The sequence below is a fragment of the Streptomyces sp. NPDC043685 genome (assembly GCF_056436585.1).
Window position 1 is genome coordinate 391,313 of sequence record NZ_JBWKCH010000007.1, and the last position, 56,270, is coordinate 447,582.

At 72.5% G+C, this 56,270-nt stretch carries 51 protein-coding genes, 1 pseudogene and 1 riboswitch (1 of these 53 cut by a window edge); of the genes and pseudogenes, 34 read left to right on the forward strand and 18 right to left on the reverse strand.

Annotated features, from left to right (window positions below; translation table 11 throughout):
* Window positions 1-153: 153 nt before the first annotated feature.
* The gene (locus AC0665_RS24980; RefSeq protein ID WP_468410129.1) at window positions 154-699 is read right to left on the reverse strand and encodes a hypothetical protein; all 546 of its coding nucleotides are present in this window, start codon (window positions 697-699) and stop codon (window positions 154-156) included.
* A gap of 281 nt (window positions 700-980) precedes the next feature.
* On the opposite strand from AC0665_RS24980, the gene fmt reads away from it, so the two are divergent.
* Together fmt and AC0665_RS24990 are read left to right on the forward strand one after the other, a co-directional pair.
* Complete coding sequence (fmt, locus tag AC0665_RS24985; RefSeq protein ID WP_478606388.1) at window positions 981-1,913, forward strand: methionyl-tRNA formyltransferase; 933 nt, start codon at window positions 981-983, stop codon at window positions 1,911-1,913.
* Between the two features lie 123 nt (window positions 1,914-2,036).
* Window positions 2,037-3,464 (forward strand): RsmB/NOP family class I SAM-dependent RNA methyltransferase, encoded by a 1,428-nt coding sequence (locus AC0665_RS24990; RefSeq protein WP_468410125.1) that lies wholly within the window; start codon window positions 2,037-2,039, stop codon window positions 3,462-3,464.
* On the opposite strand, the gene AC0665_RS24995 is transcribed toward AC0665_RS24990, so the two are convergent.
* Window positions 3,445-5,586 (reverse strand): MMPL family transporter, encoded by a 2,142-nt coding sequence (locus AC0665_RS24995; RefSeq protein WP_478705799.1) that lies wholly within the window; start codon window positions 5,584-5,586, stop codon window positions 3,445-3,447. The two genes, AC0665_RS24990 and AC0665_RS24995, sit on opposite strands and share 20 nt — an antisense overlap.
* 130 nt (window positions 5,587-5,716) lie before the next feature.
* Here AC0665_RS24995 and rpe point away from each other — a divergent pair, with 130 nt between their 5' ends.
* From rpe to AC0665_RS25030, 7 genes are all read left to right on the forward strand, one after another.
* Complete coding sequence (gene rpe, locus AC0665_RS25000) at window positions 5,717-6,403, forward strand: ribulose-phosphate 3-epimerase (protein ID WP_363121132.1); 687 nt, start codon at window positions 5,717-5,719, stop codon at window positions 6,401-6,403.
* A gap of 78 nt (window positions 6,404-6,481) precedes the next feature.
* Window positions 6,482-7,525 carry a sugar-binding transcriptional regulator gene (locus AC0665_RS25005; protein ID WP_363121133.1) on the forward strand — a complete coding sequence of 348 codons (1,044 nt, stop codon included), beginning with the start codon at window positions 6,482-6,484 and terminating at the stop codon, window positions 7,523-7,525.
* A 3-nt stretch (window positions 7,526-7,528) separates the two neighbouring features.
* A complete protein-coding gene (locus AC0665_RS25010; protein ID WP_478705800.1) occupies window positions 7,529-7,900 on the forward strand; it encodes a barstar family protein in 372 nt (123 codons plus the stop codon).
* A gap of 108 nt (window positions 7,901-8,008) precedes the next feature.
* The gene (locus tag AC0665_RS25015; protein ID WP_478705801.1) at window positions 8,009-9,451 is read left to right on the forward strand and encodes a GuaB1 family IMP dehydrogenase-related protein; all 1,443 of its coding nucleotides are present in this window, start codon (window positions 8,009-8,011) and stop codon (window positions 9,449-9,451) included.
* Between the two features lie 318 nt (window positions 9,452-9,769).
* On the forward strand, window positions 9,770-11,239 hold the full coding sequence (locus tag AC0665_RS25020; RefSeq protein WP_468410116.1) for an amino acid permease: 1,470 nt from the start codon (window positions 9,770-9,772) through the stop codon (window positions 11,237-11,239).
* Between the two features lie 10 nt (window positions 11,240-11,249).
* The gene (locus AC0665_RS25025) at window positions 11,250-11,702 is read left to right on the forward strand and encodes an Lrp/AsnC family transcriptional regulator (RefSeq protein ID WP_104778814.1); all 453 of its coding nucleotides are present in this window, start codon (window positions 11,250-11,252) and stop codon (window positions 11,700-11,702) included.
* A gap of 137 nt (window positions 11,703-11,839) precedes the next feature.
* Window positions 11,840-13,036 carry an MFS transporter gene (locus AC0665_RS25030; protein WP_478705802.1) on the forward strand — a complete coding sequence of 399 codons (1,197 nt, stop codon included), beginning with the start codon at window positions 11,840-11,842 and terminating at the stop codon, window positions 13,034-13,036.
* Here the strand turns inward: AC0665_RS25030 and AC0665_RS25035 are convergent.
* Window positions 13,005-13,541: a Repetin gene (locus tag AC0665_RS25035; RefSeq protein ID WP_478705803.1), complete on the reverse strand. Its 537-nt coding sequence runs from the start codon at window positions 13,539-13,541 to the stop codon at window positions 13,005-13,007. The two genes, AC0665_RS25030 and AC0665_RS25035, sit on opposite strands and share 32 nt — an antisense overlap.
* A 318-nt stretch (window positions 13,542-13,859) precedes the next feature.
* Between AC0665_RS25035 and AC0665_RS25040 the strand changes: the two genes are divergently transcribed.
* The gene (locus AC0665_RS25040; protein ID WP_468410110.1) at window positions 13,860-14,648 is read left to right on the forward strand and encodes a carbon-nitrogen hydrolase family protein; all 789 of its coding nucleotides are present in this window, start codon (window positions 13,860-13,862) and stop codon (window positions 14,646-14,648) included.
* Between the two features lie 47 nt (window positions 14,649-14,695).
* The gene (locus AC0665_RS25045) at window positions 14,696-16,393 is read left to right on the forward strand and encodes a flavin monoamine oxidase family protein (RefSeq protein ID WP_478705804.1); all 1,698 of its coding nucleotides are present in this window, start codon (window positions 14,696-14,698) and stop codon (window positions 16,391-16,393) included.
* Window positions 16,394-16,574: 181 nt separating this feature from the next.
* On the opposite strand, the gene AC0665_RS25050 is transcribed toward AC0665_RS25045, so the two are convergent.
* The gene (locus AC0665_RS25050; RefSeq protein WP_478606373.1) at window positions 16,575-17,288 is read right to left on the reverse strand and encodes a DUF5995 family protein; all 714 of its coding nucleotides are present in this window, start codon (window positions 17,286-17,288) and stop codon (window positions 16,575-16,577) included.
* Between the two features lie 175 nt (window positions 17,289-17,463).
* Here AC0665_RS25050 and AC0665_RS25055 point away from each other — a divergent pair, with 175 nt between their 5' ends.
* The gene (locus AC0665_RS25055) at window positions 17,464-18,594 is read left to right on the forward strand and encodes a glycoside hydrolase family 6 protein (protein WP_478606836.1); all 1,131 of its coding nucleotides are present in this window, start codon (window positions 17,464-17,466) and stop codon (window positions 18,592-18,594) included.
* On the opposite strand, the gene AC0665_RS25060 is transcribed toward AC0665_RS25055, so the two are convergent.
* Both AC0665_RS25060 and AC0665_RS25065 read right to left on the reverse strand, forming a co-directional pair.
* A complete protein-coding gene (locus AC0665_RS25060) occupies window positions 18,573-19,952 on the reverse strand; it encodes a uracil-xanthine permease family protein (RefSeq protein WP_478606370.1) in 1,380 nt (459 codons plus the stop codon). The genes AC0665_RS25055 and AC0665_RS25060 overlap by 22 nt on opposite strands.
* A gap of 256 nt (window positions 19,953-20,208) precedes the next feature.
* Window positions 20,209-21,429: an MFS transporter gene (locus AC0665_RS25065; RefSeq protein ID WP_478606368.1), complete on the reverse strand. Its 1,221-nt coding sequence runs from the start codon at window positions 21,427-21,429 to the stop codon at window positions 20,209-20,211.
* A gap of 135 nt (window positions 21,430-21,564) precedes the next feature.
* Here AC0665_RS25065 and AC0665_RS25070 point away from each other — a divergent pair, with 135 nt between their 5' ends.
* The 10 genes from AC0665_RS25070 to AC0665_RS25115 all read left to right on the forward strand — a co-directional run bounded on the left by AC0665_RS25070 (window position 21,565) and on the right by AC0665_RS25115 (window position 30,754).
* Window positions 21,565-22,905 carry an ROK family transcriptional regulator gene (locus AC0665_RS25070; RefSeq protein WP_478705805.1) on the forward strand — a complete coding sequence of 447 codons (1,341 nt, stop codon included), beginning with the start codon at window positions 21,565-21,567 and terminating at the stop codon, window positions 22,903-22,905.
* A gap of 194 nt (window positions 22,906-23,099) precedes the next feature.
* A riboswitch (FMN riboswitch) is annotated at window positions 23,100-23,230 on the forward strand.
* A gap of 145 nt (window positions 23,231-23,375) precedes the next feature.
* Complete coding sequence (locus tag AC0665_RS25075) at window positions 23,376-23,984, forward strand: riboflavin synthase (RefSeq protein ID WP_478705806.1); 609 nt, start codon at window positions 23,376-23,378, stop codon at window positions 23,982-23,984.
* Window positions 23,981-24,622, forward strand: a complete 642-nt coding sequence (locus tag AC0665_RS25080) for a nicotinamide mononucleotide transporter family protein (RefSeq protein ID WP_468410098.1) — start codon at window positions 23,981-23,983, stop codon at window positions 24,620-24,622. The genes AC0665_RS25075 and AC0665_RS25080 overlap by 4 nt, the downstream gene beginning before the upstream one ends.
* Window positions 24,619-25,920: a bifunctional 3,4-dihydroxy-2-butanone-4-phosphate synthase/GTP cyclohydrolase II gene (locus AC0665_RS25085; protein ID WP_478705807.1), complete on the forward strand. Its 1,302-nt coding sequence runs from the start codon at window positions 24,619-24,621 to the stop codon at window positions 25,918-25,920. The genes AC0665_RS25080 and AC0665_RS25085 overlap by 4 nt, the downstream gene beginning before the upstream one ends.
* 20 nt (window positions 25,921-25,940) lie before the next feature.
* A complete protein-coding gene (gene ribH / locus AC0665_RS25090) occupies window positions 25,941-26,426 on the forward strand; it encodes a 6,7-dimethyl-8-ribityllumazine synthase (protein WP_363121149.1) in 486 nt (161 codons plus the stop codon).
* A 34-nt stretch (window positions 26,427-26,460) separates the two neighbouring features.
* On the forward strand, window positions 26,461-26,733 hold the full coding sequence (locus AC0665_RS25095) for a phosphoribosyl-ATP diphosphatase (protein ID WP_019983911.1): 273 nt from the start codon (window positions 26,461-26,463) through the stop codon (window positions 26,731-26,733).
* Window positions 26,734-26,779: 46 nt separating this feature from the next.
* Entirely contained in the window at window positions 26,780-27,628 is an 849-nt protein-coding gene (gene hisG / locus AC0665_RS25100; protein ID WP_468410093.1) for an ATP phosphoribosyltransferase, read from the forward strand.
* A gap of 14 nt (window positions 27,629-27,642) precedes the next feature.
* A complete protein-coding gene (locus AC0665_RS25105) occupies window positions 27,643-28,098 on the forward strand; it encodes a PH domain-containing protein (RefSeq protein ID WP_478705808.1) in 456 nt (151 codons plus the stop codon).
* Window positions 28,099-28,346: 248 nt separating this feature from the next.
* Window positions 28,347-29,681: a hemolysin family protein gene (locus AC0665_RS25110; protein WP_468410090.1), complete on the forward strand. Its 1,335-nt coding sequence runs from the start codon at window positions 28,347-28,349 to the stop codon at window positions 29,679-29,681.
* Window positions 29,678-30,754 carry a hemolysin family protein gene (locus AC0665_RS25115; protein ID WP_363121153.1) on the forward strand — a complete coding sequence of 359 codons (1,077 nt, stop codon included), beginning with the start codon at window positions 29,678-29,680 and terminating at the stop codon, window positions 30,752-30,754. The genes AC0665_RS25110 and AC0665_RS25115 overlap by 4 nt, the downstream gene beginning before the upstream one ends.
* A gap of 148 nt (window positions 30,755-30,902) precedes the next feature.
* On the opposite strand, the gene AC0665_RS25120 is transcribed toward AC0665_RS25115, so the two are convergent.
* Both AC0665_RS25120 and AC0665_RS25125 read right to left on the reverse strand, forming a co-directional pair.
* The gene (locus AC0665_RS25120; protein ID WP_478606834.1) at window positions 30,903-32,762 is read right to left on the reverse strand and encodes an AAA family ATPase; all 1,860 of its coding nucleotides are present in this window, start codon (window positions 32,760-32,762) and stop codon (window positions 30,903-30,905) included.
* A gap of 430 nt (window positions 32,763-33,192) precedes the next feature.
* Window positions 33,193-33,849, reverse strand: coding sequence for a uridine kinase family protein (locus tag AC0665_RS25125; protein ID WP_478705809.1), 657 nt, complete (start codon window positions 33,847-33,849; stop codon window positions 33,193-33,195).
* A 194-nt stretch (window positions 33,850-34,043) separates the two neighbouring features.
* On the opposite strand from AC0665_RS25125, the gene AC0665_RS25130 reads away from it, so the two are divergent.
* The 3 genes from AC0665_RS25130 (at window position 34,044) to AC0665_RS25140 (ending at window position 36,387) form a co-directional block, all read left to right on the forward strand.
* Complete coding sequence (locus AC0665_RS25130; protein WP_478705810.1) at window positions 34,044-35,423, forward strand: peptidase C39 family protein; 1,380 nt, start codon at window positions 34,044-34,046, stop codon at window positions 35,421-35,423.
* 91 nt (window positions 35,424-35,514) lie between these two features.
* The gene (locus AC0665_RS25135; protein ID WP_468409904.1) at window positions 35,515-35,655 is read left to right on the forward strand and encodes an SCO1431 family membrane protein; all 141 of its coding nucleotides are present in this window, start codon (window positions 35,515-35,517) and stop codon (window positions 35,653-35,655) included.
* A 75-nt stretch (window positions 35,656-35,730) separates the two neighbouring features.
* Window positions 35,731-36,387, forward strand: coding sequence for a TetR/AcrR family transcriptional regulator (locus AC0665_RS25140; RefSeq protein WP_478606350.1), 657 nt, complete (start codon window positions 35,731-35,733; stop codon window positions 36,385-36,387).
* 48 nt (window positions 36,388-36,435) lie between these two features.
* Here AC0665_RS25140 and AC0665_RS25145 read toward each other — a convergent pair whose 3' ends face one another.
* Window positions 36,436-37,701 carry a glycoside hydrolase family 18 protein gene (locus tag AC0665_RS25145; protein WP_478705811.1) on the reverse strand — a complete coding sequence of 422 codons (1,266 nt, stop codon included), beginning with the start codon at window positions 37,699-37,701 and terminating at the stop codon, window positions 36,436-36,438.
* A gap of 331 nt (window positions 37,702-38,032) precedes the next feature.
* Between AC0665_RS25145 and AC0665_RS25150 the strand changes: the two genes are divergently transcribed.
* Complete coding sequence (locus tag AC0665_RS25150) at window positions 38,033-39,205, forward strand: acyl-CoA dehydrogenase family protein (protein WP_468409898.1); 1,173 nt, start codon at window positions 38,033-38,035, stop codon at window positions 39,203-39,205.
* Window positions 39,206-39,589: 384 nt separating this feature from the next.
* On the opposite strand, the gene AC0665_RS25155 is transcribed toward AC0665_RS25150, so the two are convergent.
* On the reverse strand, window positions 39,590-40,024 hold the full coding sequence (locus tag AC0665_RS25155; protein ID WP_468409896.1) for a hypothetical protein: 435 nt from the start codon (window positions 40,022-40,024) through the stop codon (window positions 39,590-39,592).
* Between the two features lie 269 nt (window positions 40,025-40,293).
* Between AC0665_RS25155 and AC0665_RS25160 the strand changes: the two genes are divergently transcribed.
* From AC0665_RS25160 to fxsA, 4 genes are all read left to right on the forward strand, one after another.
* Window positions 40,294-40,734, forward strand: a complete 441-nt coding sequence (locus tag AC0665_RS25160) for an Lrp/AsnC family transcriptional regulator (RefSeq protein ID WP_004002750.1) — start codon at window positions 40,294-40,296, stop codon at window positions 40,732-40,734.
* An 85-nt stretch (window positions 40,735-40,819) separates the two neighbouring features.
* Window positions 40,820-42,421, forward strand: a complete 1,602-nt coding sequence (locus AC0665_RS25165; protein WP_478705812.1) for an amidohydrolase — start codon at window positions 40,820-40,822, stop codon at window positions 42,419-42,421.
* Window positions 42,422-42,955: 534 nt separating this feature from the next.
* A complete protein-coding gene (locus AC0665_RS25170) occupies window positions 42,956-43,759 on the forward strand; it encodes a polyprenol monophosphomannose synthase (protein WP_468409893.1) in 804 nt (267 codons plus the stop codon).
* A gap of 89 nt (window positions 43,760-43,848) precedes the next feature.
* A complete protein-coding gene (gene fxsA / locus AC0665_RS25175; protein ID WP_478606345.1) occupies window positions 43,849-44,412 on the forward strand; it encodes an FxsA family membrane protein in 564 nt (187 codons plus the stop codon).
* Between the two features lie 162 nt (window positions 44,413-44,574).
* On the opposite strand, the gene AC0665_RS25180 is transcribed toward fxsA, so the two are convergent.
* The 4 genes from AC0665_RS25180 to yczE form a co-directional block, all read right to left on the reverse strand.
* Window positions 44,575-44,949 carry an RNA polymerase-binding protein RbpA gene (locus AC0665_RS25180; protein WP_003977404.1) on the reverse strand — a complete coding sequence of 125 codons (375 nt, stop codon included), beginning with the start codon at window positions 44,947-44,949 and terminating at the stop codon, window positions 44,575-44,577.
* A 266-nt stretch (window positions 44,950-45,215) separates the two neighbouring features.
* A complete protein-coding gene (locus tag AC0665_RS25185; protein WP_478606342.1) occupies window positions 45,216-46,562 on the reverse strand; it encodes an MFS transporter in 1,347 nt (448 codons plus the stop codon).
* Window positions 46,563-46,609: 47 nt separating this feature from the next.
* Entirely contained in the window at window positions 46,610-47,377 is a 768-nt protein-coding gene (locus AC0665_RS25190) for a glycerophosphodiester phosphodiesterase family protein (protein ID WP_478705813.1), read from the reverse strand.
* Window positions 47,374-48,027: a membrane protein YczE gene (gene yczE, locus AC0665_RS25195; RefSeq protein WP_478606337.1), complete on the reverse strand. Its 654-nt coding sequence runs from the start codon at window positions 48,025-48,027 to the stop codon at window positions 47,374-47,376. The genes AC0665_RS25190 and yczE overlap by 4 nt, the downstream gene beginning before the upstream one ends.
* Window positions 48,028-48,127: 100 nt before the next feature.
* Between yczE and AC0665_RS25200 the strand changes: the two genes are divergently transcribed.
* Complete coding sequence (locus AC0665_RS25200; protein ID WP_468409884.1) at window positions 48,128-49,627, forward strand: SCO1417 family PLP biosynthesis transcription factor; 1,500 nt, start codon at window positions 48,128-48,130, stop codon at window positions 49,625-49,627.
* Window positions 49,628-49,659: 32 nt separating this feature from the next.
* Here the strand turns inward: AC0665_RS25200 and AC0665_RS25205 are convergent, their stop codons facing one another.
* Together AC0665_RS25205 and AC0665_RS25210 are read right to left on the reverse strand one after the other, a co-directional pair.
* On the reverse strand, window positions 49,660-51,738 hold the full coding sequence (locus AC0665_RS25205) for a hypothetical protein (protein ID WP_478705814.1): 2,079 nt from the start codon (window positions 51,736-51,738) through the stop codon (window positions 49,660-49,662).
* Window positions 51,739-51,790: 52 nt separating this feature from the next.
* Window positions 51,791-51,985 carry a hypothetical protein gene (locus AC0665_RS25210; RefSeq protein ID WP_030843336.1) on the reverse strand — a complete coding sequence of 65 codons (195 nt, stop codon included), beginning with the start codon at window positions 51,983-51,985 and terminating at the stop codon, window positions 51,791-51,793.
* Window positions 51,986-52,280: 295 nt separating this feature from the next.
* On the opposite strand from AC0665_RS25210, the gene AC0665_RS25215 reads away from it, so the two are divergent.
* The 3 genes and pseudogenes from AC0665_RS25215 to AC0665_RS25225 all read left to right on the forward strand — a co-directional run.
* Window positions 52,281-52,673, forward strand: a complete 393-nt coding sequence (locus AC0665_RS25215; RefSeq protein WP_468409880.1) for an ankyrin repeat domain-containing protein — start codon at window positions 52,281-52,283, stop codon at window positions 52,671-52,673.
* 300 nt (window positions 52,674-52,973) lie between these two features.
* Window positions 52,974-54,392 (forward strand): HEAT repeat domain-containing protein, encoded by a 1,419-nt coding sequence (locus tag AC0665_RS25220; RefSeq protein ID WP_468409878.1) that lies wholly within the window; start codon window positions 52,974-52,976, stop codon window positions 54,390-54,392.
* A gap of 187 nt (window positions 54,393-54,579) precedes the next feature.
* Window positions 54,580-55,053: pseudogene (locus AC0665_RS25225) on the forward strand (glycosyltransferase); the annotation flags it as partial.
* A 37-nt stretch (window positions 55,054-55,090) separates the two neighbouring features.
* Here the strand turns inward: AC0665_RS25225 and AC0665_RS25230 are convergent.
* A complete protein-coding gene (locus AC0665_RS25230; protein WP_478606330.1) occupies window positions 55,091-55,960 on the reverse strand; it encodes a 5-oxoprolinase subunit C family protein in 870 nt (289 codons plus the stop codon).
* On the reverse strand, window positions 55,957-56,270 hold the 3' portion of the coding sequence (locus AC0665_RS25235) for a 5-oxoprolinase subunit B family protein (protein WP_478606328.1). The gene runs 304 nt beyond the window's last position; 314 of the gene's 618 nt are visible here — the last part of the coding sequence; its start codon lies beyond the right edge, outside the window; the stop codon is at window positions 55,957-55,959. The genes AC0665_RS25230 and AC0665_RS25235 overlap by 4 nt, the downstream gene beginning before the upstream one ends.

Genomic DNA, 56,270 nt, shown 5'->3' on the forward strand with positions numbered 1-56,270 from the left:
CGGGCGGTTGTGGCGCGCCGGTGCCTGGCAGGGGTCGGGGCTGCCGTGCGCGTGCCGGTGACTAGCCGGGCCGTCCGGCGGTCCGCAGGCGGCGCGCTCGGAGACACGGCCGCCCTCCCGGAGTCGTCCGGGAGGGCGGGTGCCGGGGAAGGGTCAGCCGTTGCGCGGGCCGGGGAAGGCCGTCGGCCGCACCTCGTCGCGGAGGGCCGGGCTGCCCGCGGTCGGCTGCGTGGGCATGGAGCGGGCCGCGGGGACCGTCGGAACCGTGGGGAGCCCGGGAGGCACGCCGACCGTGCGGCTGCCCGACGGCTCCGGGGTGCGCTCGGGCTCGACCGCGGCCGTCTGGGCCGTGGCGCGGCGTGCGCCGTAACGGCGGTGCACCGCCTGCTTGGTGACTCCGAGCGCGGAGCCCACCGCGTCCCACGAGAAGCCGAGCGAGCGGTCGAAGTCCACGGCTGCCGTGACCAGGGTCTCGACACTGTCCCGCAGCTCCTGGGCGAGACGGACGGTCGGGGCGGGTGCGCGTCCGTAGACGACGAAGCCCGTGGAGGGGCCGGAGCGGCGCGGGCGGTAGACGTTGCCCAACTGGGCGGTGAGGGTGCGCAGTGCGTCCACCTGCCGGCGGACCCGCTCGATGTCCCGCACCAGCAAGTGCAGGCTGGCCCGAGCCTGGGCGTCGTGGGTTGCGTGGTCGGCCATGAACAAGCCTCTCGAACCGGCGTTGAAAGGAATGGGCCGCGATCGTGGCCCGCTGTGGTCAACTCTGTCTTGACCAACGCGGATTCGCTCCGCTGGTCACGGTGTGGGGGCGCGGGGGCATATGCGTGCGCCCGTTTGCGCGGGACGTGCGCCTCGGTCCGCGGCCCTCGGGCCCGGGTCTCCCGTAAGGGGGAGAGCGCCCTCGGCGGCTTTGCGTTTCCGGCTCATAGACTTGGGCGTCGCCCGTCAGCCGCCCCCGTCCGAGAGGCTCCCACCACCCCATGAAGCTCGTCTTCGCCGGTACACCCGAGGTCGCCGTTCCCGCCCTGGACGCTCTGCTCGCCTCCGGGCGGCACGAGGTCGCCGCCGTCGTCACGCGGCCCGACGCGCCGGCCGGGCGCGGACGCAGGCTCGTCGCGTCGCCCGTCGCCGAGCGGGCGGAGGAGGCGGGGATCGAGGTGCTGAAGCCCGCGAAGCCCAAGGACCCCGAGTTCCTGGAGCGTCTGCGGGAGATCGGGCCGGACTGCTGCCCCGTCGTCGCTTACGGGGCGCTGCTGCCCCGGGTCGCCCTCGACATCCCGGCGCAGGGCTGGGTCAATCTGCACTTCTCCCTGCTGCCGGCCTGGCGCGGCGCGGCCCCGGTGCAGCACGCCATCATGGCCGGGGACGAGATCACCGGCGCGTCGACCTTCCTGATCGAGGAGGGGCTCGACTCCGGGCCGGTGTACGGCACGGTGACCGAGGAGATCCGGCCCACCGACACCAGCGGTGACCTGCTGACCCGGCTCGCCTTCGCCGGGGCCGGGCTGCTCGCGGCGACCATGGACGGCATCGAGGACGGCACGCTGAAGGCCGTACCGCAGCCGGCCGAGGGGATCAGCCTCGCCCCGAAGGTCAACGTCGAGGACGCGCACCTCGACTGGAACGCCCCCGCGCTGCGCGTGGACCGGATGGTGCGGGGCTGCACCCCGGCCCCCGGCGCCTGGACCACGTTCCGCGGTGAGCGCCTCAAGCTCATCCAGGTCGCGCCCGTGCCCGACCGGGCGGACCTCGCCCCCGGGCAGATCGCCGCCGCGAAGAACAACGTGTACGTCGGGACCGGTTCGTACGGCGTCGAGCTGCTGTGGGTGCAGGCACAGGGCAAGAAGCCGATGCGGGCGGCGGACTGGGCGCGCGGGGTGCGCATCGCCGAGGGCGAGCGGCTCGGCGGCTGAGGCCGGCCCGGGCGGGGACCGCGACGCGGACCGGCGCACCGCTGCCGGTCCGCCGGTCCCGCCCCGCTCCCGGCGGCGTAGGCTGGACGGCGCACTTCTTCTCACCCCCGGAGCACCTTTTTCGTGAGCGAACAGCCCCGCCGAGCCCGCACGTCGGGCAAGCCCTACCGCCGGCCCAAGAAGGACCCCGTCCGCATCCTCGCCTTCGAGGCGCTGAGGGCGGTGGACGAGCGGGACGCCTACGCCAACCTCGTCCTGCCGCCCCTGCTGCGCAAGGCGCGGGAGAAGGAGGGCCCGGAGACGTTCGACGCCCGGGACGCGGCGCTCGCCACCGAGCTGGTGTACGGGACGCTGCGGCGGCAGGGGACGTACGACGCCGTCCTGGCGACCTGCGTGGACCGGCCGCTGGGCGAGGTCGACCCGCCGGTGCTGGACGTGCTCAGCCTCGGCGCGCACCAGCTGCTCGGCACCCGGATCCCGACGCACGCGGCCGTGTCCGCGACCGTCGAGCTCGCCCGGGTGGTGCTCGGCGACGGCCGGGCCAAGTTCGTCAACGCCGTGCTGCGGAAGGTCGCGCAGCACGATCTGGACGACTGGCTGGAGAAGGTCGCGCCCCCGTACGACGAGGACCCCGAGGACCATCTCGCCGTCGTCCACTCGCACCCCAGGTGGGTCGTCTCCGCGCTGTGGGACTCCCTGGGCGGCGGGCGGGCCGGCGTCGAGGACCTGCTGCGCGCCGACAACGAGCGGCCCGAGGTGACCCTGGTGGCACGGCCCGGACGGGCCACCCCGGAGGAACTGCTGGAGGAGGACGCCGCCGAGCAGGGGCGCTGGTCGCCCTATGCCGTGCGGCTGACCGAGGGCGGGGAGCCGGGCGCCATCGCGGCCGTGCGCGACGGGCGCGCGGGTGTGCAGGACGAGGGCAGTCAGCTCGTGGCGATCGCCCTCGCCAACGCGCCCCTGGACGGGCCCGACCGGCGCTGGCTGGACGGCTGCGCGGGACCCGGCGGCAAGGCGGCGCTGCTCGGAGCGCTGGCCGCCGAGCGGGGCGCCCTGCTGGTCGCCTCCGAGAAGCAGACGCATCGCGCCGGACTCGTCGCCAAGGCGCTGGACGGGAACCCGGGGCCGTACCAGGTGATCGCCGCGGACGGAACGCGCCCGGCGTGGCGGCCCGGCAGCTTCGACCGGGTGCTGGTCGACGTGCCCTGCACCGGCCTCGGTGCCCTGCGCCGCCGCCCGGAGGCACGCTGGCGGCGCCGCCCGGAGGACCTGGAGGGCTTCGCGCCGCTCCAGCGGGGGCTGCTGCGCACCGCCCTGGAGTCGGTGCGGGTCGGCGGTGTCGTCGGCTACGCGACCTGCTCGCCGCACCTCGCCGAGACCCGGGCCGTGATCGCCGACGTGCTCAAGCAGCACCCGGACACGGAGCTCATCGACGCCCGCCCGCTGCTGCCCGGCGTGCCGGACCTGGGCGAGGGGCCCGACGTGCAGCTCTGGCCGCATCTGCACGGGACCGACGCGATGTACCTGGCGCTCATTCGCCGGACCGGCTGACTCCCGCGCCCACAACCGCCCGGTCCGGCCCGCCGCCGTCCCGGCGCGCCAGCCGGTGCGGCCACCACACCCTCGGCCCGACGTCCAGGAACAACGACGTCACCAGCACCGAGCGGACGATGAAGGTGTCGATGAGGACGCCCAGGGCGACCGTGAAGCCGATCTCGGCGAAGGCGACCATCGGAAGGGTGCCGAGGGCGGCGAAGGTGCCCGCCAGGACCAGGCCGGCCGAGGTGATGACCGCTCCCGTGGCCGCCAGACCCGTGATGACGCCCGCCCTGGTGCCCTGGCGGGCCGCCTCCTCGCGGATGCGGGTGGTCAGGAAGATGTTGTAGTCGATGCCCAGGGCGACCAGGAACACGAAGACGAACAGCGGGAAGTCGGTCGCCTCGCCCGCGTAGTCGAAGACGTACCGGAACGCCAGCGCGCTGATGCCGAGTGCCGCCGCGAACGACAGGATGACCGTGCCGATCAGCAGCAGCGGGGCGATCAGGGCGCGCAGCAGGCCGCACAGGATCAGCAGGACGACCAGCAGCACCAACGGGATGATCAGCAGGTTGTCGTGCGTGGTCGCCTCGTCCATGTCCAGCAGGGCCGCCGTACCGCCGCCCACCTCGGCATCGGCGTCCGGCACCGCGTGCACGGCGTCCCTGACCCGTTGGACCGTCTGTTTGGCGGCCTCGCTGTCCGCGGGGGCGGTCATGGTGGCCTCGAAGAGGACCTTGCCCTCGAAGACCGGCCTGGTGCCGGGCGGCAGGCCGAGGGACTGCGGGACCACGCCCTCGGTCGCGGCGACCGCGCGGCCCACCCGCACGGCCTGCGCCCGGTCGCTGACGATGACCAGGGGGGCGCCGCTGCCCGCCGGGAAGTAGCGCGCCGACACCTCCTGGCCGGTGATCGAGTCGGGCTTCCCGGTGAAGGCGTCCGCGTTGCCGATGCCCTCCGCGCGCAGCTGGATCAGGCCCAGCGAGCAGACCGCCAGCACCAGCGCCGTGACGCCCCAGGTCAGCCGGGGACGGCGGGCGATACGGCGGCCCGTGCGGGCCCAGACGCCCCGCTCGGTCGGGTCGGGACTGCCGTGGTGCGGGATCACCGGCCAGAAGATCCAGCGGCCGAAGATCACCAGCAGGGCCGGGAACAGGCTCATCATCGCCAGCAGGGCGACCGCCACGCCGATCGCGGCGACCGGGCCCAGGCCGCTGGTGGAGTTCATCTCGGCGACCAGCAGCACCAGCATGCTCAGCACGACCGTCGCGCCGGAGGCCAGCACGGCCGGGCCCGCGCGGTGCAGCGCCAGGGCCATCGCCTCGTGCCGGTCCTCGTGCCGGCGCAGTTCCTCCCGGTAGCGGGCCACCAGCAGCAGGGCGTAGTCCGTCCCGGCCCCGAAGACCAGCACCGTGAGGATGCCGGCGCTCTGGCCGTTGACCGTCAGACCGCCGTGCTCGGCCAGCAGGTAGATCAGTGCCTGCGCGGTGAACAGCGCGCAGACCACCGCGACCAGGGGGACCAGCAGCAGGGTCAGACTCCGGTAGGTGATGAGCAGCATGACGACGACGACCGCCATCGCCGACAGCAGCAGGGTCGAGTCGATGCCCTCGAACGCCTCGGCGAAGTCCGCGGACGTGCCGCCGGGGCCGGTGATGTGCACGCTCAGCCCGCCGCCGCCCTCACCCACGTCGTCCCGGATCGACTCCACGGCGGGGGAGATCCGCTCCCAGCCCTCCTCGTCCATCATGATCGGCACGAAGACCTGGGCCGCCCGCGGATCGGCCTGCCGGTCGAACACCGGCCCTCGCGTCTGCTCACCGAGGATGCCGTGGTCACGCAGCTGCTTGAGCTGCCGCACGTCCTCGGCGATCTCCGCCCGGTCCTGCCCCGTCAGGCCGCTCTCGCGCGCGTAGATCACGACCGCCGGGATCTGCTCCGGCCGGAAGTCCTCGGAGATCCGCAGCACCTGCGTCGACTCCGCGGAGCCCGGCAGCCAGGACGCCGCGTCGTTGTCCTGCGCGTCGGTGAGTTTCATGGCGAACGGCGCGGCGATGAACAGCACGACCACCCACAGGCCCAGGACCAGCCACTTGGCCCGCCGCCCGCAGACGAGGTGCGCGACGCCCTGCTTCATGTCATTCCCCTCCGCGAAGACACCGGTACGGGGCGCGGGGAACCACACGACGAACCACGTGAGTCCCGCAGCCGGCAGACCAGCCGGGACCGATGCCCACAACCCCCGAAGGGCATGGCAGTCTTAGGACATGGCCGCGCAGATCAACCCCAGCATCCTGTCCGCAGATTTCGCCCGCCTCGCGGACGAGGCGAAGGCCGTGGAGGGAGCCGACTGGCTCCACGTCGACGTCATGGACAACCATTTCGTCCCGAACCTCACGCTCGGCGTGCCGGTCGTAGAGTCGCTGGCCCGTGCGACGGACACCCCGCTGGACTGCCATCTGATGATCGAGGCCCCCGATCGATGGGCGCCGCAGTACGTGGAAGCGGGGGCCGGTTCCGTCACCTTCCATGTCGAGGCCGCCGCAGCACCGGTCCGGCTCGCCCGGGAGATCCGCGCCAAGGGCGCCCGCGCCTCCATGGCGCTGAAGCCCGCGACCCCCATCGAGCCGTACGAGGACCTGCTCCCCGAGCTCGACATGCTGCTGATCATGACGGTCGAACCGGGCTTCGGGGGACAGGCCTTCCTCGACATCATGCTTCCGAAAATCCGCCGCACCCGCGAGTTGATCAGCAAGCACGGACTGGAGCTCTGGCTCCAGGTCGACGGCGGAGTTTCCGCGTCCACCATCGAGCGCTGCGCCGAGGCCGGAGCCGACGTCTTCGTGGCCGGATCGGCGGTCTACGGGGCAAACGACCCGGCCGAGGCGGTACGTGCACTACGCACGCAGGCGGACGCGGCGACGGCGAAGGCCTCCTGGGCCTGCGACCACTGAGCCACAGCAAAGTGAACGGCTCTCATCAGGGCTGATCGACCGCGCCGGATCTGCAAGGATGAACGGCGAATCCAGAGTGTGAACAGCAGTGAGGAGAACGCCGTGTCGGGTATGTCGGCGGGCCGGTCAGCCATGCGGATGGGACCCGCTGAGCTGGTGCAGGCGGCGGCCATGGCCCGCCGCTTCTACCTCGAGGGCAAGTCCAAGATCCAGATCGCGGAGGAGTTCGGCGTCAGCCGCTTCAAAGTGGCCCGGGTCCTGGAGACCGCCCTCGAACGGGATCTCGTCCGGATCGAGATCCGTGTGCCCGCCGAGCTGGACGCCGAGCGCTCGGACGCGCTCCGCGCCCGCTACGGCCTCAGGCACGCCGTCGTGGTCGAGTCCCCGGCCGAGGCCGAGGAGACGCCCGACCCCGAGAACCTGGGAGAAGTGGCCGCCGACCTGCTCGGCGAACTGGTCGACGAAGGAGATGTCCTCGGCCTGGCCTGGGGCCGCTCCACCATCCACATGGCGGCGGCGCTCGACCGGCTGCCGCCGTGCACGGTGGTGCAGCTGACGGGCGTGTACGACGCCGGGACCGCCGAACGCGGCTCGGTCGAGGCCGTACGCCGCGCCGCCCAGGTGGCCGGCGGGGACGCCCACCCCATCTACGCGCCCATGCTGCTGCCCGACGCGGCCACGGCCGCGGCGCTGCGCAACCAGACGGGCATCGCCCGGGCCTTCGAGCACTTCGACAAGGTCACCGTCGCCTGTGTCTCCATCGGGTCCTGGGAGCCGGGCATCTCCACGGTGCACGACATGCTGAGCGACGAGGAGCGCGCGCACTATGCCTCCCTCGGGGTCGCCGCCGAGATGTCCGCGCACCTCTTCGACGCCGACGGCCGCCGGGTCGGCCGGGACCTGGGCGAGCGGTGCATCACCGTCAAGGCCGACCAGCTCCGCCGTATCCCCGAGGTCGTGGCGATCGCAGGCGGGCAGCGCAAGGGGCCCGCGATCGACGCGGTGCTGCGCTCCGGGCTCGTCACCAGCCTGGTGACGGACACGTCCGCGGCGGACTACCTGATGACGGCCGGACCGGCGCCGAAGCCCGCGCTCAACCGGTCCGACCCGGACGGAGTCTGACGGGTGGCCGGTCAGGCGCACGGCGTGCACGATCCGGCGGGCCGGATCGTGCTCGTCCTGGACCTCGACGGGGTCACGGACAAGGCGGGCCTGATGGACCGCTGCGTCCGTGACCTGGCCCTGCCCGACTGGTTCGGGCGCAACTGGGACGCCCTCGCCGACTGCCTGGCCGACCCCGCCCTCTGGCCCGAGGAGGCCGGGGAGCGGGGGCTGCTGGTCGTCGTCCGGGGCTGGCGGACGTACGCCGAGACGCGGCCCGACGAGTGGCAGGTCGCCGAGGAGATCTTCGCCGAGGCGACGGACCAGGGCCCCGGGCTGTTCGTCACCCTCGGCCTTGGAGAATCCTCCGAGAGGCCCCCTGACCAGCCTGGATGATCTGCTGGGGGTCGTTCGGGCGTCGGCCATGGGAGAATGAAGTACGTGCTCTTTCCCCCTGGCCGGCCGGTCCGGGGGTCACCTCTGATCGACTGGGATGTGCAGCACGTGCGTTTCCTCAATGACATACAGCCCGGGTACGACCTGACGTACGACGACGTCTTCATGGTGCCGAGCCGCTCCTCGGTGGGCTCACGGCAGGCCGTCGACCTCAGCTCCCCGGACGGCACGGGCACCACCATCCCGCTCGTCGTCGCCAACATGACCGCCATCGCCGGCCGCCGCATGGCCGAGACCGTGGCCCGCCGCGGCGGCCTCGTGGTGATACCGCAGGACATCCCGAACGACGTCGTCACCGACGTCGTCTCCTGGGTGAAGAGCCGGCACCTCGTGCTGGACACCCCCATCATCCTGTCCCCGCACCAGACCGTCGCCGACGCCCTGGCGCTGCTGCCCAAGCGGGCGCACGACGCCGGTGTCGTCGTCGACGAGAACCACAAGCCGGTCGGCGTGGTCACCGACGCCGACCTGTCCGGCGTGGACCGCTTCACGCAGCTCGCCGAGGTCATGTCCCGGGACCTGCTGCTCATCGACGCCGACATGGACCCGGGCGAGGCCTTCGACACCCTCGACCACGCCAACCGCCGCTACGCCCCCGCGGTGAACCAGGACGGCACCCTCGCCGGCATCCTGACCCGCAAGGGCGCCCTGCGCGCGACGCTCTACACGCCGGCCACCGACGCACAGGGGCGGCTGCGCATCGCCGCCGCCGTCGGCATCAACGGCGACGTGGCGGGCAAGGCGCAGCAGCTGCTGGACGCCGGAGTCGACGCCCTCGTCATCGACACCGCGCACGGCCACCAGGAGTCGATGATCAGCGCCCTGAAGCTGGTGCGCGACCTCGACCCGCAGGTGCCGATCGTCGCGGGCAACGTGGTCGCCGCCGCGGGTGTGCGCGACCTGATCGAGGCGGGCGCGGACATCGTCAAGGTCGGTGTCGGCCCTGGCGCCATGTGCACCACGCGCATGATGACCGGCGTCGGCCGGCCGCAGTTCTCCGCCGTCCTGGAGTGCGCCGCCGAGGCGAAGAAGTACGGCAAGCACGTCTGGGCCGACGGCGGCGTCCGCCACCCCCGTGACGTGGCCATGGCCCTCGCGGCCGGCGCGTCCAACGTGATGGTCGGCTCCTGGTTCGCGGGCACGTACGAGTCCCCGGGCGACCTCCAGCACGACGCCCAGGGCCGCGCCTACAAGGAGTCCTTCGGCATGGCGTCCGCCCGGGCCGTGCGCAACCGCACCTCGGAGGAGTCCGCGTACGACCGGGCCCGCAAGGCGCTGTTCGAGGAGGGCATCTCCACCTCCCGGATGTTCCTCGACCCGGCCCGCCCTGGCGTCGAGGAGTTGATCGACTCGATCATCGCGGGCGTCCGCTCCTCCTGCACCTACGCCGGTGCGGGCTCCCTGGAGGAGTTCGCCGAGAAGGCCATCGTCGGCATCCAGAGCGCCGCCGGCTACGCCGAGGGCAAGCCGCTGCACGCCAGCTGGAACTGACCCGCCCCACGCACGCGCGCAAGGCCCCCGAGAACACTCGGGGGCCTCGCGCATGCGTGGGGCCCGCCGTCGGCGTAGGGAGCCTCTGACGGCTCGGATGCAACACTCGTCAGCCGCCCCGCAACGAACACCCGTCCAGCCCCGGGGAACGCAATGATCTTGCGGGGATGCGCAAGGTTGCTGCATTTCGACAGCAACGCCGTTGCTCATAGGCTGTCGCCTCGTACGTGGCGTGGCGGGGACTCCGCTCGGTGGGTCCCTGCTCAAGGGCGTCCCCGGTCCCCGCCGCCCTGACCGGCAGCGAAAAGGAGCCAGCGCGTGCTCGACCAAGGCGCACCCCCGCAGAACCAAGGCCAGACAGCCGCTTCCGCGCCCCCCGGGACCGGCGCGCGCCTCATGCGCCGCAAGCCCGTGGAACGCCTGGTGGCAGAGGGTGGCCAGGGCGAGGGAGGGTCGCTGCGCCGCACCCTCGGACTGTGGCAGCTCACCATGATCAGCATCGGTGCCACCCTCGGCACCGGCATCTTCGTCGTCCTCGGCGAGGCCGTCCCGAAGGCGGGCCCGGCCGTCACGCTCTCCTTCGTCATCGCCGGCCTCACCGCCCTGTTCTCGGCCCTTTCCTACGCCGAGCTCGCGGGCACCATCCCCGTCGCCGGCTCCTCGTACTCGTATGCGTACGCAACGATGGGTGAGCTGGTCGCCTGGATATGCGGCTGGTGCCTGGTCCTGGAGTACGGCGTGTCGGTCGCGGCCGTCGCCGTGGGCTGGGGCGAGTACCTCAATGAACTGCTCGACGGCACCATCGGCGTCACCATCCCCGACGCCCTGTCCGCCCCGCCCGGCGACGGCGGCGTGTTCAACCTGCCGGCGCTGATCGTCGTGCTGCTCGCCATGGCCTTCCTGCTGGGCGGCGCCCGCGAGTCCGCCCGCGCCAACACCGTCATGGTCGTCGTGAAGATCGCCGCGCTGGTGATGTTCTGCGCCATCGGCGTGCAGGGCTTCCGCTCCGGCAACTACGAGAACTTCATGCCGCTCGGCATGGCCGGGGTCAGCGCCGCCGGCGCCACGCTGTTCTTCTCCTACATCGGCTTCGACGCCGCCTCCACCGCCGGTGAGGAGGCCAAGAACGCCCAGCGCGACCTGCCCCGCGCGATCATGCTCTCGCTGGTCATCGTCACCGCGCTGTACGTCCTGGTCGCGGCCGTCGCCGTCGGCGCCAAGCCGTGGAAGAACTTCACCGACTCCGAGGCCGCCCTCGCCCAGATCATGCGCGAGGTCACCGGGCAGACCTTCTGGGGCACGCTGCTGGCGTTCTGCGCCGTCATCGCCATCGCGAGCGTCGTCCTGACCGTGCTGTACGGCCAGACCCGCATCCTGTTCGCCATGTCCCGCGACGGCCTCGTGCCCAAGGTGTTCGCCAAGGTCCACCCGAAGACCGGCGCCCCGCGCGCCAACACCCTGATCGTCTCCCTGTTCTGTGGTGTCCTGGCCGCCGCGATCCCGCTCGGGCAGCTCGCCGACGCCACCAGCATCGGCACCCTGTTCGCCTTCGCCCTCGTCAACGTGGCCGTCGTGGTGCTGCGCCGCACCCAGCCGGACATGCCCCGCACCTTCCGGGTGCCGCTGTCCCCGGTCCTGCCCGCGCTGGGCTTCGCCTTCTGCCTCTGGATGATGGGCAGCCTGTCGACCGTGACCTGGGTCGTCTTCGGTGTCTGGATGGCCGTGGGTCTCGTGTTCTACTTCGGGTACGGCTACCGCCGTTCCCGACTCGCGCCATCCGAAAAGTGATCAACCCACTGTGCTGAACGATCTCGACGAACGCATCGTGCACGCCCTCGCCGAGGACGCCCGCCGCTCCTACGCCGACATCGGCTCGCTCGTCGGCCTGTCCGCGCCCGCCGTGAAACGGCGCGTGGACCGGCTGCGGGCCACCGGAGCCATCACCGGCTTCACCGTACGCGTGGACCCGGGCGCCCTCGGCTGGGAGACCGAGGGGTTCGTCGAGATCTACTGCCGCGGGAACACCTCCCCGGAGACCATCCAGCGGGGCCTGGAGCGCTACCAGGAGGTCGTGGCCGCCTCGACCGTCACCGGGGACGCGGACGCGATCGCCCAGGTCTTCGCCTCCGACATGCGCCACTTCGAACGGGTCCTGGAGCGGATCGCCGGGGAGCCCTTCGTCGAGCGGACCAAGTCCGTGCTCGTGCTCTCGCCGCTGCTGCGCCGCTTCTCGTCGGGCTCGCCCACGTAACTCCGTGGCCCGCACCGGCCGCGACCCCCTAGCCTGGGTGTCATGACCCGGCGACATTGATCCACCAGCCGTGCCTCCCGAGGACCGCCTCGGCCGCCGTACCTCCGGCGTCCGATCCGTCCTTCCGGGAAGGCCTCATGACACTCTCACCCGCACGCGTGCCCGCCACCGGCGTCCGGCGGCTGACGGCCACGCTGTACGGCTACGCGTTCCTCGACGACTTCGTCCTGCTCTACCCGGTGTACGCGCTGCTGTTCGCCGACACCGGGATGTCGCTCTGGCAGATCTCCTCCCTGTTCGCCCTGTGGTCGGTCACCGCCGTGCTGCTGGAGGTCCCCTCCGGAGCCTGGGCCGACATCGTGTCGCGCCGCAGGCTGCTGTGGATCGGCCCGCTGCTCACCGCCACCGGCTTCGCGCTGTGGGTGGCCGTCCCGTCGTACGGGGCGTTCGCGGCCGGATTCGTCCTGTGGGGCGCGGGCGGGGCGCTCGGCTCCGGCGCTCTGGAGGCGCTGGTCTACGACGAACTGGACCGGCTCGGCGCCGCCGGCCGCTACGCGCGCGTCATGGGCCGGGCCCGGGCGGCGCGGCTGCTGGGCACCGTGGCCTCCATGGGCCTGGCGGGGCCCGTCCTCGCCCACGGCGGCTACGCGGCGGCCGGTGCCGCCGGTGTCCTGTCCTGTGTGCTGACCGCCCTCACCGCGACCCGGTTCCCGGAGCACCGGGCGCGGCCCGAGGGCCCCGCCGACAGCTGGGCGACCACCGTGCGCGCCGGACTCGCCGAGATCCGCGGGGACCGTGGCGTGCGCGGCGCCCTGCTGCTGGTGCCCGCCGTGGCCGCGGTGTGGGGCGCGCTGGACGAGTACACACCGCTGCTGGTCCGGGACATCGGCGTCGCCGACGCCACGGTGCCCTACCTGATCATGCTGATCTGGGCGGGCGTCACCCTCGGCAGCCTCCTGACCGGCCCGGCCGAACGCCTCGGCACGACCGGCCTCGCGGTGCTGCTCGCGGGTGCCGCCCTCGCCCTCGCCCTGGGGGCCCTGACCCGTTCCCTGGCCGGTGTGGCCCTGGTGAGCCTCGCCTTCGCCGGGTTCCAGCTGTCCGAGGTGCTCGCCGACGTCCGTCTCCAGCACCGCATCGACGAGTCCCGCCGGGCCACCCTCACCTCCGTGGCGAGCCTGGGCACCGAGCTGGCCACGGTCGCCACGTTCGGTGTGTACGCGCTGCTCGGCACCGGCCTGGCGCACGGCACCGTCTTCGCGGTCCTCGCGATTCCCTACCTGGTGACGGCCCTGGCGCTGGCTAGATCTCGGGCCGCCACGGCACGACCGTGAAGTCGCCCGTCCCCTTCCTGACCTTCTCGAAGGGGGCGGAGCTCACACACTTGGGCAGGCCCTCCGTCTCGGCGGGACTGCCCGTGGACGCCCAGCTGTAGCCGAGCCGGTCGTGGCGTCCGAGGTCGTGCACGGTGACGCCGACCCGCTTGCCCTCGGCGCCCGGGAGATCGGACTCGGTGACGACGCCGGAGACGACGGCCACCTTGCCGCCGGTCACCAGGCAGTCGACCTTCACCTTCGCCCGGGCGCCCTCGCCGTTCAGGTAGTGGCTGAACTCGAAGGTGCCGGTGGCCTTCATCGGATCGGCGGTGTCCCGGGCCGCCAGATGGGCGTCGAAGGAGAACGTGATGTCGTCCCCCGCCGAGCGGTACAGCTTGGCGGTGCCGGTGAGGGCCGCGGCCTCCCGCTGCCGGGGCGCGTCGGACGCGGTCGCCGCCGAGGCCGCCCCGGCCGTGAGCAGCAGCGCGGACCCCAGCACGACGATCTTCGCAAAGCGCTTCATTGCGTTCCTTTCCGCAGGCCGGATGGACAGCTCTCACTCTCCCGGCCCGACGGGGAACGGACATCGCGCTCGGGGCGGGACCCCGCCTCCGCCGTACGGCGGGCGAGACGGAGCGGGCCTGCCCTCCCAGGAGGAGCCGGGTACGACCCCGGGGCGCGCAACGAATCGCCGCCCGGCCCGGCACGCACGCAATGAACCGTTCACCGGCGCGCAACGGCTCCTGCTTGTCCGCCCTGGTCAGCCGCCCGTACCGTCTATGTGGCCCCTCCAACGACCCCGTGGGCCCCCCGACCCCCTTTCGCCCGGTGAGGATCACGCATGCGCACCGCCCTGCTCCAGAGCTCCGGCCGCCCCGGCTCGACCGTCGAGAACCTGAAGGTCCTCGACGAGGCCGCGGGCCGGGCCGCCGCCGCGGGTGCCGGGCTGCTCGTCACGGCGGAGATGTTCCTGACCGGCTACGCGATCGGCGACGGCATCGGACGGCTCGCGGAGCCCGCCGACGGCGACTGCGCGGACGCGATCGCCGAGATCGCCACGAACCACGGCCTGGCGATCGCCTACGGCTACCCCGAGCGGGCCGGCGACACCGTGTTCAACTCCGCCCAGCTGATCTCCGCCGACGGCACCCGGCTCGCGAACTACCGCAAGACCCACCTCTTCGGCTGCTTCGAGCGCGACCACTTCACGCCCGGTGACCAGCCGGTCGTCCAGGCCGAGATCGGCGGCGTGCGCGTCGGCATCCTCATCTGCTACGACGTGGAGTTCCCGGAGAACGTCCGCGCCCACGCCCTGGCCGGCACCGACCTGCTGGTGGTCCCGACCGCGCAGATGCATCCATTCCAGTTCGTCGCCGAGTCGATGATCCCGGTGCGGGCCTTCGAGAACCAGATGTACGTCGCGTACGTCAACCGGGTCGGCCAGGAAGGCGAGTTCGAGTTCGTGGGCCTGTCCACGCTCGCCGGCCCCGACGGGATCGCCCGCACCCGGGCCGGGCGCGGCGAGGACCTCGTCCTGGCCGACGTCGACCCCGCCTTCGTCGCCGCCTCGCGCGAGGCCAACCCGTACTTGAGCGACCGGCGGCCCGGCCTGTACCGGCCGCTCGTCTGACGCCCCCTGAACCGCCCGTTCGTACCCGTGCAAGGAGTCCGTACCCCATGACGTCCACCGTGCCCAACGCCGTCGAGCACGCTGACGCGCAGCAGCCGCCGATCACCATGTTCGGCCCGGACTTCCCCTACGCCTACGACGACTTCCTCGCCCACCCGGCCGGTCTCGGGCAGATACCCGCGACCGAGCACGGCACGGAGGTCGCCGTCATCGGCGGCGGCCTGTCCGGCATCGTCGCCGCGTACGAGCTGATGAAGATGGGCCTCAAGCCGGTCGTGTACGAGGCCGACCAGATCGGCGGCCGGCTGCGCACGGTGGGCTTCGACGGCTGCGACGAGTCCCTCACCGCCGAGATGGGCGCCATGCGCTTCCCGCCGTCCTCCACGGCCCTCCAGCACTACATCGACCTCGTCGGCCTCGAGACCCGGCCCTTCCCCAACCCCCTGGCCGAGGCGACCCCCTCGACCGTCGTCGACCTCAAGGGCGAGTCGCACTACGCCGAGACCATCGAGGACCTGCCGCAGGTCTACCGGGACGTCGCCGAGGCCTGGGGCCGGTGCCTGGAGGAGGGCGCCGACTTCTCCGACATGAACCGCGCCCTGCGCGAGCGGGACGTGCCGCGCATCCGCGAGATCTGGTCCAAGCTCGTCGAGAAGCTCGACAACCAGACGTTCTACGGCTTCCTCTGCGACTCCGAGGCGTTCAAGTCCTTCCGGCACCGGGAGATCTTCGGCCAGGTCGGCTTCGGCACGGGCGGCTGGGACACCGACTTCCCCAACTCCATCCTGGAGATCCTGCGCGTCGTCTACACCGAGGCCGACGACCACCACCGCGGCATCGTCGGCGGCTCCCAGCAGCTGCCGCTGCGCCTGTGGGAGCGCGAGCCGCAGAAGATCGTCCACTGGCCGCTCGGCACCTCGCTCGCGACCCTGCACGAGGGCGGCGAGCCGCTGCCCGCCGTCACCCGGCTGCACCGCACGGCCGGCAACCGCATCACCGTGATCGACGCGCGCGGCGACATCCGCACCTTCAAGGCGGCCGTCTTCACCGCCCAGTCCTGGATGCTGCTGTCGAAGATCGCCTGCGACGACTCGCTCTTCCCGATCGACCACTGGACCGCGATCGAGCGCACCCACTACATGGAGAGCTCCAAGCTCTTCGTGCCGGTCGACCGGCCGTTCTGGCTGGACAAGGACGAGGAGACCGGCCGGGACGTCATGTCGATGACGCTCACCGACCGTATGACGCGCGGCACTTACCTGCTCGACGACGGCCCGGACAAGCCCGCTGTGATCTGCCTGTCCTACACCTGGTGCGACGACAGCCTGAAGTGGCTGCCGCTGTCCGCGAACGAGCGGATGGAGGTCATGCTGAAGTCGCTCGGCGAGATCTATCCCAAGGTCGACATCCGGGCGCACATCATCGGCAACCCGGTGACCGTCTCCTGGGAGAACGAGCCCTACTTCATGGGCGCGTTCAAGGCCAACCTGCCCGGCCACTACCGCTACCAGCGGCGCCTGTTCACGCACTTCATGCAGGACCGGCTGCCCGAGGACAAGCGCGGCATCTTCCTCGCCGGCGACGACATCTCCTGGACGGCCGGCTGGGCCGAGGGCGCCATCCAGACCGCCCTCAACGCCGTCTGGGGCGTCATGCACCACCTCGGCGGCACCACCGACCCGACCAACCCGGGCCCGGGCGACCTCTACGACGAGATCGCGCCCGTCGAGCTGCCGGAGGACTAGGGCCTGTCGTTTGGATCATGCCGGCGTCGCGGGGCGTGGCACGCACATCTGCCGCGTTGTCGTCGGTTGTCAACGCTCCGCGTTGACGCCCTCCTCCGCCTTGCATCTGCACGCACCACGCCCCGCTCGGGTCGCCGAGAGGCGCAGTCACTCTCGGCCGACCTGATCCAAACGACAGGCCCTAGCCCCGGAGTGGCGGCCCGGCCAGCGGTGTGAGCAGCATGCGCCCAGCGAAGCCCACCGCCGTGTCCAGGCGTTCCGTGAACTCCTCCGCCACATCGGGGAGTTCGCGCAGGACCCACAGCGCCCGGGCCGCCGTCCACGCGGCGTCCCGGGCCCGCTCCAGGCTCCAGGAGCCGAGCAGATGGGTCAGCGGGTCCGCGATCCGGAACAGGTCGGGGCCCGGCATCAGATCGTCGCGGATGCGCTCCTCCAGCGACACGAGGAGATCGCCCACCATGTCGAACTCGTCCTCCAGGTCGACGGGTGCGCAGCCGAGCGTACGGCAGGTGTCCACGACGGCCAGCGCGAGATCGTGCCCGATGTGCGCGTTGATGCCCGCCAGCGCGAACTGCAGCGGCCGTACCCCGGGATGGCGGCGCAACTGGAACAGCGGCCGCCAGCAGGCGGGCGGACGCCGCTCGTCGGCCACCGACTCGACGGCCGCCAGATACCGCTGCGCGAACCGTACGTCCAGCGTGATCGCGGCGTGGGCGTCCGCGAACCGCCCGGTGTCCACACAGCGGTCCACCGCCTGCGTCACGGCGAGGTAGACGCGGTTGAAGACCGCCACCCCGTCCGCGGGATGCAGGGTCTCCTGGAGCGCGCGCATCCGGGAGATCACTGCGTCGACCGGAGTGTCCACGGCTGGGGGGACTTGTTCGCATCGCGGCATGCGGGCAGAGTCGCAGCTCTAGGCTGGCGGAGGTACCGGCGGGCCCGGCGCTTCCCCGAAACGGGGGAACACCGCCCGCCGCAGGGGGAGGGGGAGCAGCACCGTGTCAGGCTCGCGCGCCCGGCGCCTGGCCGCCCGCAGGGCCGAGCGCAGGCGGGCCGCCCGGCGCGCCGCCATGGTCGCGACGGCCTCGCTGGTGGTCGCGGCCGGTGCGGTCGCGGGGGTCCTCGCCGCGTTCGACGACCGGCGGGCCCCGGACGAGGCCGCGCCGCCCCGGGTGTCGGCGTCGCCGCGCCCGGTGCCCCTGCCGGCCGTGCCGTCGTCCTCCGCGCCGGCCGCCGACCCGTCCGCCACCCCCTCGCCGTCGCCGACCGCGCACCGTACGCGCAGCTCCGCGCCGCCGAGGACGGAGAAGAAGCGGGAGCGCACCACCACCGTGGCCGGCCGGCTGTACCGCCACCCCGACTCCCAGGTGCTGGAATGGGTCCGCTCCCATGCCGGCGACCCCCGGCACGCGGTCATCGCGTCCCGTATCGCCGAGCAGCCCGCGGCGGTCTGGTTCGCCGACTACTCCCCGCGGACCGTCACCGCCCGGGTCGCCGCGGTGACCTCGGGCGGAGCCGCGCTGGGCCGGGTGCCGGTCGTCGTGCCGTACGCGATCCCCGGCCGGGACTGCGGCGGCCACTCCCAAGGCGGGGCGCCCGACCTGGACGCCTACGACGCCTGGATCGACCGGTTCGCGGCGGGGCTGGGCTCCGGCGAGGTCGTCGTCGTCCTGGAGCCGGACTCGGTCGCCCAGACCGAGTGCCTCTCCGCCGGTGACCGCGCGGACCGCTTCGCCTCGCTGGCCCGGGCCGGCCGCGTCCTGAAGGCCGCCAACCCCCGGGCCCGGGTGTACTTCGACGCGGGGCACTCGGGCTGGAACGCGCCCGGCAAGCAGGCCGCCTGGCTCCGGCAGGCCGGTGCCGCCTCGCCCGAGTCGTCCGACGGGATCTTCAGCAACGTCTCCAACTTCCACACCACCGCCGACGAGGTCGCCTACGACCGGCGGGTCCTCGACGCGCTCGGCGGACCGGCGAGCCTCGGCGCCGTCATCGACACCAGCCGCAACGGCAACGGCGCCCCGCCCGATGGCCAGTGGTGCGATCCGGCGGGCCGGGCGCTCGGCCGGACCCCGACCCTGACCACCGGCGAGGCCCGCATCGACGCCTACCTGTGGGTGAAGCTGCCGGGGGAGTCGGACGGCTGCAAGGGCAGCCCCGGGACGTTCACCGCGTCCTACGCCTACGACTTGGCGTCGTCGTAGGAGGAGGTGCCCTCGTCCAGCAGCGGCGCCTGCGTCTTCAAGTGGGCCGGGGCGAAGGCCCGCAGGGCGTGGTAGCCGGTGATGACGACGATCGTGCCGAGCGCGATCCCGCTCAGCGAGAACGTGTCGGTGAACTTCAGGGAGACGTTGCCGACACCGATGATGATGCCCGCGGCGGCCGGGACCAGGTTCAGCGGATTGCGCAAGTCCACCTCGGCGTTGATCCAGATCTGCGCGCCGAGCAGGCCGATCATGCCGTACAGGATGACGGTGATGCCGCCGAGCACCCCACCCGGGATCGCCGCCACGACCGCGCCGAACTTCGGGCACAGGCCGAACAGCAGGGCGAAACCGGCGGCGGCCCAGTAGGCGGCCGTCGAGTACACGCGGGTCGCGGCCATCACGCCGATGTTCTCGGAGTACGTGGTGTTGGGCGGGCCGCCGACGGCGGTGGACAGCATCGAGCCGACGCCGTCGGCCGCGATCGCCGTACCGAGCTTGTCGTCCAGCGAGTCGCCGGTCATCTCACCGACCGCCTTCACGTGCCCGGCGTTCTCCGCGACCAGCGCGATGACGACCGGCAGGGCGACCAGGATCGCCGACCACTCGAACGACGGGGCGTGCAGGCTCGGCAGCCCGATCCAGTCGGCCGTGCCCACGCCGGACAGGTCCAGCCGCCAGTGGTCGGTGAGCCTGCCGCTCGCGTCCACCGAGTGGATCTTGCCGAAGACCAGGTCGAACACCCAGGAGATGCCGTACCCGAAGACCAGCCCCAGGAAGATCGCGATCCGGGACCAGAAACCCCGCAGGCAGACGACCGCCAGACCGGTGAACAGCATCACCAGCAGGGCCGTCCACTGGTCCTGCGGCCAGTACGTCGAGGCCGTCACCGGTGCCAGGTTGAAGCCGATCAGCATCACCACCGCGCCGGTCACGATCGGCGGCATCGCGGCGTGGATGATCCGCGCCCCGAACCGCCGCACGGCGAGCCCCACCAGGAACAGCGCGCCCCCGACGACGAACACCGCGCCGGTGACGGTCGCGCTGCTGCCGCCCTGCGCGCGGATCACGGCCGCCACACCGACGAAGGACAGCGAGCACCCCAGGTAACTGGGCACGCTGCCCCGGGTGGCGAGCAGGAACACCACGGTCGCGACGCCCGACATCATGATCGCGAGGTTCGGGTCCAGGCCCATCAGGACCGGGGCCACGAAGGACGCCCCGAACATGGCGACGACATGCTGGGCACCGAGCCCGGCCGTGCGCGGCCAGGAGAGCCGCTCGTCGGGGCGGACCACCGCGCCGGGCGCCGGGGTGCGCCCGTCGCCGTGCAGTTTCCAGCGGACGCCGAGATCCATGGTGCGGTTCGCTTTCGTCGTACGTGCGAGTGTCCGGACCATTGTCGGGGTGGGCTGGGTGCGGGGGTGACCGGGGTGTTCTGGTGTCGTCCCGGGTCGGGGGCTCGGTTCAGGCTTGGTGCCGGTCACGCCCGAGTCGGCTCAGAGCCGCCCGTCGACCGACGCCCCACCTCGGCTCAGCTCGCGTGGCGGTCACGGCCAGGGCCGGCTCAGGACCGGGCCGACCCAGGACCCGGCCGACTCAGGACCGGCCGACTCAGGACCGGCCCGTTCGAGGGCGCTGGTCAGCGACCGCCGTGTCCGGGTGGCCGATCTTCGTTCGCTCGCCCGGGCGCAGCACCCCCGCGAACGCCACCAGGCCGCACGACAGCGCCGTCACCAGGCAGAACGACACCATCAGGCTGGTCGCCTGGGCCAGCATGCCGATCGCGCTCGGCGCGACCAGCCCCGAGGTGTAGGTGATGGTCGCGACGCCAGCGATGGCCAGGCTCGGGTTGGCACCGCTGCGGCCCGCCGCCGCGAAGCACAGCGGCACGACGACGGCGATGCCGAGCCCCATCAGCGCGAACCCGCTCATGGCCACCGCCGGATGCTCCGCGAGGACGATCAGCAGCCCGCCGAGGACGGCGAAGACACCGCTCGCCCGCACCGTGCGCACGGCCCCGAAGCGGTCCACGATCTTGTCACCGGCGAGCCGGGCGACGGCCATGGTGAGCGTGAAGCCGGTCGTGCAGGCCGCGGCGAGACCGGCCGAGGTCTCCAGCTGCTCGCGCAGGTACACCGCCGACCAGTCCAGGCTCGCGCCCTCCGCGAACACCGCGCAGAACCCGATCGCGCCGATGAGCAGCGCCGAGCGGGGCGGCAGCGCGAACCGCGGCGGCGGCTCCTCGTCCTCCGCGGGCTGGAGGTCGAGCACCCACCGGCAGGACAGCACGCCGACGACGGTGAGGATCGCCGCGGCCAGGACGTGGTGCAGCCGGGCGTCCGAGCCCAGGTGGGCGGCGAGCGTGCCGGCCGCCGAGCCGACGAGGGCACCCGCGCTCCACATGCCGTGCAGCCCGGACATGATCGACCGGCCGAGGCGGTTCTCGACCTCGACGCCCAGCGCGTTCATCGCCACGTCCGCCATGCCCGCCGTGGCGCCGTACGTGAACAGGGCCAGGCAGAGCGTCAGCAGGTTCGGGGCGAGGGACGGCAGGACCAGCGACAACGTCCACAAAGCGATCAGACCGCGCAGCGCGTTGCGGGCGCCGAAGCGGTGGCTGATGCTGCCGGCGAGCGGCATCGCCACGGACGCGCCGAGCGCGGGGAAGGCCAGCGCGATCCCCAACTGACCCGCACTCACGCCCGCGTGGTCCTGGATCCAGGGCACGCGGGTCGCGAACGAGCCGGTGACGGCGCCGTGCACGGCGAAGACGGCGGCCACGGCGTACCGCGACCGCCTCACCTCGCGCTGTTCGTCGACCACGTTGCCCATTCTGCGGTCCCCCTCCGGGTCTCTGCCGTGCTCGCGGCTGGTCCGCGCGTAAACTATCAGGAACCCTGCCTGATAATAAGAGGGTCTCCCCGGTGGGCACGGCCGACGGTCCCGCCGATCTGGAAGGATCCCGGCATGCCCGCATCCCCGAGCACCGCCCGGGCCATCAACGACCGGCTCGCCCTGCGTCTGCTCCAGCAGGAAGGCCCGTTGACGGCAGGGCGGTTGAAGCAGCTGACCGGTCTGTCCCGGCCGACCGTCGCCGACCTCGTCGAACGCCTCACGGCCGCCGGCCTGATCACGGTGGTCGGCGAGACGGGGGAGCAGCGGCGCGGCCCGAACGCGAAGGTCTACGGCATCGTCGCCGACCGGGCGCACCTGGCCGCCCTCGACGTCCGCACGGAGGGTGTCGCCGTGGCCGTCGCCGACCTGGTGGGGCGGGTGCTGGCCGAGGCGTCGGTGCCCATCGGGGGCGACACGGGGACCGGCCCCGCCGTGGAGCAGGCGGTCACACTGGTGGAGCGCGCGGCCAAGGAGGCCGGTGCCGATCGCCTGCACACCGTGGGGATCGGGGCGCCCGGTCTGATCGACCCCGCCAGCGGTGAACTGCGTGACTCCACCGGGCTGCCGGAGTGGCACCGCCGGCTCGTCGCCACGCTCCAGGAGCGGCTGCCCGAGGCCAGCGTCAGCGTCGAGAACGAGACCAACCTCGCGGCGGTGGCCGAACAGCGCGACGGGGCGGCCCGGGACCGGGACACCTTCGTCCTGCTGTGGCTGGGTCACGGAACGGGAGCGGCCGTGGTCCTGGACGGCGCGCTGCGCCGCGGCGCCTCGGGCGGCACCGGCGAGATCGGCTTCCTCCCGGTCCCGGGCACGAGCGCACTGCCGACCTCGACGGACTGCGAGGGCGGCTTCCATTCGCTGGCCGCGTCGGCGGCCGTGGTGGACCTGGCGGCGCGGTGCGGTGTCGCGGCCCCGGCGGGTCAGGAGGCCTCGGCGGTGGGCGTGGTGCGGGCGGCCGCCGGTGTGGTGCGGGAGGCGGTGGGCCGGGTGCGGGGCGCGGTCCGGCCGGGACGCACGGGCCCGGTGGCGGAGGAACCCGCGCCCGGGAGTGGACCCGCCGCCCGCTTCCTCGACGTCCTCGCCGACCGGCTGGCCGTCGGTGTCGCCTCGGTGGTCGCCATCCTGGACCCCGGCTGTGTGGTCCTCGGCGGGGAGGTCGGGCAGGCCGGCGGCGACGAGCTCGCCGCCCGCGTGCAGGACCGGATCGCCCGCATGACGCCGCTGCCCACGGAGGTGCGCGCCACCACCCTCGGCGGCGGCGCCGTCCTGCGCGGCGCGCTGCTGTCGGCGCGTGAGCAGGCTCAGGGGGAGCTGTTCGCGCCGGGGGAGCGGGCGCACGTGGGAAGGCCCGACGGCGGGCAAGGGCCGTCGTCACCGCCGCCGGGCCGGTCGGTGGGGGCCGGTCGGCTCTGACGCCGACCCTAGAAAGGACTAGACCACCCGTCAATAGGTGTGGACCAATGAGGGGCCTCAAGGGGCCGGGCCGATGCGGAAGTTGAGCCGCCGGTCGCGCTCCGGCAAGGAGGCGGCACGTTCTGTGAGGCAGCCCACACACCTCGCCCCTCTGAACGTGGATCAGGCGTGGCACACTGGCCGTGTACCAATAGCAGCGCACTCCGGGGTCGGTGAAAGTCCGAACCGGCGGTTACAGTCCGCGACCCGGTCGCCTCCAGCGACCGGTTGACCAGGTGAAATTCCTGGACCGACGGTTAAAGTCCGGATGGGAGGCAGTGCGCGGCGAGCGGGCATCCGTGCGCGCCGCCCAGAAGTCCGTCCTCGTCGGCGGGCTCCGTCCGGCGTCGTCCTTGGTGTCCTGCTCGTATCTTCTGCCCGTCATCGGCAGCCCCGGAGTCCGTGCCCGAAGAGGCAGGAGGACCCGGGAAGTGTTCACCGGAATCGTCGAAGAGCTGGGCGAGGTCACCGCCGTCGAGAACCTCGACGACGCCTGTCGCTTCCGCCTGCGCGGCCCCGTCGTCACCCAAGGTGCCAAGCACGGCGACTCGATCGCCGTGAACGGCGTCTGCCTCACGGTCGTCGACCACGAGGGCGACGAGTTCACCGCCGACGTCATGGCCGAGACGCTGAACCGCTCCAGCCTCGGTGCCCTGAAGGCCGGATCCCGCGTCAACCTCGAACGCCCCATGGCCGTCGGCGACCGCCTCGGCGGGCACATCGTGCAGGGCCATGTCGACGGCACCGGCGAGATCCTGGAGCGCAAGCCCTCGGAGAACTGGGAGTTCGTGAAGATCTCCCTGCCCGCCGACCTCACCCGGTACGTCGTCGAGAAGGGCTCCATCACCGTCGACGGCATCAGCCTCACCGTCGTCGACGCCGGCGCGGACCACTTCACCGTGAGCCTCATCCCCACCACCCTCGCCCTGACCACGCTCGGCCACAAGCAGCCCGGCGACCCGGTCAACCTCGAGGTGGACGTCATCGCCAAGTACGTCGAGCGGATGCTCGGCGACCGCGCGCAGGGGGCGACCCGGTGAACACGCTGAACTCCGAGGCGTTCGTCCTCTTCGGCCAGCACATCCTCTGGTCCGACATGATCGGCAACCTCTTCGGCCTCGCGGCCCTCGCCCTCGGCTGGCGGCGCTCCATCTGGACCTGGCCCGTGCAGTTCCTGGCCGGCCTCATCCTCTTCGGTGCCTTCTTCGGCCACCTCACCGGCAGCGCCGGCAAGCAGGCGGTCGTCATGGTCGTCGCCCTGTACGGCTGGTGGCAGTGGCAGCGCGGCAAGGGCCAGGGCGAGGACGGACACATCGCCGTCCGGTTCGCCACCTGGCGCGAGCGCGCCACGATGGCCGCGGCCGCCGCCGCCGGCACCGTCGCGGTGGCACTGCTCTTCACGGCCTACCCGACGCTGTCCTGGGACCCCTGGCCGGACGCCTACATCTTCGTCGGCACCGTCGTCGCCATGTACGCCCAGGCCCGCGGCATGGTCGAGTTCTGGTTCGCCTGGCTGCTCGTCGACCTCGTCGGCGTGCCCCTCAACTTCGCCAACGGCTACGCCTTTTCCGGCTTCGTCTACGTCATCTACGGCGCGCTCGTCCTGTGGGGCATGCGCGACTGGTGGCTTCGCTCGCGCCGGAGCGCGCGACCCACCCTGGAAGGAGCGCCGGCATGACCGCCCACCCGACACCCGCCACCGCCCTGTACGGCTCCGACGACGTCGAGATCTTCGCTCTCGACCCCGTCGAGCAGGCCATCGCCGACATCGCCGCCGGCCGTCCCGTCGTGGTCGTCGACGACGAGGACCGGGAGAACGAGGGAGACCTCGTCATCGCCGCCGAGAAGGCGACCCCCGAGATCGTCGCCTTCATGATGAGCGAGTGCCGAGGCCTGATCTGCGCGCCCATGGAGGGCGACGAGCTGGACCGGCTGAAGCTCCCGCAGATGGTCGAGGACAACACCGAGTCGATGAAGACCGCGTTCACGGTCTCCGTCGACGCCTCCGCCGCCCACGGCGTGAGCACCGGCATCTCCGCCTCCGACCGCGCCACCACCCTCCGGCTGCTCGCCGACGGCGTCTCGGGCCCCGGCGACTTCGTCCGCCCCGGCCACATCTTCCCGCTGCGCGCCCGGCCCGGCGGCGTCCTCACGCGCAACGGCCACACCGAGGCCGCCGTCGACCTCGCCCGCCTCGCGGGCCTGCGCCCGGCCGGAGCGATCGTCGAGATCGCCGGCGAGGACGGCACCATGCTGCGCCTGCCCGAGCTGATCCCCTTCGCCCGCAAGCACGGCCTGACGATCATCTCCATCGAGGACCTGATCGCCTACCGCCGCGGCAGCGAGCCCACCGTCCGCCGCGAGGCCAGGACCCAACTGCCCACCGCCCACGGCACCTTCACCGCCTACGGCTACCGCTCCACCGTCGACGGCGTCGAGCACGTCGCCCTCGTGCACGGCGAGATCGGCGACGGCCAGGACGTCCTCGTCCGGGTCCACTCCGAGTGCCTCACCGGTGACGTCTTCGGCTCGGCCCGCTGCGACTGCGGGCCCCAGCTGGACGCCTCCCTCGCCCGCATCCAGGACGAGGGCAGAGGCGTCGTGGTCTACCTGCGCGGACACGAGGGCCGCGGCATCGGCCTGATGTCCAAGCTGCGCGCCTACGAACTCCAGGAGCGTGGCCGCGACACCCTCGACGCCAACCTCGAACTCGGCCTGCCCGCCGACGCCCGCGACTACGCGGCCGGCGCCCAGATCCTCGCCGACCTCGGCGTGCGCGGCGTCCGGCTGCTGACCAACAACCCCGACAAGACCGACGCGCTCCTCCGTCACGGCATCGCGGTCAAGGCCCGCGTGCCGATGCCCGTGAGCGCCGGCGAGCACAACCTCCGCTACCTGCGCACCAAGCGGGACCGGATGGGCCACGACCTGCCCTGGCTGGACACGACCACCGTGCCGGCCTGCGGCAACCAGTAACGAAGCACAGAGGGAGCAACGTGAGCGGCAAGGGTGCACCGGAGCTGTCCGTACGCAATGTGGGTGACCTCAGGGTCGCCGTCATCGCGGCCCAGTGGCACGAGAAGGTGATGAACGGCCTGGTCGACGGCGCCCTGCGCGCCCTGCACGACCTGGGCATCGACGAGCCGACCCTGCTCAGGGTCCCCGGCAGCTGGGAGCTCCCGGTCGTCGCCAAGGTCCTCGCCGGCCGCGGCTACGACGCGATCGTCGCCCTCGGCGTCGTCATCCGCGGCGGAACCCCCCACTTCGAGTACGTGTGCCAGGGCGTGACCCAGGGCCTCACCCAGGTCTCCGTCGACACCGGCGTCCCCGTCGGCTTCGGCGTACTGACCTGCGACACCGAGGAGCAGGCCCTGGACCGTGCCGGGATCGAGGGCTCCAGCGAGGACAAGGGGCACGAGGCGGTGACGGCGGCGGTGGCGACCGCGGCGACCCTGCGCTCAGTATCCGAACCCTGGCACTGACGAAAGCCGTGTGTGGCATAGGCTGAGCGTCACCATGTCCAAGAAGACGTTCGAGGAGCTCTTCACCGAGCTCCAGCACAAGGCCGCCCAGGGCGATCCCGCCACTTCCCGCACCGCAGAACTGGTCGGGAAGGGCGTCCACGCCATCGGCAAGAAGGTCGTCGAAGAGGCCGCCGAGGTGTGGATGGCCGCCGAGTACGAGGGCAAGGAAGCCGCCGCCGAGGAGATCTCGCAGCTGCTGTACCACGTCCAGGTGATGATGGTCGCCCGCGGCATCTCCCTCGACGACGTCTACGCCCACCTGTAAGCCGCGCCCGTCCCCGCACGACACCCACGCAAAGGAAGCCGACCTCATGCTGCGCATCGCCGTCCCCAACAAGGGTTCCCTGTCAGGCCCTGCGGCGGAGATGCTGCATGAGGCCGGCTACCAGCAGCGCCGGGAGTCCAAGGAACTGCGGATCGTCGACCCGGTGAACGAGGTCGAGTTCTTCTACCTCCGCCCCCGCGACATCGCCATCTACGTCGCCTCCGGGCAGCTCGACATCGGCCTCACCGGCCGCGACCTGCTCATCGACTCCGGCGCCGACGCCGAGGAGATCCTCGCCCTCGGCTTCGCCCGCTCCACCTTCCACTACGCCACCAAGCCCGGCACGATCAGCGGCCTGGCGGACCTCACCGGCAAGACGATCGCCACCTCCTACGAGGGCATCGTCGCGGCCCACCTCGCCGAGCACGGCATCGACGCCTCCGTCGTCCACCTCGACGGCGCCGTCGAGACCGCCATCCAGCTCGGCGTCGCCCAGGTCATCGCCGACGTCGTCGAGACCGGCACCTCGCTGCGCAACGCGGGCCTGGAGGTCGCCGGCGAGCCGATCATGCAGTCCGAGGCCGTCGTGATCCGCCGCACCGGCGCGGAGCCCGACGACCCCAAGGTCCAGCAGTTCCTGCGCCGCCTCCAGGGCGTCCTGGTCGCCCGGACGTACGTGATGATGGACTACGACTGCCGCGTCGAGCAGCTGGAGAAGGCCGTCGCCCTCACCCCCGGCCTGGAGTCCCCGACCGTCTCCCCGCTGCACAACGAGGGCTGGGTCGCCGTGCGCGCGATGGTCCCCGCCAAGGAAGCCCAGCGGATCATGGACGACCTGTACGACATCGGCGCCCGGGCCATCCTGACCACGGCCATCCACGCCTGCCGTCTCTGAGGGGCGTACGCGAGATGTCCGATCTGCCCACCCTGCCCGTCACGTTCCGGCCGGGCAGCACCCGTGTGGTGCTGCTCGGCGCGGCCGTCGCCGTCTTCGTGGTGATCACGGCCGTGGCGATGCTGCTCGAGCAGCTCAGCCCCGGAGAGCGCGTCAGCTTCATCCTCACGGCGCTCCTGCTGGACGCCGTGCTGCTGCTCCTCGCGCGGCCCAAGGTCGTCGCCGACGAGGACGGCGTCACTGTTGTCAATCTCACGAACAAGCGCCGTCTTGAGTGGGCGGAGATCCTCCAGGTGACCCTCCGGCCCGGCGACCCCTGGGTGTTCCTCAACCTCAGCGACGGCACCAGCCTGCCCGCTCTGGGCATCCAGCCGGGCCTGGCCAAGCAGCGCGCCATCGCCGATGCCCGGGCGCTGCGGGCGCTCGTCGAGGCCCGTTCGGTGACGGACCCCGAGCGGCGTCAGGGCTGACTCGGAGAGATCCTCGATGCGGTCACCCTGCCGCATCGGGCCATGTCTTGATTAATCTGTTTCCGGAAGGCGCGAACGGATGCGCCTCCGCCCCTGCCGCCCCGCCCGGTGCGCCAGGGGCTCCTGCTAACCGAGGAGTGACCCCCTCCGGCGATGGACGGATCGTCCTGCAGTACCTGCGCCGCCCCCTGCCGACATAGCGCGGACCCCGTTGCCGGGGTAAGCGACCGTGTGGAGGCGGCGGCATCATGACCACCCCCCTGCTGCTCCTGGCAGCCGCGTTCCTGCTGATTCTCGCCAACGGATTCTTCGTGGCGGCCGAGTTCGGACTCGTGACGGTCGAGCGTCCGGAGGCCGAGAAGGCCGCCGCCGAGGGCGACCGGCGCGCCCACCGTGTCGTGGAATCGCTCAAGGAACTGTCCTTCCAGCTCTCCGGCACCCAGCTCGGCATCACCATCACCTCGCTCGTCGTCGGCATGCTCGCCGAACCGGCGCTCGCCGAGCTGCTGCACGGACCGTTCACCGCGGTCGGCGTCCCCGCGGGAGCCGTCTCCGGTGTCACGGTCGTGGTCGGCATGCTGCTGGCCTCCGCCGTGCAGATGGTGATCGGCGAGCTCCTGCCCAAGAACTGGGCGGTGTCCAGGCCGCTTCAGGTCGCGCGCTTCGTCGCGGGCCCGCAGCACGTCTTCGCCCGGCTGTTCCGGCCGGTCATCGCCGCGCTCAACGCCGTCGCCAACCGGCTGGTGCGCGCCCTGGGCATCGAACCCGCCGAGGAGCTGGCCTCCGCCCGCACCCCCGGCGAACTCGTCTCCCTGGCCCGCCACTCGGCCCGGGCCGGCGCCCTGGAACAGGACACGGCCGACCTGTTCGTGCGGACACTGTCCCTGGGCGAGCTGACCGCGCAGCACGTGATGACGCCGCGTGTGAAGGTCAGCGCGCTGCAGTCCTCGGCCACCGCCGAGGACGTGGTCAACCTGACCCGGGCCACCGGCCTGTCCCGCTTCCCCGTCTACCGGGAGAGGATCGACGAGGTCGTCGGCATGGTCCACCTCAAGGACGCCCTGGCCGTGCCGGTCCAGGACCGGCTGCGCACCCCCGTCGGACGCATCGCCCGCCCGGCGCTGCTCGTGCCGGAGACGCTGCCCGTGCAGCCGCTCCTCGCCCGGCTGCGCAGCGAGCAGCCCATCGCGGTCGTCGTCGACGAGTACGGCGGCACCGCGGGCGTCGTCACGCTGGAGGACATCGTCGAGGAACTCGTCGGCGAGGTCCGCGACGAGCACGACGGACACGACCTGCCCGAGCTGGCGGCCGCGCCGCCGGAGGACGGCAGGCCCGCCTGGGACGTCGACGGCAGCTGCCGGGTCGACACCCTGCGGCGGATAGGCCTCGAAGCGCCCGAGGGCCCCTACGAGACCGTCGCGGGCCTGATCGCCGACCTGCTGGGCCGTATCCCGGCCGTCGGCGACAAGGCGGAGCTGCCCGGCTGGCGCCTCTCGGTGCGCCAGGTCGGCCACTACCGCGCGGAACGGGTCCGGCTGGTGCGGACCGCCCCGGTCGTCTCCCTGGCGGAGGCCGTCCGATGAGCGTGCTCCAGCTTCTCTTCGCGGCGCTGCTCGTGCTCGCCAACGGCTTCTTCGTCGGCGCCGAGTTCGCGCTGGTCTCCGTCCGCCGCAGCCAGATCGAACCGCTCGGCACCGCCCGCTCCCGCCAGGTCCTCTACGGTCTGGAGCGGCTCCCGCAGATGATGGCGGCGGCCCAGTTCGGCATCACCGTCTGCTCGCTGACCCTCGGCGCGGTCGCCGAACCGACCGTCGCGCATCTGCTGGAGCCGGTCTTCGAGCGGATCCACCTGCCCGAGGGCGTGATCCATCCGCTGACCTACGTGATCGCCCTCGCCGCCGTGGTCTTCTTCCATCTCGTCATCGGCGAGATGGTCCCGAAGAACCTGGCGATGGCGGCCCCGGAGAAGGCCGCGCTGTGGCTCAGTCCGGGCCTGGTCTGGTTCGCCCGCTTCTGCAAGCCCATCACGGCCGCCCTCGGCGCCTGCGCCCAGGGCATCCTGCGGCTCTTCCACGTCGAGCCCAAGGACGAGGTCGAGGCCGTCTTCACCAGCGAGCAGCTCAACCGGCTGGTGGAGGACGCCGGCCAGGCGGGTCTGCTCAATCCGGAGGAGGCCGAACGCCTGGAGGACGCCCTGGAGCTGGGCTCCCGCCCGGTGACGGACGTCCTGCTCAAGCGCGAGTCCCTGGTGACGGTCAGCCCCTCGGTCACCCCCGGGCGCATCGTGGAGCTCACGGCCCGCACGGGCTACTCACGGTTCCCGGTCGCCGCCGACAACGGCGTGTTCATGGGCTATCTGCACGTCAAGGACGTCCTCGACCTGGAGGACTCGGACCGGGCCGTCCCGCAGCACCTGTGGCGCTCCATGACGACCCTGCGCTCCGAGCTGCCGCTGGACGACGCGCTGACCGTGATGCGCCGCGCGGCCACGCACCTCGCCCAGGTGGCCGACAGGTCCGGGAAGGTGCTCGGACTGGTGGCGCTGGAGGACGTGCTGGAGCTGCTGGTGGGGGAGGTGCGGGACCCCGCGCATCGCGAGGTGCCGGAGGTTCGGGTCACCGAGCCTCGCAGCAACGAGGAGGCGTTGGCTTCGTAGGTGTTCGGCCGCGGGCGCGGGGGCCGGTCGCACGCGCTCCCCGCGCCCCCCGGACCGGTGGATGCGGTTCGACCGGCCGTCACTGCACCCACTCAGGGTGCGCGGGGAACTGCGCGACCAGGCCCCCACCGGCCCGCGGCCGAGGAACTCACATCGCCGACGGATCCTGCGGTCCCCGCCCCGACAGGACCTCCCCGTACGCCTGCATCAGGTCCGGCAGCCGCAGCGTCGCCAGATCCTCCCGGCCCAGCACCCCGGGATACACCGACAGCCGCAGATCCCGGTACGCACAGCTCTTCTCGTACAGCGTCCGCAGGAACCGCCCGTTGCCCAGCTCGTCGATCCACCCCTGGTCCACCACGTGCCCGGCGATGGACCGCAGCTCGTCGAGGGCCTCCTCGTCCCACAGGTCGCCGTTCTCCGCCGCCAGCACCTTGCCGATCTCGGTGAGTTCCAGGGGCCGGTACGACGGGAAGTCGACGCGGGTGGTGAACCGGGACGACAGCCCGGGGTTGGCGGCGAGCAGGCGGTCCATGCCCTCCGGATAGCCGGCGAGGATCACCACGAGGTGGTCGCGGTTGTCCTCCGCGCGCTTCAGCAGCACCTGGAGGGCCTCGTCGCCGTACGCGTCGCCCTTGCCGTAGCCCGAGTTGGACAGCGAGTAGGCCTCGTCGACGAAGAGGACGCCCCCGAGGGCGGAGTCGATCAGTTCGTTCGCCTTCACGGCCGTCTGCCCGAGGTACTCACCGACCAGGTCGGCCCGCTGGGCCTCCACGAGATGGTCGCCGCCGAGCAGCCCGAGGGCGTAGAAGACGCGGCCGAGGATGCGGGCGACGGTGGTCTTGCCGGTGCCGGAGGGGCCGGAGAAGACGAAGTGGCGTTTCGGCGGCTGGACCGGAAGGCCCTGCCCGGCCCGCAGCCGGGCCATGTTCAGCTGCGCCGACAACGCCTTGACCTGGCGCTTCACCGGCTCCAGACCCACCATGCGCTCCAGCTCGGCGAGTGCCTCCTCCAGTAACGCAGGGTCGGTCGGCCCGGCCGGCAGGGTGGAAGCCGGGCCGGTCCTCTCGCGCACGGGCGGGACGGTCACCGGCGGCAGGGGAGCGAGGGGCGGCTCGGGGTCGGGCAGCCTCAGATCGCGCCCTTCGAGGCCGAAGAGCGGATCGAACCCGTCCGGCCCGTCCACGACGTCCTGTCCCGCACCGGTGAGCGTGATCGCGGCGAAGTCCGCGGCGTCGTCGTACCCGTCGCCCTCGGCGATGGCGGCGAGCCGGGCGGAGGTGTCCATGAAGGCCGGATCGACCCGGTGCACGGCCCGGTACAGGGGGAGCGCGGCGGCGCTGCGGCCGGTGCCCTCGTGCGCCCGGGCCAGCCAGTAACGCAGCTCCTTGCGCTGCGGCTGCTCACTGCGGCAGCGCATCAACGCGGCGGACAGCAGCGGCTCGGCCTGGCCGTACATCTCCAGACGGACCCGGGCCATGCCGCCGAACAGGCCCGCCTCGATGCCGAGCATCGGGTCGTCGAGCAGCGGGTCGGTGTGGCGGACCAGCTGGTCCCAGTCCTTGACCAGGTAGGCGCGGCAGGCGTGCAGGAAGCGGACCTGATGGTCGGTGTCCACCGGCGGCAGTCCGGCGAGCGCCCGGTCCAGTTCGGGGACGTGACGCCCGTCCAGCCAGTGGGAGGCGTGCGCGAGCAGCAGGTCGCGGGGGCTCTCCAGCACGGGCTGCACCCACCAGCCCAGCCAGTACCAGGAGTTGAGCGTGCGACGGTAGCGGGAGCGCTGCTCCCCGAAGCGCTCCCGGTGCCGGAACATCCGCAGCAGCGCGGTCGTCGTGTCGACGCGCAGCGCGTGCAGTCCGAGCCAGCCGTCGGCCATCCCGGAGTCCATGCGCACGGCGGCCCGGAACTCCTCCTCCGCCTGCGGATAGGCACCCATGGTGTAGGCGTCCACGCCTCGCAGCCAGGCGAGGTCGGCCGGGGCCTGCGGGCCCTGCGTGCCGAAGTCCATCACGTCCCCCACGAACCGTGCCCCCGTCGGTATGCCAACGAACCGTCCCCCGGCCGGCTGCCCTGCTCGAACCGCGCTGCCACGGACCGGAGTTGCACCGAGCGCCGGGCAACCGTCCGACAGGTCGCGACGAGGGCATCGTACCGTCGGGGGCCGCGCCCCCGTAGGGGGCCGCACGGGCCGTTCGGCGAGGTGGGAACGGGCGCGGCGTACTGCTCACGGTGACCCAGGGTGAGCACTCGGCGCCCCGCGGCGGCCGGAGAACCGCAAGAAGGCAGAACGAAGCCCCCGATCACGGGGGAACAACCGGGGGCTTCGCGTCTGTGGGCGGCTCCGATGCCGCTCATTGAGAACGTAAGACCTGTACGGCCCAGCGGTCAAGCGGAGTTGGAGCACTCCGGCAAGTTGTCCCGCACGCCTCTTCACAAGTTCAGCACACTGCGGGCGGTCCGTCACCGTGCGTGAGGGACTGGTCCGGTCCAACGGTCCCGGCAGGTCCCGCCAGCACCTCATATCCCTCGGCGCGCTGCCGCACCAGAAGGTCGGCGAACGGCCGCGAGGGATCGTCGGCGAAGTGCCGGCGCTCCGCCGCGACCCATCCGTTCCAGAACTCCCGCTGCTCCGCCCCGTCCCGCGACCGGCCCCGCGCCCAGGCCTCCTCGCGCGTCAGCTCCATCCACAGCAGCAGCGCCAGGTGGGGGCGCAGCGCCCGGCGGCCCGCTCCGACGCCCTCCACCAGCACCACCGGCGCGGGCGGGAGCGGCAGCGGCGGGCCGAAGCGGCGGTCGCGCCAGTCGTAGGGCGTGTAGTGCGCGGTCCCGCCCCGCGAGAGCGGTTCGATCACCTGCTCGCGCAGCCGCCCGGTCCAGTCGAAGAGCGCGTCGTGGCTGGCGATGTCGTCGAGGCGCAGCACCGGCGCATCCCCCAGCGCCCCGGCCAACTGCCCGGCGAACGTGCTCTTTCCGGACCCGGCGTGCCCGTCGACGCCGACCAGCCGGACCGGGCCGCAGGAGGGGGAGAGGCGGCGGATCCGGGCGGCCAGGTCACGGACGGCGGGGCCCGGTACGGGGGAAGGTGGCGGATTCATCTCGCGCAGCACTCTAACGACGAGGGCCTGGGCGGATGCCACTGGTCGACGCCAATATTGGTGGGCGTGGCGCGCGTCGAAGTGCTGGCAGGACACGGCGGGCTGTGCTCATATGTGGCGCACGCACGGATCCGACTACCGTGCACGGACCTGCTCCTGCTCCTGCCCGACTCCGACATCCGGGGGTCCCCGCCATGCGCAGTGCCGAACAGCCGTCCCGCAGAACCGTCCTGGCCGCCGCGGTCGCCGCCGCCGTCACCTCCGGCGCGGGAACGGCGGCCGCCGACCCCGAGGCACCCATGACGACCGACACCGCAGCCCCCGCCCGCGCGGTCCCGGCCCGCACCGTCGACAACCGGGCCTGGGTCTCCTACGGCGACTGGGGCGGCGGTACCGCCAAGGGCACCCGGGCCGTCGCGGGCACCCGCCCCGGCCTGGTGATCGGCAAGCCGGCCGGAACGGCCGACTACACGGACCCGCACACCGGCACCACGGCGGCGTGGCAGTACGGCACCTGGACCTCCCCGGTCCACCGCCTCACGGTCCCCGCCACCGAGGCCGTCGTCTCCTGGAACGCGCACACCCCGGCCGGCACCTGGATCCAGATCGAGATCAAGGGCACCTATACCGACGGCACCGGTACGCCCTGGTACGTGATGGGCCGCTGGGCGGCCGGTGACCAGGACATCCGGCGCACCTCGGTCGACGGGCAGAGCGACGGCAAGAGCAGTGTCTGGACCGACACCCTGGCGATCGACGACCCGTCGACCGGCCTGCGCCTGGCCTCGTACCGGCTGCGCCTGACCCTCTACCGCAAGCCCGGCGGCAAGCTCACCCCCACCGTGTGGCGGCTCGGCGCGATGGGCTCCGACGTGCCCGACCGGTTCACCGTCCCGGCTTCCAGGCCCGGCCTGGCGAAGGAACTGGCCGTCCCGCGCTACTCGCAGGAGATCCACAAGGGCCAGTACCCCGAGTACGACAACGGCGGCGAGGCCTGGTGCAGCCCGACCTCCTCCCAGATGATCATCGAGTACTGGGGCGGTCGGCTCACCGAGAAGCAGCTCGCCTGGGTCGATCCGTCGTACGCCGATCCCCAGGTCTGCCACGCGGCCCGGTACACCTACGACCACCAATACGCGGGCTGCGGCAACTGGCCGTTCAACGCCGCCTACGCGGCCACCTTCAAGGATCTCCAGGGTGTCGTCACGCGGCTCGGCTCGCTCACCGACCTGGAGACGCTGATCGCGGCGGGCATCCCGGCCATAACGTCCCAGTCGTTCCTGAAGGAGGAGCTGACCGGCGCCGGGTACGGCACCGCCGGGCACCTGATGACCGTCATCGGGTTCACCGCCGACGGCGACGTGATCGCCAACGACCCGTTCTCGGCGAGCAACGAGGCCGTGCGGCGCGTCTACCGCAGACGCGAGTGGGAAAACATCTGGCTCAGGACGAAGCGGTACAACGCCTCCGGCAAGGTCGTCTCCGGCACCGGCGGCGTCTGCTACCTCTACTTCCCCGCGCGTCCCAGTGCTGCCCAGCGCAAGGCGCTGACGGCCGTGGGCGTGCGTGTGTGAGCAAGCTCTCGGCCGCAAAAGCCGCTTGCGGTGGCAAGGTGGACAGGACTTCGGGGGGAGTCCGTCCGCACCACCGACCTTGCGAGAAGCCATGACCGCGCACTCCGTCACCGCCCCCCGCGTCCGCACCGGAGGCCCCCGGGACGACGGCCCGAAGATCGTCGAGCACGCCATGGGATGGGCCCTCGTCGTGGTCGTGGCGATGCTCGTGACCCAGCTCGGGCTGCTGTGACCTGACCCACGGCCCCGGCGTGAGGCCTGCCATACTGCGAAGGTCCCACCCCGCCCGTTGAGACCAGGGTCGAAATTGAATATCAGCCCCCAGCCTGCCGCGCGTCCCAGAGCCCGCGGCACCGAGCGCTCGATGGCGCGCCGTGCCGAACTCATCGCCATCGGGCGGAGGTTGTTCGCCGACACCTCCTACGACGCCCTGTCGATGGACGACATCGCCCGGCAGGCGCACGTCGCCAAGGGGCTGATCTACTACTACTTCCATTCCAAGCGCGGCTACTACCTGGCCATCGTCCAGGACTCGGTCACCGACCTGCTCACCCTCGCGGCGAGCGGTCCCGAACTGCCCCCGGTCGACCGGCTCCAGCGCACTATCGACAGCTACCTGCACTACGCCGAGCACAACCAGGCCGCGTACCGCACGATCGTCAGCGGCGGGGTCGGCTTCGACACCGAGGTGCACGCCATCCGCGACGGCGTGCGCGAGGCCGTCGTGACCACCATCGCCGAAGGCGTCTACGGCCGTGTCGACATCGCGCCGCTGGCGCGGATGGGGCTGCTGGCCTGGGTGTGCAGCGTCGAGGGCGCGACGCTCGAGTGGATCGACCGCCCCGAACTGCCCCGCGCCACCATGTGCGAGCTGCTGGTGAAGACCCTCGGCGGTGCGCTGCGCGCGATCGAGGAGCTCGACCCGTCCTACCCGGCCCCGCGGCCCGCCCGCCGGGGCGTGTGACACAGGGGCGGAGGGTCCGGCGCGGACCTCCGCCCCCCTCTCCGGGTGTTACCTGATGGCCTTGATCAGCTCACCGTTGGCGGTGTCGCCGCTCAGCTCCCAGAAGAACGTGCCGCCCAGACCCTGCTGGTTCTTGTAGGTCATCTTGGTCCCGATGGTCGCCGGAGTGTCGTAACTCCACCAGTCGCCGCCGCACTTGGCGTACGCCGTGCCGGCCACCGTCCCGGTCGCCGGGCACTTGGTCCGGAGCACCTTGTAGTCCTCGATGCCCTGCTCGTAGGTGCCCGCAGCCGGGCCGGTGGCGGTACCGCCCGGGGCGGACTGTGTGACACCGGTCCAGCCGCGGCCGTAGAAGCCGATGCCGAGCAGCAGCTTCGAGGCGGGGATGCCGAGGCCCTTGAGCTTGGCGATGGTCGCCGAGGTGTGGTTGTCCGCCTTCGGGATCCCGGCGTACGAGGTCAGCGGCGAGTGCGGGGCCGTCGGCCCGGTGGCGTCCCAGGCGCCGAAGAAGTCGTACGTCATCGGGTTGTACCAGTCGACGTACGGGGCGGCGCCCGCGTAGTCCGCCGCGTCGATCTTGCCGCCCGGGGTGGCGTCGGCGGTGATCGCCGCCGTCACGAGGTTCTTCGGGCCGAACGTGGTCCGCAGCGCCTGCATCAGGTTCTTGAAGGCCGCCTTGCCGCTGGTGTCGCAGGTGGCTCCGCAGGCGTTCGGGTACTCCCAGTCGATGTCGATGCCGTCGAAGACGTCGGCCCACTTGGAGTTCTCGACCAGGTCGTAGCAGGAGCGGGCGAAGGCGGCCGGGTTCTTCGCGGCCTCGCCGAACCCGCCCGACCAGGTCCAGCCGCCGAAGGACCACAGGACCTTGAGGTTCGGGTGCTTCTGCTTCAGCTTGCGCAACTGGTTGAAGTTGCCGCGCAGCGGCTGGTCCCAGGTGTCGGCCTTGCCGTCGACCGACTCGGCGGCGGTGTAGGCCCGGTCGGTGGCGGCGTAGCCGTCACCCATGGCGCACCTGCCGCCGGTGACGTTGCCGAAGGCGTAGTTGATGTGGGTGAGCCTGCCGGCCGACCCGGACGTCTCGATGTTCTTGACGTGGTACTTGCGGTCGTAGGTGCCCCATTCGGTGAAGTACCCGAGGACCTTGGAACCGGCGGCCTCGGCCTGCGGTGCGGCCTCGACGTCTGCGGCGGCCTCCTGAGCCGAGGTCGCCGCGGAGGCGGAGGTGCCCGCGCCGGCCAGCAGACCGGCACCGAGGACGGCGCAGCAGGCCGCGGACACGATGGCCCGGAAGCGGGAAGGGTGGGGGGTGTGCATCCGGTGTCTCCTCGTGGGGAGAGGGAACGCTCGCCGATTGGCATGAACGCGGTGAATCGGTGGAGCGAAACAGTAGGAGGACTAGACCAGTTGGGTCAATGGTTCGGACCAATTTCGCCTCCCGGGATGCGCCCGGCCCTTTCTTGAAGTAAGCGGTCGTTAACTGGTGACGGGATGCCTCCGATCGGGCATACTCACAGCGCACAGCCGCTGGTCAGCAGCGTCCGAGACCCGGGACTGCAAGCATCGGCCAGGCACCAGAACGACCCGGCGGCGTCGCCCCCACCCATGGGCCCGTCCGCCAGTGCCCGACAGGGAGGAGAGCGTCGCCATGCCCGACCGCGCCCCGCAGCCGGTGGACCGACAACTGCCCACGGAGGAGGCCCGGGACCTGATCTCGCTCGTGCGCGACATCGCGCAGCAGGAGATCACCCCGAAGGCGGCAGAGGAGGAGGACGCCGGCCGCTTCCCGCGCGAGCTATTCACCCTGCTCTCCCGCTCCGGCCTGCTCGGCCTGCCCTACGACTCCGAGTACGGCGGCGGCGACCAGCCCTACGAGGTCTACCTCCAGGTGCTGGAGGAGCTCGCCGCGGCCCGTCTCACCGTCGGCCTCGGCGTCAGCGTCCACTCCCTGGCCTCCTACGCCCTCGCCGCCTACGGCACCAAGGAGCAGCAGGTCGAGCACCTGCCCGCGATGCTCGGCGGCGGCCTCCTCGGCGCCTACTGTCTCTCCGAGCCGCACTCCGGCTCGGACGCGGCGGCCCTGCGCACCAAGGCCGTGCGGGACGGCGACGACTGGGTCATCACCGGCACCAAGGCCTGGATCACCCACGGCGGCATCGCCGACTTCTACACGGTCATGGCCCGCACCGGCGAGGAGGGCCCGCGCGGGATCACGGCCTTCCTGGTGCCGGGCGACGCCGAGGGCGTGAGCGCCGCGGCGCCGGAGAAGAAGATGGGCATGAAGGGCTCGCCCACCGCGCAGGTCCACTTCGACGGCGTCCGGGTCGGCGACGACCGGCGTATCGGGGAGGAGGGCCAGGGCTTCGCGATCGCCCTGTCCTCGCTCGACTCGGGGCGGCTCGGCATCTCGGCCTGCGCGATCGGCGTGGCGCAGGCAGCGCTCGACGAGGCGCTGGCCTACGCGGCCGAGAGGCGCCAGTTCGGCAAGCCGATCGCCGACTTCCAGGGGCTGCGCTTCATGCTCGCCGACATGGCGACGCAGATCGAGGCGGGCCGCGCCCTCTACCTCGCGGCGGCCCGGCTCAAGGACGCGGGCCGGCCGTTCGCACGGCAGGCCGCCATGGCCAAACTGCACTGCACCGACACGGCGATGCGCGTCACCACCGACGCCGTGCAGATCCTCGGCGGCTACGGCTACACCGCCGACTTCCCGGCCGAACGCTACATGCGCGAGGCCAAGGTGCTGCAGATCGTCGAGGGCACCAACCAGATCCAGCGCATGGTCATCGCCCGCCATCTCGTGGGTCCAGAGGGACGCTGAACTGGTCGAGGCCCCGCCAGGGGGCCGCGAGCCGCATCCACTCCGGGTCGTGACGACCCGGCAGGGTGCGGCCGCGCTCGGCCCACGCGCGCATCAAGTCGCGGTAGATCGGCGGGTCCTGGTAGCGGGGCGGAGTCGGCCGAACCGATTCTGCGGGCGGCGGGACGTACAGGAGGCGCTGACGCCCGGTCGCTGAGGAGATGGGGGTCATACCAGGGCAACGCGGCAGAGCCCGGACAGGTCACCGGACGGTGGAATCGGGCGTGCGTTCACCGCCGCCCGGCTCCCGGCGGCCCCGGACGCACTGATCCCGCACCACGGCGGTCTGCGGCCGTGGCGCGGGGCAGCTGAGGGAAGGGAGCGGGCGGGGAAGAGGGCCCGCGCTCAGGCCGCCTGGCGGCGCATGACGGGGACCCTGATGGGGCGCGAGCCCGGTCCGCCGACGTGGGAGAAGGGCTGGGTCCGCCAGTCGAGCCCCTGAGGGAGCGTCAACAGCAGGGCGGTGTCCTGCTCCTGCGGTTCGACGGACTCGTCCGCCGGGCGGGCGTCCGTGGCCCTGCGGCCGGTTCCGGCGCAGACCGTGAGTCCGAAGGGGTTCCACGGCGAGGCGCACATCGCGTGTTCCGGCAGGACCTCCTCGTCCGCCAGCAGGGCGATGGGCTGCGCGCAGTCCGGGCAGACGACCCGGAACATCTCGAACGTGTCGTAGTCGTCGAGTTCGTCGTCGTAGGCGTCGGGTTCGACGCCCTCCGGCTCGGGCTCGATGACGAGCTGCTGCCGCTTGGGTGCGGTGCGACCAGGGCGCTTAAGACTCTGCATTGGGTTCTCCCCCTCGGACTGGGCCGTATCAGGCACTGCGGCCTCGGCCACAGCAAGCACTTCCCGTCCCCCCTGGGGGGTAATCACGAGAACATCACGGAGCCTGTTCGAGGCATGTGGCGTTCGTCACATGCCCGGCCCGGGTGTCCGCTGCGGTGCGTTTGTCCCCCGGACGGCTGACACCCGGCCGCCGGTCACATCACGAACCGGGCATGACCCGGGCTGCTCAGGTATCGGAGGAGATCAACCGCCCTGTAGGTTCTTGCGCCATGGAGGAGCTGGACCGACAGATCGTGCAGCTGCTCGTCAAGGACGGGCGGATGAGCTACACCGACCTGGGCAAGGCCACGGGGCTGTCCACGTCGGCCGTGCATCAGCGGGTGCGGCGGCTGGAGCAGCGGGGTGTCATCCGGGGCTACGCCGCGGTCGTCGACCCGGAGGCCGTGGGCCTGCCGATGACGGCCTTCATCTCGGTGAAGCCGTTCGACCCCAGCGCGCCGGACGACATCGCCGACCGGCTCGCCGGAGTGCCGGAGATCGAGGCGTGCCACAGCGTCGCGGGGGACGAGAACTACATCCTCAAGGTGCGGGTGGCGACGCCGCACGAGCTGGAGGAACTGCTGGCCCGGCTGCGGTCGCTGGCGGGGGTGTCCACGCGGACGACGGTGGTGCTGTCCACGCCGTACGAGGCGCGACCGCCGCGGATCTGACCGCCGGTCGGCGCGCGGGGGCGTCCGCGCGGTTCCCCGCGCCCCTGATGAGGGTGTCGCCCCCGCCCCTGTGAGACTGTGCTCCATGAGTGAGTCCACCACCCCGCCCAAGACCGTGCTTCTCCGTCGTGGAGAGGTCCACAGCCCCGCCGACCCCTTCGCCACCGCGATGGTCGTGGAGCGCGGACAGATCGCCTGGGTGGGGTCCGAAGGGGCCGCCGACGCCTTCGCGGACGGGGTCGACGAGGTGGTCGACCTGGACGGGGCGCTGGTCACCCCGGCGTTCACCGATGCGCATGTGCACACGACCGCCACGGGCCTGAGCCTGACCGGGCTCGACCTCTCCGGCGCCCCCACCCTGGAGGCCGCCCTCGCCCTCGTACGGGACTTCGCCGCCGCCCGCCCCGGCGACCCTGTGCTGCTCGGGCACGGCTGGGACGCCGCCCGCTGGCCCGGGGGGCGCCCCCCGACGCGAGCCGAACTCGACGAGGCCACCGGGCACCGGCCCCTCTACCTCAGCCGGATCGACGTCCACTCCGCTGTCGTCAGCACCGCCCTGCTTGACCTGGTTCCCGGTGTCACCCGTCAGGACGGTCCGCTCACCGCCGACGCCCATCACGCCGTGCGCGCCGCCGCGTTCGCCGCCGTGACGCCCGGGCAGCGCACCGAGGCGCAGCGCGCCGCCCTCGCGCACGCCGTCTCGCTGGGCATCGGCACGGTCCACGAGTGCGCCGGGCCGGAGATCTCCTCCGAGGACGACTTCACCGGCCTGCTGCGCCTCGCCGCGGCGCAGCCCGGGCCGCGCGTGGTCGGCTACTGGGCCGAGCGGGACGTCGCCAAGGCACGGGAGCTGGGCGCGGCCGGAGCCGCGGGGGACCTGTTCGTCGACGGTGCCCTCGGCTCGCACACGGCCTGTCTGCACCAGCCGTACGCCGACGCCGCGCACACCGGCACCGCCTACCTGGACGCCGCCGCGGTCGCCGCGCACGTCGTGGCCTGCACCGAGGCGGGGCTCCAGGCCGGTTTCCACGCCATCGGCGACGCGGCCGTGGACGCCGTGGTGGAGGGCGTGCGCGCCGCCGCCGAGACGCTCGGCCTCGCCCGGATCAGGGCGGCCCGGCACCGCGTCGAGCACGCCGAGATGCTCACCCCCGAGAGCATCGCCGCCTTCGCCGAACTCGGCCTCACCGCTTCCGTGCAGCCCGCCTTCGACGCCCTGTGGGGCGGCGAGGAGGGCATGTACGCACAGCGCCTGGGCGGGGAGCGGGCCCGCGCCCTCAACCCCTTCGCGGCCCTGTTGCGCGCCGGTGTCCCGCTCGCCTTCGGCTCCGACAGCCCCGTCACCCCGCTCGACCCGTGGGGCACGGTCCGGGCCGCCGCCTTCCACCGCACGCCGGAGCACCGTGTCTCCGTGCGCGCCGCGTTCACGGCGCACACGCGCGGCGGCTGGCGGGCCGTCGGACGGGACGACGCGGGCGTCCTGGTCCCCGGCGCCCCCGCCGACTACGCCGTCTGGCGCACCGGTGAACTCGTCGTCCAGGCGCCGGACGACCGTGTGGCGCGCTGGTCGACGGATCCCCGCTCCGGCACCCCCGGCCTGCCCGACCTCACTCCGGGCCGCGACCTGCCCGTCTGCCTGCGCACCGTGGTGGGCGGACGCACGGTCTTCGTACGGCCGGGCGAGTGATCTACGGGGGTGGCGCGCATGACGTCGCGCGCCGCGCCCCCGGCGCGCGACCTGCGTATCCTCCGCGCTGACCAGCGCTTTGCCGAACGATGCGCAGGTCGGACGGCTGTTGACAGGCGGCCGCAGGAGGCCGGTAGGTTCGGCCGAGTCCACCACCGGACGCCCGACCGGGGAACGTCCGAGCACTCGCCGCGGCGCCGCCGGGTCAGGGACGGTGTGCCGCACCGGGGCACCGCCACTGGGAGCCAGGCTCAGGCCGGCGCAGCGCCGAGGGAACGTTCCGGCCGGTCGGGGAGGTGTGACCCGGGTGGGGCCCGGACGCTCAGTAGACAACGGCTTTCGGTCGATCCGCAGCCGGCGGATCCCAGGTCGGCCCGAAGGGCGCCGGGCCCCCATCCGCCGCACACGCGCACCCGGAAGCGCGTTCTTACCCGCGTCTTGCGGATTCGACACCACGATTCGAACGTCCCGTCGCGTCGGCGCAGGCCGAGCCCACTATGGTGGACCTCTGCGTATGGACATGAAGGGGCAGTAGTGAACGACGGCGACGGAACCCTCGCGGCAGGAGCCCAGGGGAGGAAGTTCGGCCCGCTCGGCACGGCCTTGGTGATCATCCCGACCTTCAACGAGGCGGAGAACATCAAGAGCATCGTCGGCCGGGTACGCAAGGCCGTCCCCGAGGCGCACGTGCTCGTGGCCGACGACAACAGCCCGGACGGCACGGGCAAGCTCGCCGACGAGCTGACCGTCGAGGACGACCACGTCCACGTGCTGCACCGCAAGGGCAAGGAGGGCCTGGGGGCCGCCTACCTCGCGGGCTTCCGCTGGGGTCTGGAGCGCGACTACGGCGTGCTGATCGAGATGGACGCCGACGGCTCGCACCAGCCCGAGGAGCTGCCCCGCCTGCTCACCGCCCTCAAGAGCGCGGACCTGGTACTGGGCTCGCGCTGGGTGCCGGGCGGCCGGGTGGTCAACTGGCCCAAGTCCCGCGAGGTGATCTCCCGGGGCGGCAGTCTCTACTCCCGGCTCGCGCTCGATCTGCCGCTGCGCGACATCACCGGCGGCTACCGGGCCTTCCGCCGCGAGACCCTGGAGGGCCTCGGCCTCGACGAGGTCGCCTCGCAGGGGTACTGCTTCCAGGTGGATCTCGCCCGCCGCGCGGTCAAGGCCGGCTACCACGTGATCGAGGTGCCCATCACCTTCGTCGAGCGTGAACTGGGCGACTCCAAGATGAGCCGCGACATCCTCGTCGAGGCGCTGTGGCGGGTCACGGCGTGGGGTGTGGGGGAGCGGGTCGGCAAGGTCACGGGGCGCGTCGGCAAGCCGCAGAAGCGGTAGCCGCAGGCCCGTCCCTCCGGCAGCCGCTCACGGAAACGGCTGGTGGCGGCCTTATCCCGTGCTGAGCCGGGGCCAGGCACACTGGAGGCATGACGACTGGCGCTCAGACCCCGCTGTCCCCTGCCCGGCCCCGGCGCTCCCGGCTGCGTACGTTGCTGCCGCTGGGCGTCGCCGCGTGGCTCGTGCTGGAGATCTGGCTGCTCTCCATGGTCGCCGGGGCGAGCAGCGCCCTGGTGGTCCTCCTCGTCCTGCTGGCGGGTCTCGTCCTCGGCTCGGTCGTCATCAAGCGGGCCGGGCGGCGCGCCTTCCGCAAGCTCTCCGAGGCCCTGCAACAGCAGCAGAGCGGGGTGCTGCCCGAGGACCGGTCGGGAAGCGAGGGCAACGGCCTGATGATGCTGGGCGGGTTGCTCCTGATCATCCCCGGCCTCGTGTCGGACGCGGTGGGCCTGCTCCTGCTGCTGCCGCCGGTGCAGAAGGCCGTGAGCCGCACCGCGGAGCGCACCTTCGAGCGCAAGCTGCGTCAGGCCCGTGAGGGCAGCCTGAGCGGCGCTTTCCAGCAGGCCCGGATGCACCAGCCCGACGGCAAGGTCGTCCAGGGCGAGGTCATCAGGGACGAGCCGGAGGACGCTCCGCGACCGCCGCTGACCCACTGAGCCGTATGGGGCCCGGGCCCAGGCGTCCGGGCTCCGGGACGTCCGGGGCTCGGACGAGCGGTGCCGGTGGCAGCGCGCACGCGGAAGACCGCGGGCGCCGTACTCTCGTACGGCGCCCGCGGTCTTCTGATGCGCTGTTACTTCGGCCAGACCTTGGTAGGACTATGCCGACTTGCGGCTGTCGCGCGGATGAACAGCGATGTTCATCGCACCGGAGCGCAAAACCGCCAGACGCTCCTCGAGGACCTCTTCGAGTTCCTCGCGGGTGCGCCGCTCCATCAGCATGTCCCAATGCGTACGCGCGGGCTTGGCCTTCTTTTCTTCCGGGCCATCGCCGTCCACGAGGAGTGCCTGGGCACCGCAGACCTTGCACTCCCACTCCGGCGGGATCTCCGCCTCGACCGAGAAGGGCATCTCGAAGCGGTGCCCCTTCTCGCATGCGTACTCCACGGCCTGGCGCGGGGCCAGGTCGATGCCGCGGTCCGTCTCGTAGCTGGTCACCACGAGGCGCGTGCCGCGAAGAGCTCGCTCACTCATGAATCGTGCCTCCCGGGCTTGTCGCCCACAGGACAGGTGTCGCTGTCGTCGTCATCCGGTCAACGTCCGGTCGGCGGTAAAGATTCCCGTTCCGAGTCCCGTTCCGGGTCGTGCGTCGCCGTCGTAGCCGCCCTTGTTGTACCCACCAGCGCCCGGTTTGTCACATCTGATAACAGATGTAACCCAGCGTTTCGGCATCTTTGACGCGCAGTAACGGTACGCCTGGCAGGCCAAACGCGTACACTACAGCCCTTTCGCGTTCAGTGCTAAATCCTGTCCGGAACCGGGTTCCCCGCTTCGCCGATCGCACGCCGCACCGGAACGCGTGCGAGCAGCCCGAACCCGAGGACGAAGAACGCCACCAGCGAGATGATCGCGTCCCGGTAGCTCCCGGTCAGCTGGTAGGTGACCCCGAACAGCAGCGGTCCCAGCCAGCTCATGCCGCGGTCGCTCACCTCGTAGGCCGAGAAGTATTCGGCCTCCTTGCCGGCCGGGACCAGATGGGAGAACAGGGACCGGGACAGCGCCTGGCTGCCGCCGAGGACCAGGCCGATCCCGGCGGCCAGGACGAAGAACCACACCGGAGCCCCGGCCGGCAGGAAGTACCCGGCCGCCAGCGTCACCGTCCACGCGACCAGCGAGCCGAGAATCGTGCGTTTGGCCCCGTACACCCGGGCCAGCCGGCCCATGGCCAGCGCGCCCGCCACCGCCAGCACCTGCACCAGCAGGACGGCGCCGATGAGCGTGGACTGACCCAGGCCCAGCTCCTCGGAGCCGTACACCGACGCCTGGGAGATCACCGTCTGGATGCCGTCGTTGTAGACGAGGTAGGCGAGCAGGAAGGCCAGCGTCAGCGGATGCCGGCGCATGTCGCGGACCGTCGCCGCGAGCTGCCGGAAACCGGGCAGGGCCGCCTCCCGGCCGACGGTCCGGCGGTCGCGCAGCCGCCGCAGCGGGACGAGGGCGAACGCGCCCCACCACAGCCCGGCCGACGCCAGGCAGATGCGGACCGCCGCGCTCTCGGACAGGCCGAAGCGCTCGTGCCCCGTGTACAGCACCAGATCGGCGACGAGGACCAGCGCGCCCGCCGCGTAGCCGAAGGCCCAGCCCCGGGAGGAGACCGCGTCCCGCTGCTCGGGTGGGGCGATCTGCGGCAGATAGGAGTTGTAGAGCATCATCGCCACGGACTGCGCGGCGTTCGCGACGACGAGGAGTGCGCCGCCGAGCAGATAACGGTCGCCGTCCAGGAAGAACATGGCCGCCGTGGCCGTCGCGCCGGTGTAGGCGGCGGCCGCGAGCAGGGGCTTCTTGCGCCCGGTGCGGTCGGCGGCGGCGCCCACCAGGGGCATCACCAGCACGGCCACGATCACCGACAGGGACACCGAGTACGCGAAGAAGGACCCGGCCCGTACCGGGACGCCGAGAGGGTGCACGTACCCGTCGGCGTCGGCCGCCGACTTGGCGACCGAGGTCAGGTAGGGGCCCAGGAACACGGTGAGCACGCTCGTCGAGTAGACGGAGCAGGCCCAGTCGTAGACGTACCAGCCGCGCTGCTCGCGCCTCAGCTGTGCGGCCTCGTCGGCCGGTGGTGTCCGCACGGTGTCGTGGCCCACCCGTGCCCTCGCTTCCCCGTGAACGCGCGCAGGGACGGCCCCGGGTCTCAGACCCAGACGCCGCGGTCCTCCATGACCTGGCGCAACGTGTCGATGTGATCGGTCATGATGCCATCCACGCCCAGGTCGAGAAGCCGGTGCATGCTCTCGGCGTCGTTGACGGTCCACACGTGCACCTGGAGCCCGTGCGCGTGTGCGGCGTCCAGGAAGCGCCGGTCCACCACCTGGATGCCGGACTGGGACTCGGGGACCTGCGCGGCCACCGCCGAGCGGCGCACCGCGGCCGGCAGCCCCCAGGAGCGCAGCCGCAGGTTGAGCACGCCCCGCGTGCCGTACGAGGTGGCCAGGCGCGGGCCGGCCAGCCGCTGGGCGCGCACCACACGGGCCTCGGAGAACGAGCCCAGGCAGATCCGGTCCCAGGAGTTCGTGCGCCCGGCCAGGTCCAGGAAGGGCAGCAGCGCGGCCTCGGCCTTGACGTCCACGTTCCAGCGCACCTCGGGGAAGGTCTCCAGCAGCTCCTCGAAGAGGGGGAGGGGCTCCTCGCCCGCCACCCGGGCCTGCCGCACCTCCTGCCAGGGCAGGTCGGCGATCCGGCCGGCCCCGTCCGTCATCCGGTCCAGGGTCGCGTCGTGGAAGGCGACGAGTGCGCCGTCCCGGGTGATGTGGACGTCGGTCTCGATGTAGCGGTAACCGGCCTCGACGGCACACCGGAACTGCCGCACGGTGTTCTCCCGGCCGTCCGCGGCGCCGCCCCGGTGGGCGAAGGCGATCGGGCCGGGATGGTCGAGGTAGGGGTGGCGTATCCGCGAGGTCACGGACGCAGTATCGCCCCTCGGGGTCGAGCGGTGGCAACGACCGTGCTGCCGCCGGATGCCGCGGGCACGGCGAACACGCGCAGGAACGCCTGGACCAGGGGGCCGATCGCCAGCGCGTACAGCAGGGTGCCGATCCCGACGGTGCCGCCCAGGGCGAAGCCGGTCGCCACGACCGTGAGCTCGATGCCCGTGCGGACCGCCCGGACCGAGACGCCCGTGAGCTGGTGCAGTCCGGTCATCAGACCGTCGCGCGGACCCGGGCCGAAGCGCGCCGCGATGTACAGGCCCGTCGCCGCGCCGTTCAGGACGATCCCCACCACCATCAGCGTGATGCGCGGTGCCATGCCGTGCGCGTCGGGAATCAGGGCCAGCGCCGCGTCCATCGCCATGCCGATGACCAGCACGTTGGAGATCGTTCCCAGGCCCGGCCGCTGGCGCAGCGGGATCCAGGCGAGCAGCACCGCGGCGCCCAGCAGGGTCAGCACGACGCCGATCGACAGGCCGGTCCGCTCGGACAGGCCCTGGTGCAGCACGTTCCACGGCTCCAGGCCGAGCCCCGAGCGGACCAGCAGCGCCGAACTCACGCCGTACAGCGCCAGACCGGCGTAGAGCTGGACGAGTCGCCGGGCCAAGACCCCTCGCGTGAACATGATGTGCCCCCCTGTGGTGGTAGTGGACTGATGCATGTCACGATGTGGCTTGGATGGAGAGGCCATCCATGGCCAATCCGGGGAAGGTGGACTGATTTCGATGGCGGAGTGGACTTCGGCCGTGGGGGCGGCGCAGCTCGCCCGGCTCCTCCAATCCCAGCAGGACCGCCCGGCGGGACCCGGTACGCGCCGGCCGCCGGCCTACCGCGCGCTCGCCGACGGCATCCGCCTGCTGGTGCTCGAAGGGCGCGTCCCGGTGGCCGCCCGGCTGCCCGCCGAACGCGAACTCGCCCTGTCCCTGTCCGTCAGCCGTACGACCGTCGCCGCCGCATACGAGGCGCTGCGCGGCGAGGGCTTCCTCGAGTCCCGGCGCGGCGCGGGCAGCTGGACCGCCGTCCCGGCCGGGAAACCGCTGCCCGCGCGAGGGCTGGAGCCCCTGCCGCCGGAGGCCCTCGGCTCGATGATCGACCTCGGCTGTGCCGCCCTGCCGGCGCCCGAACCCTGGCTCACCCGGGCCGTCCAGGGCGCCCTGGAGGAACTGCCGCCCTACGCGCACACCCACGGCGACTATCCGGCCGGGCTGCCCGCGCTGCGGGCGATGATCGCCGAGCGCTACACCGCGCGCGGCATCCCCACCATGCCCGAGCAGATCATGGTGACGACCGGGGCGATGGGCGCGATCGACGCCATCTGCCACCTCTTCGCCGGTCGGGGCGAGCGCATCGCGGTCGAGTCGCCCTCCTACGCCAACATCCTCCAGCTGATGCGCGAGGCCGGGGCCCGGCTCGTGCCCGTCGCCATGGCCGAGGGACTCACCGGCTGGGACATGGACCGCTGGCGGCAGGTCCTGCGCGACGCCGCGCCCCGTATCGCCTATGTCGTGGCCGACTTCCACAACCCGACCGGGGCGCTCGCGGACGAGGACCAGCGCCGGCGGCTGGTCGACGCGGCGCGGTCCGCGGGGACCGTGCTGATCGCCGACGAGACGATGAGCGAGCTGTGGCTCGACGCGGACGTGCGGATGCCGCGGCCGGTGTGCGCGTTCGACCCGGCCGGGTCCACGGTGATCACGGTGGGCTCGGCGAGCAAGGCCTTCTGGGCCGGGATGCGGATCGGGTGGGTGCGGGCCGCGCCGGACGTGATCCGCAGCCTGGTCGCCGCACGGGCGTACGCCGACCTCGGTACGCCGGTGCTGGAGCAGCTGGCGGTGAACTGGCTGTTCGGGACCGGCGGCTGGGAGCAGGCCGTGGAGGTGCGGCGGGAGCAGGCCCGGGCGAACCGGGACGACCTGGTGGCCGCGGTACGGCGCAGGCTGCCCGGGTGGGAGTTCGAGGTGCCGCGGGGCGGGCTGACGCTGTGGGTGCGCACCGGGGGTCTGTCCGGGTCGCGGCTGGCCGAGGCGGGGGAGCGCGTGGGAGTGCGGGTGCCGTCCGGGCCGCGGTTCGGGGTGGACGGGGCGTTCGAGGGGTACGTGCGGCTGCCGTTCACCGTGGGGGGCGCGGTGGCCGAGGAGGCGGCCGTGCGATTGGCCGCGGCCGCGGGGCTGGTGGAGAGCGGAGCGGTCGGGAGCGCGGAGGCGCCGCGCACGTTCGTCGCGTAGAAGGGGGGGGGCGGACCGCCCGCAGCCGGGGGCTACGAGCGGTCCGCGTCCGCCGGTTTCGTCAGGATCGCGACCGGCTCGGGCAGGGGGCCTTTCCCGGGGCCAGGGGCCGGCTCGGGCTGCGGGTCCGGCGCGGTCGGCCCGGTTCGTACCACGATGGGCTTCGGCTTCGGTTCCGGCGCGGCCGGCCCGGCGGACGCCGTCACGGGCTCGGGCTTCGGTGCCGCCGGCCCGGTCTGCGCCGCCATCGGCTCCGGGCTCGACGCGGGCGGCCCGGCGGACACTGTCACGGGCTCGGGCTTCGGTGCCGCCGGCCCGGTCTGCGCCGCCATCGGCTCCGGGCTCGACGCGGGCGGCCCGGCGGACACTGTCACCAGGCTCGACGCGGTCGGCCCGGCCGGCACCGTCACCGGCTCGGGCTTCGGCTCCGGTGCGGTCGGCTCAGAGGACGCCGCCACCACAACGGCCACCGCGACAGGCTCCGCCTCCATGGGCCCGGCCGGCTTCGCCACCGGCTCCGGTTCCTCGTCCTTCGGCACCGGTACCGGCTCCGGCCCGCCCACCGGCTGGTCCTGCTCCGGGATCGTCTCCCCGTCCGCCGGGGTCGTCCGGGGCGGGAGGAGGTCCAGGACGGCCTCGCACAGGGCGTCGGGCGTCGCGTCGTCGTAGGGGTTCGGGGTGGCCGGGACCTGGAGCCGGTGGACGGGGCCCGCGCCCAGGCGGGCGTAGCCGCGCCCGGGCGGGAGCTGGTCGATGGGAGTGGTGTGCGGGGGCGCGCCCAGCACCGACTCGAGCTGGTCCGCCGTGGCCGGGCCCAGGACCACGCGGGCGCGGGTGTGCTGGCGGACCGCATCGCTGAGGGCGTCCATGCTGTCCAGCTGTTCGGCCACGACCACCGTCACATTGGCGGGGCGGCCGTGCCTGAGGGGGATCTGGAGGAGCGACTGCGGATCCTTGCGGCCGTCCGCGGCGGCCAGATGGGTGAAGGCCGTCGGGCGGTCGAGCAGGATCCACAGCGGGCGCTTGGTGTCGTCGGGCGGCGGGTGGCCCGCCGCGTGGGCGCGGTTGGCGGCGATGAGGCGGCGTTCCGTCTCGGTCGCGGCCCACTCCAGGCTGGCCGTGACCCCGGCGAGCCCGGCCTCGACGGCGAGGACGCCGTCCCGGCCGGTGAGGCAGGCGTACTCGCCGGTGCCCCCGCCGTCGACGATCACCACGTCGCCGTGCCGGAGGGCCTGCAGGGCGATGGACCGCAGCAGCGTGGAGGTGCCGCTGCCGGGCTGGCCGAGGGCCAGCAGGTGCGGCTCGGTGGAGCGCAGGCCCGTGCGCCAGACGACCGGCGGCACGTCCCGCTGCCGTTCCCCCTGGGTGACGGGGAGGGTGCGCTGGACCCGGGTGGGGTCGGTGAAGCCCAGGACCGTCTCGCCGGGGGTGGTGACGAAACGCTGGGCGGCGATGTCGACCGGCAGCGGCAGGAGCACGCCGACCGTCAACTGGTTGCCTTCCTCGTCCCACGTGAAGTGGTATTCACGGCCCCGGCCCGACTTGGCCGCGAGGAGGTGCTCGATCCGGGCGCGGGCCTCGGCCTCACCGTCGGTGAAGTAGGCCGGGTAACGGACGACCAGATGCGAGATCCGGCCGCCGCCGTCGAAGGCGTAGGTGGGGAAGGCCTTGTCCCACGCGCCGCCGTGGGAGTACAGCGGCTCGGGGTCCTCGGCGGTGGAGAAGTACGGCACGAGCGCCTCGTACAGCGACTTCAGACGCTCGGACTGCGACTCGTCCGGCCCGTCGGACGCCGCCGTGGAGCGGTCCCGGCCCTGCCAGGCCGCCGCCGCCATCAGGGTGATGGCGGCGAGCAGCGGCCCGTACGGCGCCAGCGCCACGACCAGAACCACGGAGGCCACCAGGAACAGCAGCGCCCCCCGCCGCTCCTTGGGGGTCTCGGTCCATCTGCGCCGCCCGGCCGCTGCCAGCCGGCGCAGACCCCGCGTGATCGTGATCAGCGGGTGGAGGACGTCGGTGGCGCTGTCGGCGGCCGTCCGGGCCAGCTCCCGGCTCCGGGCGAGCTGCGCGCTGCCGTTGCTCAGAATGCGGGGGAGGGGGCGCCGGGCCACTACTGCCTCCAGGGAGTGCGTACGGGCGGGATGCGTACGGGGGACGGCCTCGTCAGAACTTGATTCCGCCGAGGAGGCTCGCCAGGCTCTCGCCGCCCGCCTTGATGCTCGGGGCGATGGCCGTGCTCGCCAGATAGAAGCCGAACAGCATGGCGACCACGGCATGCGACGCCTTCAGTCCGTCCTTGCGGAAGAAGATGAAGACGACGATGCCGAGCAGGACCACGCCTGAGATGGAGAGGATCATTTGAGGTCTCCTGGTTCGCGGGGACAGTCACCATGAGTACTTCCAGGCTCACAGCTTGTATCCATACGATAAAAGGTGCAACTGGGTGAAATCTGGACGATTTCGCCCTTGCGGTGGTGTGGTCCCGGGTCCGGTCGGGCCGGGTTGTCGCGCTGGTCCGGGTCTGTGCTGATCTTTACCTCGGGCACATCGGGTCATGTGCCGCGCGAGCCAGTACCCTGGCGATTCACTCGTACGGCTGCGCCCTCGCAGGCGTACGCCCCTGAACAGACGTAGTGGAGAGGCGGTCCGGCCGATGACCGAAGTCCCCGACCCCGAGGTCGTGGAGCTGGCGACCAAGATCTTCGATCTGGCCCGGCGGGGACAGACCGAGGCGCTCGTGGCGTACGTCGACGCGGGTGTTCCGGCCAACCTCACCAACGACCGCGGCGACTCGCTCGTGATGCTCGCCGCTTATCACGGCCACGCCGACGCGGTGCGCGCGCTGCTGGAGCGCGGCGCCGAGGCCGACCGGATCAACGACCGAGGCCAGACCCCGCTCGCCGGTGCCGTCTTCAAGGGTGAGACGGACGTCATCAAGGCACTTCTGGAGGGCGGCGCGGACCCGTCCGCCGGCACGCCGTCGGCGGTCGACACCGCCCGGATGTTCGGCCGGACCCAATTGCTCGAACTGTTCGGCGAGCACTGAGCCGACCGGGCTGACCAGCAACGACACCGAAAACGGGGGAGGCGGTACAGGGCCGCCGAAATTTCGGTCGCGGCGGACGAGAGTGCCGAGTCATCATGACGACGTGGTTCACGGACGTGATGGTTGGGCAGAGGTTGCCGCACCGCGCGGGCCGTGACGCGGTCCGCAAGGGCCACCGACGAGAGGCAGAGGAAGATGGTCTACAGCAAGCAGGAAACGGCGGACACTCCGACGTGTTGTCGCGCGGCCAGGTAGTACACGTCCCCGGTTGCGTCGACGCTTGATGTGAGGCTGTTTCCCATGTTCGATCCGGTCATAGCGCCCAGCGGTACGCTGCTCGGCCTGCTCCAGCGGGGCCGCGGCGACGGCACGCTGCACGCGCTCACCGCCCCGCGCCCCGAGGCGCTGGCGGCGCTGAACCACTGTGTGCTGCGCGATCCCCGCCACGACTGGCAGGTGGAGAACCGCTCCCTCTACTACGCCCGCCTCTTCCTCGACCTGAACGGCGAGCTGGACGAGGTCGAGGCCCACCTCTTCGGCGCCGAGGACGTCCTTGACGGCGACGAGTCCCGTACCGGGCTCGCCCTCGCCGTCCTCGGGCACCTCGCCTCCTACGGCAGGCGGGACGCCCTCGAACTGCTGCGCAGGTACGCCGCCCACGGCTCCAACTGGGCCTGGGCCCTCGACGAGCTCGCCCTCAGGGACGACGACGCGGGCCTGCGCGCCCTCGCCGCCCCCGTCCTCGCCCGGTTCCCGGCCGGTCCGGAGGGCGACGCCGAGCTGGCCGCCACCGTCCGGGACGCCTTCGAGCCCCGGCCGTGGCGCCTGTGGGCCGAGGATCCGCGCGCATCCGTCGCCACGCGGGTGCGGGCCGCCCACGAGACGGGCAGTTTCGACCGCTGGCAGCGGCAGATGCGGCCGTCCGGGCCCCGCCCCGGGTGGAGTGTGCAGGCCGTCTTCGAGTGGGCCCAGCAGGGTATCGAGCGCGGGGCCGCTCTCCATGTGCCGGCCGCCCGCTGTCTCACCGCCGTGGCGGGGCCCGAGGACCGGGCCGAGATCGTCCGGGCGGCGAAGGACGGTTTCGACGGGGCCCGGTGCACGGCCCTGCGGTATCTCGCCGACGGCAACGATCTCGAGGCCCTCGACCTGATCGAGGGCGCCGTGGCCACCGGCTCGACGCTCGTGGTGGACGCCGCCGTCGATGCCTTCGAACGGATGCGCTCCATGGCGGCCGTGGACCGGGCCCGCGGCTGGGCCCGGCGGCCGGACGTGCTGGGCGCCGCCGCCGGACGCGTCCTGGCCTGCCGGGGCGGGGCGCAGGACCGCGACCTGGTCCTGGCGGCGCTGCGGGAGGCCGTGCGGGGCGAAGGGCCCGACGCGCCGACCCTGTGGACCCTCGTGGACGGCACCGGCCGGCTCGGCATCGCCTGCGCCGCCCCCGTGCTGCGTCACGTGTACCGGGAGACGGCCTCCTCCCATCTGCGCGGCCGGGCCGCCCGGGCCCTCGCCGCCACCGACCCCTCCTTCGCCACCGGCTTCGCCGTCGAGTGCCTGTGGGACTGCGAGGAGACCACCCGCGAGATCGCCGCCCGGCACGCCGAGACCGGCGACACCCGCGTCGTCGAGCGACTGCGCAGGCTCGCCGCCGACCCGGCCGAGGAGGCCGAGGTGCAGACGGCCGTACGCAGCAGGATCGGTCCCGAGGAGACCGCTGTGTGACCCCCCACCCCGACGGGATGCCGAGGCGGACCCGCGCCGCCAGGGTGAACAGGGGACGACTCACGGGCCAGGGCGGGATGGACACGGCCCGACCTGCGCGGGTGCGCATCGCAACGCTCACGGGACGTTCCTCGTGCGGAAAGGTCCCCGTCGACGCGGCCACGTCCGGTACGGCGACAACACCGGTATGCGTGTCGTCATCGTGACCGAATCCTTTCCCCCCGATGTGAACGGCGTGGCCCACTGCGCGCTCCAGACCGCCCGGCACCTCGTCGATCGCGGTCACGCCCCCGTCGTCGTCGCCCCGGCACCGGCGCCCGGCCACAAGCCCGACGCCTTCGCACCGTGCCCCGTCGTCCACGTCCCCTCCCTCCCGCTCCCCGGTTACCCCCAGGTCCGTGTCGCCCTCCCCAGCCGCCGCCTGGCCGCCACTGTCATCGGGCACCGTCCGGACGTGGTCCACCTCGCCGGCCCCTTCGTCCTGGGCGTGCGCGGCATGGCAGCGGCCACCCGCCTCGGCATCCCCGCCGTCGCCGTCTACCAGACCGACCTGGCCGGTTACGCCCGTACGTACATGGGCGCCGGAGAGGCCGCCGCCTGGCGGCGCATCCCACGGGCCCCGGCCGCGGTGTCGGCCGCGCTCGCCGCACTGTCGGCGGCGGAGCGGGCGGACGGGGCCCGACGGGTCTCTAAGGGGTCTAGCGGCGGCGTACGGCCACGAAACGGACCGGCGTGCCGGGAACAGCCTGGGCGGCGGCCGGGAGGTCGGCGGCGCGGACCACGGCGATCACCGGGTAGCCCCCGGTGGTCGGATGGTCGGCCAGGAACACCACCGGCCTGCCGTCCGGGGGGACCTGCACGGCACCCAGCACCATGCCCTCGCTGGGGAGTTCACCCGGCCGGGCCCGCTCCAGGACCGGTCCCTCCGTGCGCAGCCCGATGCGGTTGCTCGCGGAGGACACCCGGTAGGAGCGGGAGACGAAGGTGCGGACGGCCTGCGGCGTGAACCAGCCGTCGCGCGGTCCGAGTGTCACCCGCAGCACCAGCTCGGCCGGTGGCGCCGGCTGCGGGGCGACGTCCACGCGCGCGTGCACGCCCGTCGGGCGGCCCAGGGGCAGCACCGCGCCGTCCGCGAGCGGAGGCGGGCCGAGCCCCGACAGCAGATCCGTGGACCGGCTGCCGAGCACCGGCTCCAGCGCGATGCCCCCGCAGACGCCCAGGTAGGCGCGTACGCCCGACGTCGCGGGGCCGACGTCCAGCAGCGCCCCAGCGGGCACGCGCACCGGGCCGCCCCAGGCGACGGGCCCTCCGTCCACCGTGACCCGGCAGGGCGCACCCGCGACCGCCACGGTGACGTCCGAACGGGGGCGCAGCGCACAGCCGTCGAGGGTCGTCTCCAGCACGGCCGCCCCAGGCCGATTGCCGACGAGCCGGTTGACCAGGCCGGCGGCGGGCCGGTCCAGAGCCCCGGAGCGGGGGACGCCCAGATGAGCGTGGCCGGGGCGGCCCTCGTCCTGCACGGTCGTCAGGGCCCCGGCCCTGACCACGGCGAGCGCACGGTCCGTCATGACCCCGCCTCGGGCACGAACCGCACCCGCGTGCCCGGCGACAGCAGCGCCGCCGGCACGCGCGCGTGGTCCCACAGGACGGCGTCGGTGCTGCCGATCAGCTGCCAGCCGCCCGGGGACGAGCGCGGGTACACGCCCGTGTACGGGCCCGCCAGGGCCACCGAACCCGCCGGGACGGCCGTGCGCGGGGTGGCCCGGCGCGGGACGTCGTAGCGCGGCGGCAGCCCCGTGAGGTAGCCGAAGCCGGGTGCGAAACCGCAGAAGGCGACCCGGAACTCGGTGGCCGCGTGGACGCGGGCGACCTCCGGCA

Bases quoted from the DNA above. Each gene is read 5' to 3' on its own strand.
- AC0665_RS24980 (WP_468410129.1), bottom strand. From the start codon at position 699: ATGGCCGACCACGCAACCCACGACGCCCAGGCTCGGGCCAGCCTGCAC.
- fmt (WP_478606388.1), top strand. From the start codon at position 981: ATGAAGCTCGTCTTCGCCGGTACACCCGAGGTCGCCGTTCCCGCCCTG.
- AC0665_RS24995 (WP_478705799.1), bottom strand. From the start codon at position 5,586: ATGAAGCAGGGCGTCGCGCACCTCGTCTGCGGGCGGCGGGCCAAGTGG.
- rpe (WP_363121132.1), top strand. From the start codon at position 5,717: ATGGCCGCGCAGATCAACCCCAGCATCCTGTCCGCAGATTTCGCCCGC.
- AC0665_RS25030 (WP_478705802.1), top strand. From the start codon at position 11,840: ATGACACTCTCACCCGCACGCGTGCCCGCCACCGGCGTCCGGCGGCTG.
- AC0665_RS25035 (WP_478705803.1), bottom strand. From the start codon at position 13,541: ATGAAGCGCTTTGCGAAGATCGTCGTGCTGGGGTCCGCGCTGCTGCTC.
- AC0665_RS25040 (WP_468410110.1), top strand. From the start codon at position 13,860: ATGCGCACCGCCCTGCTCCAGAGCTCCGGCCGCCCCGGCTCGACCGTC.
- AC0665_RS25045 (WP_478705804.1), top strand. From the start codon at position 14,696: ATGACGTCCACCGTGCCCAACGCCGTCGAGCACGCTGACGCGCAGCAG.
- AC0665_RS25050 (WP_478606373.1), bottom strand. From the start codon at position 17,288: ATGCCGCGATGCGAACAAGTCCCCCCAGCCGTGGACACTCCGGTCGAC.
- AC0665_RS25055 (WP_478606836.1), top strand. From the start codon at position 17,464: ATGGTCGCGACGGCCTCGCTGGTGGTCGCGGCCGGTGCGGTCGCGGGG.
- AC0665_RS25060 (WP_478606370.1), bottom strand. From the start codon at position 19,952: ATGGATCTCGGCGTCCGCTGGAAACTGCACGGCGACGGGCGCACCCCG.
- AC0665_RS25065 (WP_478606368.1), bottom strand. From the start codon at position 21,429: ATGGGCAACGTGGTCGACGAACAGCGCGAGGTGAGGCGGTCGCGGTAC.
- AC0665_RS25070 (WP_478705805.1), top strand. From the start codon at position 21,565: ATGCCCGCATCCCCGAGCACCGCCCGGGCCATCAACGACCGGCTCGCC.
- AC0665_RS25085 (WP_478705807.1), top strand. From the start codon at position 24,619: ATGACCGCCCACCCGACACCCGCCACCGCCCTGTACGGCTCCGACGAC.
- AC0665_RS25095 (WP_019983911.1), top strand. From the start codon at position 26,461: ATGTCCAAGAAGACGTTCGAGGAGCTCTTCACCGAGCTCCAGCACAAG.
- hisG (WP_468410093.1), top strand. From the start codon at position 26,780: ATGCTGCGCATCGCCGTCCCCAACAAGGGTTCCCTGTCAGGCCCTGCG.
- AC0665_RS25105 (WP_478705808.1), top strand. From the start codon at position 27,643: ATGTCCGATCTGCCCACCCTGCCCGTCACGTTCCGGCCGGGCAGCACC.
- AC0665_RS25110 (WP_468410090.1), top strand. From the start codon at position 28,347: ATGACCACCCCCCTGCTGCTCCTGGCAGCCGCGTTCCTGCTGATTCTC.
- AC0665_RS25115 (WP_363121153.1), top strand. From the start codon at position 29,678: ATGAGCGTGCTCCAGCTTCTCTTCGCGGCGCTGCTCGTGCTCGCCAAC.
- AC0665_RS25120 (WP_478606834.1), bottom strand. From the start codon at position 32,762: ATGGACTTCGGCACGCAGGGCCCGCAGGCCCCGGCCGACCTCGCCTGG.
- AC0665_RS25125 (WP_478705809.1), bottom strand. From the start codon at position 33,849: ATGAATCCGCCACCTTCCCCCGTACCGGGCCCCGCCGTCCGTGACCTG.
- AC0665_RS25130 (WP_478705810.1), top strand. From the start codon at position 34,044: ATGCGCAGTGCCGAACAGCCGTCCCGCAGAACCGTCCTGGCCGCCGCG.
- AC0665_RS25135 (WP_468409904.1), top strand. From the start codon at position 35,515: ATGACCGCGCACTCCGTCACCGCCCCCCGCGTCCGCACCGGAGGCCCC.
- AC0665_RS25145 (WP_478705811.1), bottom strand. From the start codon at position 37,701: ATGCACACCCCCCACCCTTCCCGCTTCCGGGCCATCGTGTCCGCGGCC.
- AC0665_RS25150 (WP_468409898.1), top strand. From the start codon at position 38,033: ATGCCCGACCGCGCCCCGCAGCCGGTGGACCGACAACTGCCCACGGAG.
- AC0665_RS25155 (WP_468409896.1), bottom strand. From the start codon at position 40,024: ATGCAGAGTCTTAAGCGCCCTGGTCGCACCGCACCCAAGCGGCAGCAG.
- AC0665_RS25160 (WP_004002750.1), top strand. From the start codon at position 40,294: ATGGAGGAGCTGGACCGACAGATCGTGCAGCTGCTCGTCAAGGACGGG.
- AC0665_RS25165 (WP_478705812.1), top strand. From the start codon at position 40,820: ATGAGTGAGTCCACCACCCCGCCCAAGACCGTGCTTCTCCGTCGTGGA.
- fxsA (WP_478606345.1), top strand. From the start codon at position 43,849: ATGACGACTGGCGCTCAGACCCCGCTGTCCCCTGCCCGGCCCCGGCGC.
- AC0665_RS25180 (WP_003977404.1), bottom strand. From the start codon at position 44,949: ATGAGTGAGCGAGCTCTTCGCGGCACGCGCCTCGTGGTGACCAGCTAC.
- yczE (WP_478606337.1), bottom strand. From the start codon at position 48,027: ATGTTCACGCGAGGGGTCTTGGCCCGGCGACTCGTCCAGCTCTACGCC.
- AC0665_RS25200 (WP_468409884.1), top strand. From the start codon at position 48,128: ATGGCGGAGTGGACTTCGGCCGTGGGGGCGGCGCAGCTCGCCCGGCTC.
- AC0665_RS25210 (WP_030843336.1), bottom strand. From the start codon at position 51,985: ATGATCCTCTCCATCTCAGGCGTGGTCCTGCTCGGCATCGTCGTCTTC.
- AC0665_RS25215 (WP_468409880.1), top strand. From the start codon at position 52,281: ATGACCGAAGTCCCCGACCCCGAGGTCGTGGAGCTGGCGACCAAGATC.
- AC0665_RS25220 (WP_468409878.1), top strand. From the start codon at position 52,974: ATGTTCGATCCGGTCATAGCGCCCAGCGGTACGCTGCTCGGCCTGCTC.
- AC0665_RS25230 (WP_478606330.1), bottom strand. From the start codon at position 55,960: ATGACGGACCGTGCGCTCGCCGTGGTCAGGGCCGGGGCCCTGACGACC.